Annotated in this window: 51 protein-coding genes and 2 pseudogenes (1 of these 53 only partly in view); 14 read left to right on the top strand and 39 right to left on the bottom strand. The window is 71.7% G+C overall.

The features are described from left to right. The 3 genes from ABZU53_RS24145 to ABZU53_RS24135 form a co-directional block, all read right to left on the bottom strand. Positions 1-1,752, bottom strand: the 5' portion of a protein-coding gene (locus ABZU53_RS24145) for an ABC transporter ATP-binding protein (RefSeq protein WP_354861747.1). It extends 225 nt beyond the left edge of the window; only the first 1,752 of its 1,977 coding nucleotides appear in the window; its start codon is at positions 1,750-1,752; its stop codon lies beyond the left edge, outside the window. A gap of 114 nt (positions 1,753-1,866) precedes the next feature. After that, positions 1,867-2,634, bottom strand: coding sequence for an enoyl-CoA hydratase/isomerase family protein (locus ABZU53_RS24140; RefSeq protein ID WP_354861732.1), 768 nt, complete (start codon positions 2,632-2,634; stop codon positions 1,867-1,869). 46 nt (positions 2,635-2,680) lie between these two features. After that, on the bottom strand, positions 2,681-2,908 hold the full coding sequence (locus ABZU53_RS24135; RefSeq protein ID WP_007462679.1) for a helix-turn-helix domain-containing protein: 228 nt from the start codon (positions 2,906-2,908) through the stop codon (positions 2,681-2,683). 212 nt (positions 2,909-3,120) lie between these two features. Here ABZU53_RS24135 and ABZU53_RS24130 point away from each other — a divergent pair, with 212 nt between their 5' ends. After that, positions 3,121-3,720 (top strand): cadmium resistance transporter, encoded by a 600-nt coding sequence (locus ABZU53_RS24130; protein WP_355067625.1) that lies wholly within the window; start codon positions 3,121-3,123, stop codon positions 3,718-3,720. Positions 3,721-3,765: 45 nt separating this feature from the next. Here the strand turns inward: ABZU53_RS24130 and ABZU53_RS24125 are convergent, their stop codons facing one another. Next, the gene (locus tag ABZU53_RS24125; RefSeq protein ID WP_354861729.1) at positions 3,766-5,370 is read right to left on the bottom strand and encodes an ABC-F family ATP-binding cassette domain-containing protein; all 1,605 of its coding nucleotides are present in this window, start codon (positions 5,368-5,370) and stop codon (positions 3,766-3,768) included. A 262-nt stretch (positions 5,371-5,632) separates the two neighbouring features. Between ABZU53_RS24125 and ABZU53_RS24120 the strand changes: the two genes are divergently transcribed. Continuing rightward, entirely contained in the window at positions 5,633-6,559 is a 927-nt protein-coding gene (locus tag ABZU53_RS24120) for a neutral zinc metallopeptidase (RefSeq protein ID WP_355067623.1), read from the top strand. A 60-nt stretch (positions 6,560-6,619) separates the two neighbouring features. Here the strand turns inward: ABZU53_RS24120 and ABZU53_RS24115 are convergent, their stop codons facing one another. The 12 genes and pseudogenes from ABZU53_RS24115 to ABZU53_RS24060 all read right to left on the bottom strand — a co-directional run bounded on the left by ABZU53_RS24115 (position 6,620) and on the right by ABZU53_RS24060 (position 15,969). After that, a complete protein-coding gene (locus ABZU53_RS24115) occupies positions 6,620-6,985 on the bottom strand; it encodes a nuclear transport factor 2 family protein (protein WP_355067622.1) in 366 nt (121 codons plus the stop codon). A 2-nt stretch (positions 6,986-6,987) separates the two neighbouring features. Then, a pseudogene (locus ABZU53_RS24110) lies at positions 6,988-7,179 on the bottom strand (muconolactone Delta-isomerase family protein); the annotation flags it as partial. A 240-nt stretch (positions 7,180-7,419) separates the two neighbouring features. Beyond that, positions 7,420-8,082: an acVLRF1 family peptidyl-tRNA hydrolase gene (locus ABZU53_RS24105; protein ID WP_355067621.1), complete on the bottom strand. Its 663-nt coding sequence runs from the start codon at positions 8,080-8,082 to the stop codon at positions 7,420-7,422. Between the two features lie 77 nt (positions 8,083-8,159). Then, positions 8,160-8,786: a LysE family transporter gene (locus ABZU53_RS24100; RefSeq protein ID WP_355067619.1), complete on the bottom strand. Its 627-nt coding sequence runs from the start codon at positions 8,784-8,786 to the stop codon at positions 8,160-8,162. A gap of 343 nt (positions 8,787-9,129) precedes the next feature. Then, the gene (locus ABZU53_RS24095) at positions 9,130-9,624 is read right to left on the bottom strand and encodes a metal-sulfur cluster assembly factor (RefSeq protein WP_355067618.1); all 495 of its coding nucleotides are present in this window, start codon (positions 9,622-9,624) and stop codon (positions 9,130-9,132) included. Between the two features lie 73 nt (positions 9,625-9,697). Further along, complete coding sequence (gene sufU, locus ABZU53_RS24090; protein ID WP_355067651.1) at positions 9,698-10,171, bottom strand: Fe-S cluster assembly sulfur transfer protein SufU; 474 nt, start codon at positions 10,169-10,171, stop codon at positions 9,698-9,700. 2 nt (positions 10,172-10,173) lie between these two features. Beyond that, on the bottom strand, positions 10,174-11,478 hold the full coding sequence (locus tag ABZU53_RS24085) for a cysteine desulfurase (RefSeq protein ID WP_355067616.1): 1,305 nt from the start codon (positions 11,476-11,478) through the stop codon (positions 10,174-10,176). Between the two features lie 20 nt (positions 11,479-11,498). Further along, positions 11,499-12,272, bottom strand: a complete 774-nt coding sequence (gene sufC / locus ABZU53_RS24080; protein WP_354860398.1) for a Fe-S cluster assembly ATPase SufC — start codon at positions 12,270-12,272, stop codon at positions 11,499-11,501. After that, positions 12,272-12,598: a non-heme iron oxygenase ferredoxin subunit gene (locus ABZU53_RS24075; RefSeq protein WP_234588432.1), complete on the bottom strand. Its 327-nt coding sequence runs from the start codon at positions 12,596-12,598 to the stop codon at positions 12,272-12,274. Before ABZU53_RS24075 ends, sufC begins: the two co-directional genes overlap by 1 nt. After that, positions 12,598-13,740: a Fe-S cluster assembly protein SufD gene (sufD, locus tag ABZU53_RS24070; RefSeq protein ID WP_354860395.1), complete on the bottom strand. Its 1,143-nt coding sequence runs from the start codon at positions 13,738-13,740 to the stop codon at positions 12,598-12,600. The genes ABZU53_RS24075 and sufD overlap by 1 nt, the downstream gene beginning before the upstream one ends. 97 nt (positions 13,741-13,837) lie before the next feature. Beyond that, a complete protein-coding gene (sufB, locus tag ABZU53_RS24065) occupies positions 13,838-15,268 on the bottom strand; it encodes a Fe-S cluster assembly protein SufB (RefSeq protein WP_354860393.1) in 1,431 nt (476 codons plus the stop codon). Continuing rightward, complete coding sequence (locus ABZU53_RS24060; protein WP_355067649.1) at positions 15,265-15,969, bottom strand: transcriptional regulator; 705 nt, start codon at positions 15,967-15,969, stop codon at positions 15,265-15,267. Before ABZU53_RS24060 ends, sufB begins: the two co-directional genes overlap by 4 nt. A gap of 191 nt (positions 15,970-16,160) precedes the next feature. On the opposite strand from ABZU53_RS24060, the gene ABZU53_RS24055 reads away from it, so the two are divergent. Further along, complete coding sequence (locus ABZU53_RS24055; RefSeq protein ID WP_355067613.1) at positions 16,161-17,123, top strand: COX15/CtaA family protein; 963 nt, start codon at positions 16,161-16,163, stop codon at positions 17,121-17,123. A 156-nt stretch (positions 17,124-17,279) separates the two neighbouring features. Here the strand turns inward: ABZU53_RS24055 and ABZU53_RS24050 are convergent, their stop codons facing one another. From ABZU53_RS24050 to ABZU53_RS24040, 3 genes are all read right to left on the bottom strand, one after another. After that, positions 17,280-18,200, bottom strand: a complete 921-nt coding sequence (locus ABZU53_RS24050) for a hypothetical protein (protein ID WP_355067612.1) — start codon at positions 18,198-18,200, stop codon at positions 17,280-17,282. Between the two features lie 14 nt (positions 18,201-18,214). Beyond that, positions 18,215-18,550, bottom strand: coding sequence for a hypothetical protein (locus ABZU53_RS24045; protein ID WP_354860389.1), 336 nt, complete (start codon positions 18,548-18,550; stop codon positions 18,215-18,217). 285 nt (positions 18,551-18,835) lie between these two features. Continuing rightward, entirely contained in the window at positions 18,836-19,789 is a 954-nt protein-coding gene (locus ABZU53_RS24040) for a heme o synthase (protein ID WP_355067610.1), read from the bottom strand. A 265-nt stretch (positions 19,790-20,054) separates the two neighbouring features. On the opposite strand from ABZU53_RS24040, the gene tkt reads away from it, so the two are divergent. The 6 genes from tkt (at position 20,055) to pgl (ending at position 28,656) form a co-directional block, all read left to right on the top strand. Next, positions 20,055-22,193 (top strand): transketolase, encoded by a 2,139-nt coding sequence (gene tkt / locus ABZU53_RS24035; RefSeq protein WP_355067608.1) that lies wholly within the window; start codon positions 20,055-20,057, stop codon positions 22,191-22,193. 15 nt (positions 22,194-22,208) lie between these two features. Beyond that, positions 22,209-23,408 carry a transaldolase gene (tal, locus tag ABZU53_RS24030; RefSeq protein WP_355067607.1) on the top strand — a complete coding sequence of 400 codons (1,200 nt, stop codon included), beginning with the start codon at positions 22,209-22,211 and terminating at the stop codon, positions 23,406-23,408. Between the two features lie 67 nt (positions 23,409-23,475). Further along, positions 23,476-25,125, top strand: a complete 1,650-nt coding sequence (locus tag ABZU53_RS24025; RefSeq protein ID WP_354860383.1) for a glucose-6-phosphate isomerase — start codon at positions 23,476-23,478, stop codon at positions 25,123-25,125. Positions 25,126-25,188: 63 nt separating this feature from the next. Then, complete coding sequence (gene zwf, locus ABZU53_RS24020) at positions 25,189-26,739, top strand: glucose-6-phosphate dehydrogenase (protein WP_354860403.1); 1,551 nt, start codon at positions 25,189-25,191, stop codon at positions 26,737-26,739. After that, a complete protein-coding gene (locus ABZU53_RS24015) occupies positions 26,736-27,752 on the top strand; it encodes a glucose-6-phosphate dehydrogenase assembly protein OpcA (RefSeq protein WP_354860381.1) in 1,017 nt (338 codons plus the stop codon). The genes zwf and ABZU53_RS24015 overlap by 4 nt, the downstream gene beginning before the upstream one ends. 133 nt (positions 27,753-27,885) lie before the next feature. Continuing rightward, positions 27,886-28,656: a 6-phosphogluconolactonase gene (gene pgl, locus ABZU53_RS24010; protein ID WP_355067605.1), complete on the top strand. Its 771-nt coding sequence runs from the start codon at positions 27,886-27,888 to the stop codon at positions 28,654-28,656. Between the two features lie 33 nt (positions 28,657-28,689). On the opposite strand, the gene ABZU53_RS24005 is transcribed toward pgl, so the two are convergent. From ABZU53_RS24005 to rapZ, 8 genes are all read right to left on the bottom strand, one after another. Further along, a complete protein-coding gene (locus ABZU53_RS24005) occupies positions 28,690-29,034 on the bottom strand; it encodes an RNA polymerase-binding protein RbpA (protein ID WP_354860378.1) in 345 nt (114 codons plus the stop codon). A 139-nt stretch (positions 29,035-29,173) separates the two neighbouring features. After that, positions 29,174-29,434 (bottom strand): preprotein translocase subunit SecG, encoded by a 261-nt coding sequence (gene secG / locus ABZU53_RS24000; protein WP_354860376.1) that lies wholly within the window; start codon positions 29,432-29,434, stop codon positions 29,174-29,176. Positions 29,435-29,529: 95 nt separating this feature from the next. Then, entirely contained in the window at positions 29,530-30,321 is a 792-nt protein-coding gene (gene tpiA / locus ABZU53_RS23995; RefSeq protein WP_355067603.1) for a triose-phosphate isomerase, read from the bottom strand. 2 nt (positions 30,322-30,323) lie between these two features. Beyond that, a complete protein-coding gene (locus tag ABZU53_RS23990; RefSeq protein WP_354860373.1) occupies positions 30,324-31,547 on the bottom strand; it encodes a phosphoglycerate kinase in 1,224 nt (407 codons plus the stop codon). Beyond that, complete coding sequence (gap, locus tag ABZU53_RS23985; protein WP_354860371.1) at positions 31,544-32,548, bottom strand: type I glyceraldehyde-3-phosphate dehydrogenase; 1,005 nt, start codon at positions 32,546-32,548, stop codon at positions 31,544-31,546. Before gap ends, ABZU53_RS23990 begins: the two co-directional genes overlap by 4 nt. Before the next feature lie 261 nt (positions 32,549-32,809). Beyond that, positions 32,810-33,790: a DNA-binding protein WhiA gene (gene whiA, locus ABZU53_RS23980; protein WP_354860370.1), complete on the bottom strand. Its 981-nt coding sequence runs from the start codon at positions 33,788-33,790 to the stop codon at positions 32,810-32,812. Positions 33,791-33,844: 54 nt separating this feature from the next. After that, positions 33,845-34,900 (bottom strand): 2-phospho-L-lactate transferase CofD family protein, encoded by a 1,056-nt coding sequence (locus ABZU53_RS23975; RefSeq protein WP_355067602.1) that lies wholly within the window; start codon positions 34,898-34,900, stop codon positions 33,845-33,847. Then, positions 34,897-35,802, bottom strand: coding sequence for an RNase adapter RapZ (gene rapZ, locus ABZU53_RS23970; RefSeq protein ID WP_234588457.1), 906 nt, complete (start codon positions 35,800-35,802; stop codon positions 34,897-34,899). Before rapZ ends, ABZU53_RS23975 begins: the two co-directional genes overlap by 4 nt. 211 nt (positions 35,803-36,013) lie before the next feature. On the opposite strand from rapZ, the gene ABZU53_RS23965 reads away from it, so the two are divergent. Further along, positions 36,014-36,349, top strand: coding sequence for a hypothetical protein (locus tag ABZU53_RS23965; protein ID WP_354860366.1), 336 nt, complete (start codon positions 36,014-36,016; stop codon positions 36,347-36,349). Between the two features lie 70 nt (positions 36,350-36,419). Continuing rightward, complete coding sequence (gene recQ / locus ABZU53_RS23960; RefSeq protein WP_354860365.1) at positions 36,420-38,261, top strand: DNA helicase RecQ; 1,842 nt, start codon at positions 36,420-36,422, stop codon at positions 38,259-38,261. A gap of 60 nt (positions 38,262-38,321) precedes the next feature. On the opposite strand, the gene ABZU53_RS23955 is transcribed toward recQ, so the two are convergent. From ABZU53_RS23955 to rsgA, 5 genes are all read right to left on the bottom strand, one after another. Next, on the bottom strand, positions 38,322-38,981 hold the full coding sequence (locus ABZU53_RS23955; protein WP_355067600.1) for a C39 family peptidase: 660 nt from the start codon (positions 38,979-38,981) through the stop codon (positions 38,322-38,324). Positions 38,982-40,068: 1,087 nt separating this feature from the next. Further along, complete coding sequence (uvrC, locus tag ABZU53_RS23950) at positions 40,069-42,057, bottom strand: excinuclease ABC subunit UvrC (protein ID WP_355067598.1); 1,989 nt, start codon at positions 42,055-42,057, stop codon at positions 40,069-40,071. A gap of 140 nt (positions 42,058-42,197) precedes the next feature. Next, positions 42,198-42,683 (bottom strand): Rieske (2Fe-2S) protein, encoded by a 486-nt coding sequence (locus ABZU53_RS23945; RefSeq protein WP_354862806.1) that lies wholly within the window; start codon positions 42,681-42,683, stop codon positions 42,198-42,200. Positions 42,684-42,843: 160 nt separating this feature from the next. After that, positions 42,844-45,789, bottom strand: coding sequence for an excinuclease ABC subunit UvrA (gene uvrA / locus ABZU53_RS23940; protein ID WP_355067596.1), 2,946 nt, complete (start codon positions 45,787-45,789; stop codon positions 42,844-42,846). Between the two features lie 180 nt (positions 45,790-45,969). Beyond that, complete coding sequence (rsgA, locus tag ABZU53_RS23935; protein ID WP_354862803.1) at positions 45,970-47,040, bottom strand: ribosome small subunit-dependent GTPase A; 1,071 nt, start codon at positions 47,038-47,040, stop codon at positions 45,970-45,972. A gap of 294 nt (positions 47,041-47,334) precedes the next feature. Between rsgA and ABZU53_RS23930 the strand changes: the two genes are divergently transcribed. Continuing rightward, positions 47,335-47,988 carry an MBL fold metallo-hydrolase gene (locus ABZU53_RS23930; RefSeq protein WP_355067594.1) on the top strand — a complete coding sequence of 218 codons (654 nt, stop codon included), beginning with the start codon at positions 47,335-47,337 and terminating at the stop codon, positions 47,986-47,988. A 230-nt stretch (positions 47,989-48,218) separates the two neighbouring features. Here the strand turns inward: ABZU53_RS23930 and ABZU53_RS23925 are convergent. Next, positions 48,219-48,834, bottom strand: a pseudogene (locus ABZU53_RS23925) (VTT domain-containing protein); the annotation flags it as partial. Positions 48,835-48,935: 101 nt separating this feature from the next. Then, the gene (locus ABZU53_RS23920) at positions 48,936-49,619 is read right to left on the bottom strand and encodes a 50S ribosomal protein L11 methyltransferase (protein ID WP_354863203.1); all 684 of its coding nucleotides are present in this window, start codon (positions 49,617-49,619) and stop codon (positions 48,936-48,938) included. A 195-nt stretch (positions 49,620-49,814) separates the two neighbouring features. On the opposite strand from ABZU53_RS23920, the gene ABZU53_RS23915 reads away from it, so the two are divergent. Further along, entirely contained in the window at positions 49,815-50,018 is a 204-nt protein-coding gene (locus ABZU53_RS23915) for a cold-shock protein (RefSeq protein ID WP_007462771.1), read from the top strand. Between the two features lie 48 nt (positions 50,019-50,066). Here the strand turns inward: ABZU53_RS23915 and ABZU53_RS23910 are convergent, their stop codons facing one another. The 5 genes from ABZU53_RS23910 to ABZU53_RS23890 all read right to left on the bottom strand — a co-directional run bounded on the left by ABZU53_RS23910 (position 50,067) and on the right by ABZU53_RS23890 (position 55,262). After that, positions 50,067-51,347: an MFS transporter gene (locus ABZU53_RS23910; RefSeq protein WP_355067592.1), complete on the bottom strand. Its 1,281-nt coding sequence runs from the start codon at positions 51,345-51,347 to the stop codon at positions 50,067-50,069. Next, on the bottom strand, positions 51,344-51,919 hold the full coding sequence (locus ABZU53_RS23905) for a metalloregulator ArsR/SmtB family transcription factor (protein ID WP_355067590.1): 576 nt from the start codon (positions 51,917-51,919) through the stop codon (positions 51,344-51,346). The genes ABZU53_RS23910 and ABZU53_RS23905 overlap by 4 nt, the downstream gene beginning before the upstream one ends. A 108-nt stretch (positions 51,920-52,027) precedes the next feature. After that, a complete protein-coding gene (locus ABZU53_RS23900) occupies positions 52,028-52,909 on the bottom strand; it encodes a hypothetical protein (protein ID WP_355067588.1) in 882 nt (293 codons plus the stop codon). A 161-nt stretch (positions 52,910-53,070) separates the two neighbouring features. Continuing rightward, the gene (locus ABZU53_RS23895) at positions 53,071-54,690 is read right to left on the bottom strand and encodes a CocE/NonD family hydrolase (protein ID WP_355067647.1); all 1,620 of its coding nucleotides are present in this window, start codon (positions 54,688-54,690) and stop codon (positions 53,071-53,073) included. Positions 54,691-54,746: 56 nt separating this feature from the next. Continuing rightward, positions 54,747-55,262 carry a MarR family transcriptional regulator gene (locus ABZU53_RS23890; protein WP_354861427.1) on the bottom strand — a complete coding sequence of 172 codons (516 nt, stop codon included), beginning with the start codon at positions 55,260-55,262 and terminating at the stop codon, positions 54,747-54,749. Between the two features lie 122 nt (positions 55,263-55,384). On the opposite strand from ABZU53_RS23890, the gene ABZU53_RS23885 reads away from it, so the two are divergent. Beyond that, positions 55,385-57,495, top strand: a 2,111-nt coding sequence (locus tag ABZU53_RS23885; RefSeq protein ID WP_355067586.1) for an efflux RND transporter permease subunit, incomplete at its 3' end; no start/stop codon positions are given.

Here is a 57,495-nt window from a genome sequence, read left to right as displayed (position 1 = left end):
GCGGACGGTGGAGAGCCGGTGCGCGATCACCAGGGCGGTACGCCCGGCCAGCGCCACCGACAGCGCCCGCTGCACGGCCGCCTCGCTCTCCGAGTCCAGGTGTGCGGTCGCCTCGTCGAGGATCACGATCGACGGGGCCTTGAGCAGCAGGCGGGCGATGGCGATGCGCTGCTTCTCGCCGCCGGAGAAGCGGTAGCCGCGCTCGCCCACCGTGGTGTCCAGCCCGTCGGGCAGCGACCGGACGAGGTCGGCGACCTGGGCGCCGGCGAGCGCCGCCCAGATCTCGTCGTCGGTGGCGTCCGGCTTGGCGTACCGCAGGTTCTCGGCGATCGTCTCGTGGAACAGGTGCGAATCCTGGGTGACGACGCCGATCTCGTCGCGCAGGGAGGCGAGCGTGGCGTCGCGCACGTCCGTCCCGCCGACCAGCACCTGGCCGTCGGTGACGTCGTAGATGCGGGAGATGAGCATGGACAGCGTCGACTTGCCGGCGCCGGACGGGCCGACGAGGGCGACCATCTGCCCCGGCTCGACGCTGAACGAGACGCCCTTGAGCACCGGCTCGTTGACGGTCCGGTCGAGGGTGGCGACCTCCTCCAGCGACGCGAGGGAGATCTCGGCGGCGCTCGGGTAGCGGAAGCGGACGTCGCGGAAGTCGACGCGACCGTTGCCGCGGGGCACCGGCACCGCGTCGGGCTTCTCGACGATGCCGGGTTCGAGGTCGAGCACCTCGAAGACGCGGTCGAAGGAGACCAGCGCGCTCATCACGTCCACCCGGACGTTGGAGAGCGCGGTGAGCGGCCCGTACAGCCGCGTGAGCAGCAGCGCGAGGGTCACCACGGTGCCCGCGCTGACGCCGCCGGTGACGGCGAGCCAACCGCCGAGGCCGTAGGTGAGCGCCTGCGCCAGCGAGGCGACCAGCAGCATCGCCACGAAGAACGTCCGGGAGTACATGGCGGACTGGATGCCGATGTCACGCACCCGCTCGGCCCGGTCGGCGAACCGGCGGGCCTCGATCTCGGGCTGGCCGAACAGCTTCACCAGCAGCGCGCCGGCCACCCCGAACCGCTCGGTCATGGTCGCGCTCATCTTGGCGTCGAGGTTGTACGCCTCGCGCGTGATGTCGGCCAGCCGCCGCCCGACCCGTCGCGCCGGGATGATGAAGATCGGCAGCAGCACCAGCGAGAGCGCGGTGATCTGCCAGGAGAGGGTGAACATCACCGCGGCGGTGAGGACCAGTTGGATGACGTTGCTGACCACACCGGACAGGGTGGAGGTGAACGCCCGCTGGGCGCCCAAAACGTCGTTGTTGAGCCGGCTGACCAGGGCACCGGTCTGGGTGCGGGTGAAGAACTGCAGCGGCATCCGCTGCACGTGGTCGTAGACCCGGGTACGCAGGTCGAGGATGATGCCCTCGCCGATGCGGGCCGAATACCACCGCTGGGCCAGCGACAGCAGCGCGTCGGCGACCGCCAGCCCGGCGATGAACAGGGCCAGCTGGACCACGAGCCGGCCGGCCTCGCTGCCGCCCCGGTTGATCGCGTTGATGACGTCACCGGCGAGCACCGGCGTGGCCACGCCGATGATGGCGGCCAGCACCACGGTGGCCAGGAAGACGATGATGTCGCGCCGGTAGGGCTGGGCGAAGGCCACGATGCGGCGGGCCACGCCGTGCTTGAGCCGGTGGGTGGAGACCTCGTCGCGGTTACGCATCGACCGGAGCATGCTCCACCCGGCCATGCCACCGCCGGACATCGGGTTGGACACCGCTCACCTCCGGGTCGTCGGGTGGACCACACACGTCAGGTCAATTCTCCCGACGACTCTGACAACCTCGGTCGTAACCCGGATCTTCCCGTACGGTCCTTACTATTCTCCTCGGCCGGTCAGATCCCGCAGGCGGCGGGTCTGCGCCTCCCGCTCGGCGCGTTGCTGGTCGGCGTGCGACCGCCCCGCAGCGCCGGCGAGCAGGGCCTTGATCTCCACCACCGCGTCGCGGGCCCCGGCCAGCAGGCCCGCGGTCAGGTCACGGACCGCGCCGTCCAGCTCGGCCGGTGGTACGACAAGAGTGGCCAAGCCGATCCGGTCCGCCTCGGCGGCGTCCAGCCGGCGGCCGGTCGCGCAGATCTCCAGCGCCCGGGAATAGCCGACCAGCTCGACGAGGCGCTTCGTGCCGGCCAGGTCGGGCACCAGCCCGAGGGTCACCTCGGCCATCGACAACTTCGCGTCGGCGGCCAGGACCCGCAGGTCACAGGCCAGCGCGAGTTGGAAACCGGCGCCGATCGCGTGCCCCTGCACGGCGGCCACGGAGATGACGTCCGGCCGGTGCAGCCAGGTGAAGCCGGCCTGGAACGCCGCGATCTGGTCGGCGCACTCCTGCTCGGGCAGCGTGGCCAACTCGGCGAACGACCCCGGGCCGGAGGCGCCAGCAACCGCGAGGTCGAGGCCGGCGGAGAACGCACGCCCCTCGCCACGCACCACCACCACCCGGACGTCGCCGGGCAGGTCGCGGGAGAAGTCGCTCATCGCGCGCCACATCGCCGGCGTCTGGGCGTTGAGCACGTCGGGCCGGCACAACGTCACCGTGGCAACCGGCCCGTCGCAGGTCAGCCGAACCCCGGTCGCCTCGGCGGTCACCGGGCTGCCCGGGGCGCGGCGCTGGTGAACGACGCGAAGGGGCGGGTCACGCCTTCTTGCGGCGCCGGGCACCGCCGCGCTGACGCAGCTGAACCCCGGACTCGGTGAGCACTCGGTGAATGAACCCGTAGGAACGGCCGGTCGAGGCCGCCAGCGCGCGGATGCTCTCCCCCGAGGTGTACCGCTTTACCAGGTCCTTGGCGAGCGTCTGACGCTCGGCTCCGACGATCCGGCGACCCTTCTCAGTGCTGGTGGCTGTGCCAGTGGCTGCCATGCTGTGTCCTCACGTCCCAGACTGTGCGGTTCGGATACGGTCCCACCTATTAGACCGCCTCGGACGATCATGCGCCAGATATCAACTCTTCGCCAACCGACACGCTATGCAATGTCAGCTTCCCGATAGAGTGATCCTCGCGATCGGTCCCGGCACACCGTCCGGAAGGGCCACCGCCGAGCGGCGACGCCTCGGCCCGTACGCTCCCGGGCGTGATCGACCTGCTGGGTACGGCGGCCGGAGCGGCGGTGGTCTTCGCCGCCACCGACATCGACGACATCGTCATCCTCACGCTGTTCTTTGTGGCGGCCCGCACCACCGGTCGGCCCCGCACCTGGCAGATCGTCGCCGGCCAGTACCTCGGCATCGGCGCGCTCGCCCTGGCCAGCGCGGTGATCGCCGCCGGGCTGCTGGTCGTGCCGGACCCGTGGACCGGGCTGCTCGGCCTGCTGCCGATCGCGCTGGGCGTCCGCGCGCTGCGCGGCTCGGACGACGACGAGCCGGCAACGGTCGTCACCCGGACACTCGGCGTGGCCGGGGTGACCATCGCCAACGGCGCCGACAACGTGGCCGTCTACGTACCCGTGTTCCGGGCTCTCGGCCCCGGCGACAGCGCGGTCTTCCTGCTGGTCTTCGTGGTGCTCGTCGGCCTGTGGTGCGCCGCCGCGGCCTGGCTGGGTGGGCACCGCCGGGTGGTCCGGCTGGTGGAGCGCGCCGGCCACTGGCTGGTGCCGACGATCTTCGTCGCCATCGGCGTGGTGATCCTGGTCAGCTCCGGCGTGCTCGGCCGGCTGGTGGACCTGCTCGGCTGAGGCGGACCCGCCCCCTGCCGCCGCGGGCGGCCCGGGCCGGGCCGGTCAGGCCAACTCGACCAGTTCGAGGAGGTCGTCGCTCCAGGCGTCCTCGTCGCCGTCGGGCAGCAGGATCGCGCGGTCGGGCTTGAGCGCGAGCACCGCACCCGGGTCGTGCGTGACCAGCACGATGGCGCCCGGGTAGTTGGCAATCGCGTCGAGCACCTGCTCGCGGCTGACCGGGTCGAGGTTGTTCGTCGGCTCGTCGAGCAGCAGCACGTTGGCGCCGGAGCAGACCAGGGTGGACAGCGCCAGCCGGGTCTTCTCGCCGCCGGAGAGCACCCCGGCCGGCTTGTTCACGTCGTCGCCGGAGAACAGGAACGCGCCGAGGATCTTGCGCAGGTCGGTGTCGGACTGCTCGACGGCGGCGGCCCGCATGTTCTCCAGCACCGTCCGCTCCACGTCCAGCGTCTCGTGCTCCTGGGCGTAGTAGCCCAACCGCAGCCCGTGCCCCGCGTGCACCTCGCCGGTGTCCGGGGTGAGCAGCCCGCCGAGCATCCGCAACAGCGTCGTCTTGCCGGCGCCGTTGAGCCCGAGGATGGCCACCCGGGAACCCCGGTCCACCGCGACGTTGACGTCGGTGAAGATCTCCAGCGAGCCGTACGACTTGGACAGGCCGGTCGCGGTGAGCGGCGTCTTGCCGCACGGGGCGGGGCTGGGGAAGCGCACCTTGGCCACCCGGTCGGCGACGCGCACCTCCTCCAGGCCGGAGATCAGCTTCTCGGCGCGGCGGGCCATGTTCTGCGCGGCGACGGTCTTGGTGGCCTTGGCCCGCATCTTGTCGGCCTGCGCCATCAGCGCGCCGGCCTTCTTCTCCGCGTTGGCCCGCTCCCGGCGGCGGCGGCGCTCGTCGGTCTCGCGGGCCTCCAGGTACGCCTTCCAGCCCAGGTTGTAGACGTCGATCACGCTTCGGGTGGCGTCGAGGAACCAGACCTTGTTGACCACCGACTCCAGCAGCGCGCCGTCGTGGGAGATCACGATGAGGCCGCCCTTGTGGTTGGCGAGAAAGCCGCGCAGCCAGGTGATCGAGTCCGCGTCGAGGTGGTTCGTCGGCTCGTCGAGCAGCAGGATGCCGCCGCCGTTCTCACCGGCGTCGCGGAACAGGATCCGGGCCAGCTCGATGCGGCGGCGCTGACCGCCGGAGAGGGTGCCGATGGTCTGGGCGAGCGCGCGGTCCGGCAGCCCCAGGTTGGCGCAGATCCGGGCGGCCTCGGCCTCGGCCGCGTACCCGCCCAGGGCGGCGAACTGGTCCTCCAGCGCGCCGTAGCGGCGGACCAGCTTGTCGCTGGCGTCCTCGGCCAGTTGGGCCTCGATCTCCTTCATCTGAGCCATCAGCACGTCCAGGCCGCGGGCGGAGAGCACCCGGTCGCGGCCGGTCACCTCCAGGTCGCCCGTGCGCGGGTCCTGCGGGAGGTAGCCGATGGCGCTGCGCTGGTCGATCTGCCCGCCGTACGGCTGCCCCTCGCCGGCGAGCACCTTCAACGTGGTGGTCTTGCCGGCGCCGTTGCGGCCGACCAGGCCGATCCGGTCACCGGGCTGCACGCGCAGCGTGGTGTCGGACAGCAGGATCCGGGAGCCGGCACGCAGCTCCAGGCCGGTGGCAGTGATCATCTCGTGGGACTCGCTCTCGGGGTCTGGAAGGCTGACTCAGGGCACGCGAAAGCGCCGGCGGGCGGTGGGCCCGTCGGCGCGGGGCGGTTCAGCCTTCGCAGCGCGGCACGGAAACAAGTGTACCGGGCGCTCCCCGGCGACCCGCCCGGATTACCAATCAAGATCATCGGGTACCGGAACGCCTGTCCGGACCCCGTCCGGCACTGAAGCGACGAAACGACATACACCAGACATTCACCGGCATACGGCGATCGGGGTCAGCATGGAACTCAACGAGCAGGCCGAGCTCGACACCTCCCAGGCCAAAGACCTGGGTCGGGGCAGCGGCGGCGGGTCGGGCGGCGGCATCGGCATCCCCATCCCGGGAGGCGGCGGCCGGGGCGGCATCATCGGCATCGTGGTAGCCGTGATCATCGCCCTGCTCGGCGGGGGCTTCGGCCTCAATGCCATGACCAATGGGGACGACGGTGGACAGGCCGGAGGCGAGGACCTGGACCAGGTGTGCTCCACCGCGAACCCGGACCGCCTCCAGGACGCGCGCTGCCGCAACCTGCTCTACGTCAACAGCATCCAGGGGTACTGGCAGAAGGCGTACCCGGAGCTGGGCAACGGCACGTACGAGCCCACCATCACCAACTTCTTCCAAGAGGCCGTGAACACCGGCTGCGGGCAGGCCGACTCGGGCGTCGGCCCGTTCTACTGCCCCGCCGACAAAAAGGTGTACATCGACCTGAGCTTCTACGACGAGCTGGCCACCCGGTTCGGCGCCAAGGGCGAGTTCGCCCAGCCGTACGTGCTCGCCCACGAGTACGGCCACCACATCCAGAACCTGCTCGGCACCAACGCCAAGGCCGGCCAGGGCGACCAGAGCGGCCCCCGCTCGGCGTCGGTGCGGCTGGAGTTGCAGGCCGACTGCTACGCGGGCGCCTGGGCCAAGCACGCCAGCGAGAGCAAGGACAGAACCGGCGAGAAGCCACTGTTCAAGTCGATCACCGAGGCCGACGTCAGTCAGGCCATCGATGCCGCCGAGGCGATCGGTGACGACAGCATCCAGGAACGCTCCGGCGGCCGGGTCAACCCGGACCAGTTCACCCACGGCACGTCCGAGCAGCGCAAGCGCTGGTTCAGCCAGGGCTACGACCAGGGCGACCCGAAGACCTGCGACACCTTCGGCACCGACCAGCTCTGACAGCTCCACGCCATCGTGGCAGGCCTGCTCGGCGGGCCTGCCACGATTGTCGTTGGGCGGTCAGTCGAGCCGCGACACCTGGTAGTGGCCGATCAACCAGGCGTCCCCGACCTGCCGGACGACCACACCGAGGTGCACGGTCAGCGCCGGCCGGTCGGTGAAGCCGAACTCGACCTGCAGATAGCCGAGGACCGCGTCGTCGGCGAGACGCCGGGTCTCCCGGATCTCGTACGCGGCGGTCAGGCCCAGCGGCTGCGCGGCGTAGTACGCGGCGACGCCGTCGCGCCCGACGGTGTACGGGTGCAGCCCCTGGAAGATCGCATCCTCGGTGAAGACCGACGCGACCTGGTCCGGCTCGTGGGCGTCGACCGCCGACTTCCACCGGTCCAGGGCGGTCCGCAGGATCTCCGCCTCGCTGCTGGCCATGGTCAACTCCTCGGCTGCCGAGGCGGCTGACCCGGGTCGTTCGGGTGCGGCGTCAATCCGGTGACCGTCTCCCGCCGCCAGGCGCGCAGCGGCATCGACGCGAGGACCGCCTCCAACTCGTCCGCGTCGGCGGCCTGGAAGAGCCCCCACGTACGCCACTCCCCCGGCGCCAGCGGCGGCCGCCACAGCGCAGGAGGCTGCCCTGTGCCACCAGCTCGGCCGAACGCGCCGCCTCACGTGCGCATGTCGGCGACCTCGTCCTCGGACGTGCCGTCGGGCACCGTCGTCACCATGTCCACCAGGAACTCCACCCGCCCATCCTCCGGCCGTCGTCCCGGCAGCACGCCAGGAACCCCGATCCGCGTGGCGGCCGTCTCCCCTGCGGCCCGCCGTCGCCGGTGCCGAAGAGGGCCGGGCGGTCCGCACAGCCGACGTCACTGCGCGAAATCGGGCGCCGGGTCGCGCAGTCGGATGCGTACCGCCCGGGCCGCGTTCACCGCCGCGACCAGCACCGCGTGCCGCGGCTCCGGCACGTCTAGCAGCCGCTCGGCCCGCAGCGGCACGAGCGGGGCCAACCGCCGGTCGGCCAGCACCGTGTCCACGGCCCGCCGGTCACCGCCGCCGACGAGGGCCGCGAGCCGCGCCGCCTCCGGCAACAGCAGGCGTACGGCCAGGTCCGCCGCGTCGCCCAGCGCCGCCTTGGCCTGGTTGTCGCGCCGGCGGGCGAAGCGGTGCTGCGACCATCCCCCGGCGGCGGTGCGCCCCTGCACGTACCGGGTGTCCACCTTGGAGACCACGAGATCGGGGCCCTGCGCCACACCGACCGCCACCGCGCCCTTGCGGGCCAGCAGCAGACCGATCCGGTGCGGTGTGCCGGCGGCGGCGACGAAGGCGGCCACGTCCGCGCCTACCGGAGCGCCCGGTGGGGCGTACAACTCGGCGGTGGTGCCGTCGGGGGCGGTGAGCAGCAGGCCGTACTCCCGCGCGGTGGTGGTGGGCGGGCCGTGCCGGTCGGCGAAGCCCTCGACCCAGCGGCCGACGCGGGCCGGATCGACCTCGACCCACCGGCCGCCCCCGGCTGCGGGTCGACTGGTCACGGCCCGACCGTACGCCACGATGGTCCCGTCCGGTCCCCCGGCCGGCCCGCTCAGTCCCGCAGCGCCGCCGGGGGCGCTCAGCCGGGCAGCAGCGCCGCCACCGCGAGCGCGGCGATGAGCGCGCTGGAGACCAGGCCGGTGACCAGCCGGCCACGCGGTCCGGTCAGCGCCCGGCCGACCATCGTGCCGCCGCCGGCGATGAGCAGTTGCCAGCTCGCCGACGCCAGGAACACGCCGGCCACGAAGAGCGCTGCGGTCAGCCCGTTCGCGTCGGCGGTGTCCCGGCGACCCAGCACCAGCGCGGCGAAGTAGAGCACGGTCGTCGGATTCAGCAGGGTCAGCCCGAGCACCGCCGCGTACGCCCGCCCGGGAGTGCGCAGGCCCCCACCGGCCGATGGCGCCGGCCGGGAGCGGTGGGTGGTCCACGTACGCCAGAGGCCGTGCGCGGCGAGGCCCAGCAGGACCACGGCGGCGACCACCCGCAGCGGACCGGCCGCCGGGGCGACGACCCCGGCCAGGCTCGCGCCGCCGAACGCGGCGACCGCCGCGTACAGCCCGTCGGCCGTCGCCACCGCGAGCGCCGCGGCCGCGCCGACCCGGAACGAGGTACGGGCACTGAGCCCCAGGATGAGGATCGCGATCGCGCCGACCGGAATGGCGACGCCGTACCCGGCCACCAGACCCGCGAGGAACGCGCCGCTCACGACGACGGGCGACGGGCCGAGGCCACCCCGGGCACGGTGCGCTGTCGACGCGCGGCGGTGGCCGCACGGACAGAAACCTGCATCGGGTACGCCTCGATCACAGTCGGCATCCTGCGCGCCGCACCCACGCCTCCGCAACGGAGTTTTCCCCGCGCCCCGCGCCAAGATCCTCACAACATCCCCGATGTTGCTGCCTCAGACAGGCGGGAGACAGCAACATCGGGGAAGTTGCGCGGATCTTGCCGACGCCGGCCGGCCGGCGAGCGCGTGAGCCCATCCCACAACGGATCGAGCGCGGCACCCCGGAGGGCACCGCGCTGGACGACTGTGGGACGGAGTCGGGTCAGACGTTGAAGCCCAGGGAACGGAGCTGGTCCCGACCCTCGTCGGTGATCTTGTCCGGTCCCCACGGCGGGAGCCACACCCAGTTGATCCGGATGTCGTTGACCAGGCCGCCGCCCGGGCCGGTGGTCAGCGCCTGCCGGGCCTGGTCCTCGATCACGTCGGTCAGCGGGCAGGCCGCCGAGGTGAGCGTCATGTCCAGGGTCGCGACGTTCTCGTCGTCGACGTGCACCCCGTACACCAGGCCCAGGTCGACCACGTTGATGCCCAACTCGGGGTCGACGACATCCTTCATCGCCTCCTCGATGTCGGCGATCATGGCCTTGCTGACGCCGCCCGCCGAGGTGGCGGCGTCGCCGGCAGCCGGGGCCGCAGCGCCGTCGGTCGCAGCGGCGTTGGTCGTCGCGGCTCCGTCGGTCGTCACGGCGTCGGTCTGCGGCGCCGCGGTGGCGTCACCGGCCTCCGGCGTCGCCGCGGTAGCGGTGTTCTCGCTCATGCCGTCCCTCCGGTTCGCTTCGTGATGCCACCCGGCACCACAGTGCTGCTGGAAATCGCTCGCTGACGCTCGCTCACGCCTTCACCTCCGGGCCCACGCCCACGCCGGCGCGTGCCGCGGCGTCCTTGAACGCCATCCACGGCAGCAGCGCGCACTTCACCCGGGCGGGGTAGCGGGCGACGCCCGCGAAGGCCACCCCGTCACCGAGTACGTCCTCGTCGGGCGTGACCTGGCCACGTCCGGACATCAACTCGACGAACGCCTCGTGCACCTCGAATGCTTCCCCGGTGCCCCGACCGCGCAGCAGTTCGTGCAACACGCTCGCCGACGCCTGGCTGATCGAGCAGCCCATCCCGTCGTACGAGATGTCGTGCAGCACGTCGCCGTCGGTGGCCACCCGGACGGTGATCTCGTCGCCGCAGGTCGGGTTGACGTGGTGCGCTTCCGCGACCTGATCGGCCGCATCGTCGGCGTCGCGCAGGCCACGGCCGTGCGGATGCTTGTAGTGGTCCAGGATGATCTCCTGGTAGAGCTGGTCGAGTTGCACCATCAGTCGAACACCTTCCGCACCTGCTCCAGACCGCCCACCAGGGCGTCGATCTCCTCGGTGGTGGTGTAGAGGTAGAACGAGGCCCGGGTCATCGCCGGGACGCCGAACCGGCTGCACACCGGCTTCGCGCAGTGGTGGCCCACCCGCACCTGCACGCCGAGCGAGTCGAGCACCTGACCCACGTCGTGCGGGTGCACGTCACCCAGCGCGAACGAGATGGTGCCGCCGCGCCCGATCGGCACGGTCGGGCCGAAGATCCGCAGGTCGGGCACCGAGCCGAAAGCGTCCAGCGCGTACGCCGTCAGCTCTTTCTCGTGCCACTGGATGGCCCGCATCCCGACGCCGGTCAGGTAGTCGACCGCCGCACCGAGCGCGACCGCCTCGGCGATCGGCGGGGTGCCCGCCTCGAAGCGGGCCGGCGGCGCGGCGAACGTCGAGCGGGCCATGGTGACCGTCTCGATCATCGAACCGCCGCCGAAGACCGGTGGCATGGCTGCCAGCAGCTCACCCCGGCCCCAGAGCACGCCGATCCCGGTCGGGCCACACATCTTGTGCCCGGTGAAGACGATGTAGTCGGCGTCCAGGTCGACCACGTCGATGGGCAGGTGCGGCACCGACTGCGAGCAGTCCAGCAGCAGCAGCGCGCCCACCTCACGGACCCGCGCGGTGATCCGGGAGGTGGCGTTGACGGTGCCGAGGATGTTGGACGTGTGCACCAGCGAGACGATCTTCGTCCGTTCGGTGACCAGGTCCTCCAGGCCCGACTCGTCCAGCCGACCCTGGTCGGTGACCGGGAACCAGCGCAGGGTCGCGCCGGTGCGCTCGCACAGCAGCTGCCACGGGACGATGTTCGAGTGGTGCTCCATCTCGGAGATCACCACCTCGTCGCCGGGGCCGAGCCGGAACCGGGGGTCACCGTCCGGGCGCAGCGAGGCGTTCGAGAAGGCGTACGCCACGATGTTGATCGCCTCGGTGGAGTTCTTGGTGAACACCACCTCGTCGACGCTCGGCGCGTGAATGAACGCGGCGATCTTGGCCCGCGCCCCCTCGTACGCCTCGGTGGCCTCGGTGCCCAGGGTGTGCACCGAGCGCGACACGTTGGCGTTGTGCCGCGCGTAGTGCTCGTCGAGCACGTCGAGCACCTGACGGGGCTTGTGCGAGGTGTTGGCGCTGTCGAGGTAGACCAGCGGGTGGCCGTTGATCTCCCGATCGAGGATCGGGAAGTCGGCGCGTACCCGGGCCACGTCAAAACGCGGCACGTCGTCGTACTGCGGCATCCCCTCGGGGATCGCGATGCTGGTCATCTCGGCAGCGCCTTCCCCACTCAGGCCTTGGCCGTGCCGGCCCCGGCGGCGTACCGCTCGTAGCCCTCGGCTTCGAGCTTGTCGGCCAGCTCCGGGCCGCCCTGCTCGACGATCCGGCCGGCCACGAAGACGTGCACGAAGTCCGGCTTGATGTAGCGCAGGATCCGCGTGTAGTGGGTGATCAGCAGCACGCCGGTGTCACCGGTGTCGCGGACCCGGTTGACGCCCTCGCTGACCACGCGCAGCGCGTCCACGTCGAGGCCCGAGTCGGTCTCGTCGAGGATCGCGATCTTCGGCTTGAGCAGTTCGAGCTGGACGATCTCGTGCCGCTTCTTCTCACCGCCGGAGAAGCCCTCGTTGACGTTGCGCTGGGCGAACGCCGGGTCCATCTGGAGGCGCTCCATCGCGCCGCGCAGCTCGCCGCCCCAGGTGCGCAGCTTGGGCGCTTCACCGTCGATGGCGGTCTTCGCGGTGCGCAAGAAGTTGGCCACCGAGACGCCGGGCACCTCGACCGGGTACTGCATGGCCAGGAAGAGGCCGGCGCGGGCGCGCTCGTCGACCGTCATGGCCAGCACGTCCTCGCCGTCGAGGGTCACCGAGCCGCCGGTGATCTCGTACTTGGGGTGGCCGGCGATCGAGTACGCCAGGGTGGACTTGCCGGAGCCGTTCGGGCCCATGATCGCGTGAGTTTGACCGGAATTCACCTCCAGGTCTACCCCATGCAGGATCGGCTTGAGCTCACCCTCGGGCAGCTTGACCGACACCTTCAGGTCGCGGATCTCCAGGGTGCTCATTATCGGGTCACTCCATTACTCGGCGTCAGGCTGAGGTAGATGTCGCCGTCGCGGACTTCGACGGGGTAGACGGGGACGGGTTCGGTGGCGGGCAGGCCGGTCGGCGCGCCGGTGCGCAGGTCGAAGCGCGAGCCGTGCAGCCAGCACTCCAGCGTGCAACCGTCGACCTCACCCTCGGAGAGGGCGACCGCGGCGTGCGAGCACTCGTCGTAGGCGGCGTAGAACTCGCCGTCCTCGCCGTGCACCAGGGCGATCGGGGTGCCGTCGACGTCCGCGCTGATCGCGGTGCCCTTCGGCACGTCCTCGGTGGAGCAGATCCGGATCATCAAGCGCCCGCCTTGGCCAGCCGGGCCTCGATCGCGTCGCCCAGGCGCTCGCGCAGCGACTCCACCGGGATCTTGTTGATCAGCTCGGCGAAGAAGCCGCGGACCACCAGGCGGCGGGCTTCGCTCTCCGGGATACCCCGGGCCATCAGGTAGAACAACTGCTCGTCGTCGAAGCGGCCGGTCGCGCTGGCGTGGCCCGCGCCGGCGATCTCGCCGGTCTCGATCTCCAGATTGGGTACGGAGTCCGCCCGCGCGCCGTCGGTGAGCAGCAGGTTCCGGTTGATCTCGTACGTGTCGGTGCCGGTCGCCTCGGCCCGGATCAGCACGTCGCCCACCCAGACGGTGTGCGCGTCCGCGCCCTGCAGGGCGCCCCGGTAGCCGACGTAGCTGCGGCAGTCCGGCACGGAGTGGTCGACCAGCTGGCGGTGCTCCAGGTGCTGGCCGCCGTCGGCGAAGTAGACCCCGTACAGCTCGGCCTCGCCGCCCCGGCCGGTGTACTCCACGCTGGTGAACTGGCGCACCAGGTCACCGCCCAGGCTCACCTGCACGTGCGTCACCCGAGCGTCCCGGCCGAGCTTGAACTTGAGGTGCTGCGCCTGCACCGCGTCCGGCGCCCAGTCGGCCACGGTGACCAGGGTCAGCTTGGCCCCGTCGCCCACCGACACCTCGACGTTGTCGGCCAGGGTCGCCGAGCCGACGTGCTCCAGCACCAGCGTCAGCTCCGCGAATCGGCCCACCTCGACGAAGGTGTGCCCGAAGGCCAGACCCTCGCCGCCGTCGCCGACCACCCGCACGCTCACCGGGGCGCCCACCACGACATCGCTCGCCACCGAGAGCAGCAGCGCCTGCCCGGCGCCGCCGTACGCGAGCGCGCTGACCCGGTCGACCGGGGTGAGCACGCTGCCCACCCGCGGGTCGTCGGTGCCGATGCGCTCGATGGCCACGCCCTCGGGCAGCTCGCCGTACTCGTGCCGGACCGTGCCGGCACCGGCCTGGGCGTCGCCGCTGAGGCCGCGCAGCCGCTTGAGCGGGGTGAAACGCCACTCCTCCTCCAGGCCGGTGAGGGCCGGGAAGTCGGCGACGTCGTACGAGCGCAGCGCCTGCGACTTGGTGCTGGGCGGCGCGGAAGCCTGGGTAGTCATGTCTTCCTTGGTCTGTCATGAATCGGAGGGTCAAAGCGGGCTGGACCGGACCCGGCGTACCGGGTCCGGGCCCGTCCGTGGCCGGGCGGCGGCGGCGTCAGCCGACCGCGCCCTCCATCTGAAGCTCGATCAGGCGGTTCAGCTCCAGGGCGTACTCCATCGGGAGTTCCTTGGCGATCGGTTCGATGAAGCCACGAACGATCATGGCCATCGCCTCGTCCTCGCTCAGGCCCCGGCTCATCAGGTAGAAGAGCTGGTCGTCGCTGATCTTGGAGACGGTCGCCTCGTGCCCCATCGACACGTCGTCCTCGCGGATGTCGACGTACGGGTAGGTGTCCGAGCGCGAGATGGTGTCGACCAGCAGCGCGTCGCACTTGACCGTGCTCCGGCTGTGGTGCGAGCCCTCCAGCACCTGCACCAGACCGCGGTACGAGGTGCGGCCGCCGCCACGGGCGATCGACTTCGACACGATCGTCGAGGAGGTGTGCGGCGCGGCGTGCACCATCTTGGCGCCCGCGTCCTGGTGCTGGCCCTCGCCGGCCATCGCCACCGAGAGCACCTCGCCCTTGGCGTGCTCGCCGGTCATGTAGACCGCCGGGTACTTCATGGTCACCTTGGAGCCGATGTTGCCGTCGACCCACTCCATGGTCGCGCCCTCGTGGCAGACGGCGCGCTTGGTGACCAGGTTGTAGACGTTGTTCGACCAGTTCTGGATGGTCGTGTACCGGCAGCGCGCGTTCTTCTTGACGATGATCTCCACGACCGCGCTGTGCAGCGAGTCCGAGGAGTAGAGCGGCGCGGTGCAGCCCTCGACGTAGTGCACGTACGCGCCCTCGTCGACGATGATCAGCGTCCGCTCGAACTGGCCCATGTTCTCCGTGTTGATCCGGAAGTAGGCCTGCAGCGGGATGTCCACGCGCACGCCCTTCGGCACGTAGATGAACGAGCCGCCGGACCACACGGAGGTGTTCAGAGCGGCGAACTTGTTGTCGCCGACCGGGATGACCGTGCCGAAGTACTCCTTGAAGACGTCCTCGTGCTCGCGCAGCGCGGTGTCGGTGTCCAGGAAGAGGACGCCCTGCTCCTCAAGGTCCTCACGGATCTTGTGGTAGACGACCTCGGACTCGTACTGCGCCGCGACACCGGCGACCAGCCGCTGCTTCTCCGCCTCCGGGATGCCCAGCCGGTCGTAGGTGTTCTTGATGTCCTCGGGCAGGTCCTCCCAGCTGGTGGCCTGCTTCTCGGTCGACCGCACGAAGTACTTGATGTTGTCGAAGTCGATGCCGGTGAGGTCCGCGCCCCAGGCCGGCATCGGCTTGCGGCCGAACAGCCGCAGACCCTTGAGGCGCAGGTCGAGCATCCAGGCCGGCTCGTTCTTCTTGGCCGAGATGTCCCGCACCACCGCCTCGTTGATGCCGCGCTGGGCGACCGCCCCGGCGGCGTCCGGGTCGGACCAGCCGTACTCGTAGCGACCCAGGGCGGCGAGCTGCTCTTCCTGGGTCAGGGGCTGGACGATCTGCTCGGTCATCTATCTGTCCTCACAGTGGTGACGGGATTACCGGATTGGGCGCGGCCCGGCTGGGTCGGGATGTGCGTGGTGCACACCCCGTCGCCGTGCGCGATGGTGGCCAGGCGTTGTACGTGGGTGCCGACCAGACGGGAGATCACCGCGGTCTCGGCCTCGCACAGCTGGGGAAACTCGGCGGCCACGTGCGCCACCGGGCAGTGGTGCTGGCAGAGCTGGCCGCCGGAGGCGATCGTGGTCGCGTTGGCAGCGTAACCCTCGGCGGTGAGCGCTCCGGCGAGCGCCTCGGCACGCGCGAGGGGGTCGTCGCCGGCGTCCTCCATGGCGGCGCGGCAGCGCGACTCCAGCGCGGACACCTGCTCGGTGGCGAACGCCTCGACCGCGTCCGGGCCTCCGCTGCGGGCGATCCAGCGCAGCGCGGCGGTGGCCATGTTGTCGTAGTGGTGTGTGCCACAGCGGACCCGGGCCGCCTCGGTGAGCACGAAGACCTTGGCCGGACGCCCCCGACCGCGGCTGCCCTGCACCGTCTGCTCGCGGGCGACAACGTCACCGTCGGCGAGCATCGCGTCCAGGTGCCGGCGGATCGCCGCCGGGCTCAGGCCGAGCGCCAGACCGAGCTGCGCGGCGGTGGTCGCGCCCCGCTCCAGCAGCAGCTGGGTGACGCGGTCCCGGGTGGAGATCTCTGTCGCGGCGCCGCCCAGCACGGACGACGAGGCCCCGACGAGGGCGGACGCGGACGCGCCGACGGCCTGGGCAGCCGTCGGCTGGTGCCCGGAGAGCGCCGCCGCGTTTTTCACAACACCAACGTTACGTAATTACCCGGAGGGTGGCAAACCCGGGCCCCGGTGATCCGAACCACCGACCCTGCGGAGTCGGACGAACCTCGATCACTACGGTGCGTAGGATTTGCGCCGTGAACCGCATCGTCCGTCCGGTCTCCGGTCTCCTGCTGCGCCGCCTCGCGCTCGCCTCGATCATCGCGAACGTCGGCATCGTCGTCACCGGCGGGGCGGTCCGGCTGACCGCCTCGGGCCTCGGCTGCCCCACCTGGCCCCGGTGCACCGACGATTCGTACGTCACCACGCCCGAGATGGGCGTGTACGGGGTGATCGAGTTCAGCAACCGGATGCTGACCTTCGCGGTTGGCCTGATCGCGCTGGCCACCGTGCTGGCCGTCCTGGCACACCGGCCGCGCCGCCGCGGGCTGCTGACCCTCGCCGTCGCCGTCTTCCTGGGCATTCCCGCCCAGGCGGTGATCGGTGGCATCACGGTGCTCACCAACCTCAACCCGTGGGTGGTCGGGCTGCACTTCCTGGCCTCGATGGCGGTGATCGCCGCCGCGTACGCCCTCTGGCGGCGGGTCGACGAACCGGACGCCCCGACGGTCGCCGTGGTGCCCGCACCCCTGCGCACGTTGGCCCGGGTCACCACGGGCGTCACCGTCGCGGTGCTGGTGATCGGCACCTGGGTCACCGGCAGCGGCCCGCACGCCGGCGACCACGGCGCGGCCCGCAACGGACTGGACCCGGAGTCGATCTCCCAGGTGCACGCCGACGGCGTCTTCCTGCTGATCGGCCTGTCGGTGGCGTTGATCTTCGCGTTCCGCGCGGTCGGCGCGGCCCGGGCCACCCGGGCCGCCGTCGTCCTGCTCGCGGTGGAGCTGGGTCAGGGGCTCATCGGCTTCGTGCAGTACTTCACCCAGGTGCCGGCGGTCCTGGTCGGCGCGCACATGCTCGGCTCGTGCCTGGTGCTGCTGGCCGCCCTCGCCGTGCAGTGGTCCACCCGCGAACGCCGCCCGGCCGCCCCGGCGCCGCAGGCCACCGCGACCGAGGCCGAAGCCGTCCCGGTCACCGCCTGAACCCCCGCGCCCGCGCGACATCGGAGATGTCGCGGTGCGCTTGTCACGATCATGCTCGATCCAGGAAGTAGTGGCATCGCCAGCACGCCGATGCCACTACTTCCATGATGGTGCGCAGACGTCGGCGCGGAGGCTCGGCAGGTCAGGCTCGGCAGGTCAGGCTCGGCGGGCCAGGTGGGTGGCGATCGCGGTGGCGAGGCGGTCGGGGGCGCCGTCGGCGTACCCGATGAAGAGCGACGGCTCGGTCAGCTCCAGTTCCACCAGGACCGGGTCGCCGTCCGGGCCGGGGATCAGGTCGACCCGGGCGTAGAGCAGTTGACGCGTGCCACCGGGCACCGCCGCGAGGGTCCGCTCGGCGACCGCCAACTGCTCGGGCCGCGCGGCGCGGGGCCTGATCTCCTCGGCCTTGTAGAGGCCGTCCGGGCCGAGATCCGGGCCGGTCAGCATCGGACCCTTGCGGATGGCGTGGCTGTACGCGAGCCCGTCCGGGCCGGCCAGGAAGAGCAGTGCGGTCTCACCCTCGCTGTCGACGGCGCTCAGGTACGGCTGGACCATGGTCGTCCGGCCGGCGGTGGAGAGGCGGCGTACGTGGGCGTGAGCCAGGTCGCGGTGCTCCGGGTCGGCCAGGTCGTACCGGCCGGTGTCCTGACTGCCGGCGCTGACCGAGGGCTTGAGCACGTACTCGCCCGTCTCGGCGGGCGGCGACCAGCTCTCGCCCGGCTCGACCCAGGACGTCGGCACGGTCGGCACCCCGGCGGCGCTCAGCTCGGCCAGGTAGCGCTTGTCGGTGTTCCACCGCACCACGTCGGCCGGGTTGACCAGGGTGGGCACCGACGCGGCCCAGGCGACGAACTCGTCGCGGCGCAGGGCGTAGTCCCACGGTGAGCGGAGCACGACGAGGTCGTACGAGGACCAGTCGGCGTCGGGGTCGTCCCAGACGACCGCCTCGGCGGCGATCCCCCGGGCGGTGAGCGGGTCGAGGACGAGGCGGTCGTCTGGGTCGAGGTCGACCAGATCGGTGCAGGTGACGAGAGCGACCCGGGGTTCCCCCCGGGTCGACTGGTGGTGGTTGGTCAATTCAGCTCTCTATCTCAACGGGCCATCGTGCGCCGGGCCATCGACCGCCAGAGGTCGTTGCTCGGTCGCATCTGGTCCATCAGTTCACGCTCCCAGGCGTTCTCGACGGTGACTCCCGCCTTGGCGCACGCCTCCCGGGCGGTGACGGTGTCCTCGGCGAACTGGTCGCCCCACTCACCATCGGCACCCACGAGGACGATCCGTGCGCCGCGCTTACCGACGTACTCGATGACGGCCTTCGCGCCGCCGTGCCCGGCGGCGAACGACCGGAGGCCCGCGACCAGGCCGTGCGGGGCCTGCTCGCCGGCGGTCTGCTCGGCCGTCAGCGTCGTATCGGAACCATCTGCCATGACGCGAAGCCTAAGCAGAGTTGCACTCACGCGTGCGAGAACCATGAACCTTTTGTGATGCCAATTACCTCTAGGTTTCAGGAAGGCCACCGGCTTCCTGTCCGGTTATATCCGGACTTTCCCGCACTAACCACTCGGGCAAATCAGGGTCCAGTGCCCGCAGGTTGAGTCGATCCGACTCATGCCGAAAGTTACTCTCATGTGACATTAAACCCGGACAACTCATCCACGACCATGATTAGTCTGCGGATTTCCGCAGCGTCGTGGGACGTCCCGCGACGCGGGTCAGATCAGCGCGTCGAGCGCGACGGCCACGAAGACGATGGTCAGGTACGTCGTCGACCAGTGGAACAGCCGCATCGGCTTGACCGCCTCGCCGCGGGTCGCCCGCCGGCAGAGCCGGTGCGCCTCGACCAGGAAGATCGCGCCCACCACCAGCGTCGGTACGCCGTAGATCGCGCTGAGGCCCAGCGGCCAGACCGCGAGGGAGGTGAGCACGGTGAGCCACGCGAAGATCAGGATCTCGGCGTTCACCCGGCGGGTGGAGGCCACCACGGGCAGCATCGGGATGCCGGCGCGGGCGTAGTCGTCCTTGTACTTCATCGCGAGCGGGTAGAAGTGCGGCATCTGCCAGAAGAAGACCACCGCGAACAGGCCCCAGGCCGCCGGGGCGAGCCCGCCGGTGACCGCCGCCCACCCGATCAGCACCGGAGCGGCACCGCAGGCGCCACCCCAGAACGTGTTCGTCGAGGTGGAGCGCTTGAGCCAGAGCGTGTAGACGACGTCGTAGTAGACGATCGCGGCGAGCGTCAGCCCGGCGGCGAGCAGGTTGGTGAACGCCGCCATCAGAACGATCGAGATCGCCGCCAGCACCAGACCGAAGACGAGCGCGCTGCGCGGCGACACCGTGTGCGCCGGCAGCGGACGCCGCTTGGTCCGCCGCATCAACTGGTCGATGTCCCGGTCGATGTAGCAGTTGAGCACGCTGGCCGCCCCCGCGGCGAGCGAGCCACCGATGAGCACCACGGCCATCAGCCACAGCGACGGCAGTCCGCCGTCGGCGAGCATCATCGCCGGGACGGTGGTGACCAGCAGCAACTCGACGATGCGCGGCTTGGTGAGCGCCACGTACGCCGACACGATCGCGCGCACGTCCCGCCGCGCCACCGGACCCTCGGCCGCCCGTACCGGGGGCTGCCCGGTGGGGTTGCTCGCGGGGCGCTCGGTGATCATGCTCACGGATTGCCACCTTCCGGCATCGGCACGGGGAGATCGAGTCGGCCGCGCCCGCTCGGGGGCCGCACACCGACCCACACACTACGCGTTGTCGTTTTGGCTGCCCGGCCGACCCGACAACGGTGCGGGCCGTCACACCACCGGGTTGAACGTCTGGGCGCAGAGTCACGTACTGCACACCATGCGGAGATCCCCGGGCGCACGTTTAGTCGCGCTCGATAGGGTCATCAGTGAGGGTTCCGCCCATCTGCCGAGGAGCACAACCATCGTGGCTGCCAACCGACCCGAGCACTCCGAACTCAACTGGTCCGACCTCGATCGCCGGGCTGTCGACACCGTCCGCGTCCTGGCCATGGATGCCGTCGAGAAATCCGGCAACGGCCACCCGGGCACCGCGATGAGCCTGGCGCCCGCGGCCTACCTCCTCTTCAACCGGGTCATGCGGCACAACCCGGCCGACCCGAACTGGCCCGGCCGGGACCGGTTCGTGCTCTCCGCCGGGCACTCCAGCCTGAGCCTCTACATCCAGCTGTTCCTCTCCGGCTACCCGCTGAGCCTGAACGACCTGAAGTCGCTGCGCCAGTGGGGCTCGCAGACCCCGGGTCACCCGGAGCACGGTCACACCCCGGGCGTGGAGACCACCACCGGCCCGCTCGGGCAGGGCCTGGGCAACGCGGTCGGCATGGCCATGGCGGCCCGTCGCGAGCGTGGCCTGTTCGACCCGGAGGCCGAGCCGGGCAGGTCGGTCTTCGACCACAACATCTGGTGCATCGTCTCCGACGGTGACATCGAGGAGGGCATCAGCCACGAGGCCAGCGCCCTCGCCGGGCACCAGCAGCTGGGCAACCTCACGGTGATCTACGACGACAACGAGATCTCGATCGAGGACGACACCCGCATCGCCAAGAGCGAGGACGTGGCGGCCCGCTACGAGGCGTACGGCTGGCACGTGCAGACCGTCGACTGGCGCAGCGGTGACGCCGACCAGGGTGACTACCACGAGGACGCCGAGGCGCTGTACCGCGCGCTGGTGGCCGCCAAGGCCGAGACCGGTCGTCCCTCCTTCATCGCGCTGCGCACCATCATCGGCTGGCCCGCGCCCAACAAGCAGAACACCGGCAAGATCCACGGCTCGGCGCTCGGCGCCGACGAGGTGAAGGCCACCAAGCGGATCCTCGGCTTCGACCCGGAGCAGACCTTCCAGGTCGACGAGGAGGTGCTCGGCCACGCCCGCACGGTGATGGGCCGCGGCGACAAGGCCGAGCAGGAGTGGACCGCCGCGTTCGACGCCTGGAAGAAGGCGAACCCGGAGCGCACGGCGCTCTACGAGCGGATGGCCGGCCGGGTGCTGCCGGACGGCTGGACCAAGGCGCTGCCGGTCTTCCCCGCCGACGCCAAGGGTGTTGCCACCCGGGCCGCCTCCGGCAAGGTGCTCGAGGCGCTCGCGCCGGTGCTGCCGGAGCTGTGGGGCGGTTCGGCCGACCTGGCCGAGAGCAACAACACCACCATGAAGGGCGAGCCGTCGTTCATCCCGGCCGCGCACGCCACCAAGGACTTCCCCGGCCACGAGTACGGCCGGACGCTGCACTTCGGCATCCGTGAGCACGCCATGGGCGCCATCCTCAACGGCATCGCGCTGCACGGCGGCACCCGCCCGTACGGCGGCACGTTCCTGGTGTTCAGCGACTACATGCGCCCGGCGGTGCGGCTGGCCGCGTTGATGAAGCTGCCGGTGACGTACGTCTGGACGCACGACTCGATCGGCCTGGGCGAGGACGGCCCGACCCACCAGCCGGTGGAGCACCTGACCGCGCTGCGCGCCATCCCGGGCCTGGACGTGGTCCGCCCGGCGGACGCGAACGAGACGGCGTGGGCCTGGCGGCAGGCGCTGGAGCACACCGACCGGCCGACCGCGCTGGCGCTGAGCCGCCAGCCGCTGCCGACCCTGGACCGGGATGTCCTGGGTGACGTGGCCGGCGTGGCCAAGGGTGGCTACGTGCTGGCCGAGGCGTCCAACGGCAAGCCCCAGGTGATCATCATCGGCACCGGCTCCGAGGTGCAGCTCGCCCTGACCGCCCGGGAGCGGCTGGAGGCCGACGGCACGCCGACCCGGGTCGTCTCGATGCCCTGCCAGGAGTGGTTCTACGAGCAGGATGAGGCATACCGGGAGTCGGTGCTCCCGCGTGGGGTAAAGGCACGGGTGAGCGTGGAGGCCGGGATCGCCATGTCCTGGCGCGGCATCGTCGGTGACCTCGGCGAGAGCGTCAGCCTGGAGCACTACGGGGCGAGCGCCCCGCACACCGTGCTCTTCGAGCAGTTCGGGTTCACCCCCGACCGGATCGTGGCGGCGGCACACGCCTCGCTGGCCCGGGTGGGCGACATCACCGGTTTCACGACCGGCAACTGAGGGAGCGTGGACGGCATGACGGACAAGCTGAATGAGCTCACCGCCGCGGGTGTGGCGGTGTGGCTCGATGATCTTTCCCGGGTACGTTTGAGCTCCGGCGGGCTGGACAAGCTCCGCCGTGAGAAGCACGTCGCGGGCGTCACCACCAACCCGACGATCTTCGCGAAGGCGTTGAGCGACGCCGACGAGTACAACTGGCAGTTGCGCGACCTGGCCATCCGTGGCGTGGACGTGGAAGAGGCCGTACGGATGCTCACCACGTACGACGTACGGTGGGCCTGCGACGTGATGCGCCCGTCGTACGACGGCAGCGCAGGCGTGGACGGCCGGGTCTCGATCGAGGTGGACCCGCGCAGCGCGCACGACGCGGACAAGACGGTCGCCGAGGCCAAGGCGCTGTGGTGGCTGGTCGACCGGCCCAACCTCTTCATCAAGATCCCGGCCACCGAGGAGGGCCTGTCGGCGATCACCGACACGCTCGCCGAGGGGATCAGCGTCAACGTGACGCTGATCTTCGGTCTGGACCGCTACTCGGCGGTCATGGAGGCTTTCCTGACCGGTCTGGAGCAGGCCAAGGCCAACGGGCACGACCTGTCGAAGATCGGCTCCGTCGCGTCGTTCTTCGTCTCCCGGGTGGACTCCGAGGTCGACAAGCGATTGGACCGGATAGCCGACAAGGCCGCCGACAGTGCGGGCAAAGAGCGCGCGCTGGGACTGAAGGGCAAGGCCGCGATCGCCAACGCCCAGCTGGCGTACGAGCGCTACACCGAGGTCTTCTCCTCGGACCGCTGGAAGGCGCTCGAGGCCGCCGGAGCGCACCCGCAGCGGCCGCTGTGGGCCTCCACCTCGACGAAGAACCCGGACTACCGGGACGTGATCTACGTCGAGGAGCTGATCGCCCCCGGCACGGTCAACACCATGCCGGAGTCGGTCATCCACGCGTACGCCGATCACGGCGAGACGCGCGGCGACACCATCACCGGCGCCTACGACGCGGCCCGGAAGGTCTTCGCGGACCTGGAGTCGGTCGGGGTGGACATGGCCGACGTGATCGCCACCCTGGAGCGCGAGGGCGTGGAGAAGTTCGAGGCGAGCTGGCAGGAGCTGCTCGACGGCGTCCGCAAGTCGCTGGAGGCGGCCGGCAGCGGCAAGGGTGCTCCGAACAAGGCGGCCAAGGGCAACGCGAACGCCGCCGCGAAGGCGGGTGGCGCGTGAGCGAGCGAATCGGCAAGCCCAGCGCGAAGGTGCCTCATGGCGGCACGCAGCGAAGCGGAGTGGCGGCATGAGCGATCTTCTTGCAGGGCCGGTGGAGGCAGCCGCCGGGCTCGCTGTGTACGGCGCGGACGCGGTCGACAAGTCCGCGCCCGCCTCGACCCGGGAGGCGCTGGTCAAGGCCGGCGTCCCCGGCAGGCTGGCCGCCAAGGACGCAAGCCTGTGGGGCCCGGACGCCGAGGCCGAGGCGAAGGTCCGGCTCGGCTGGGTGGACACCCACCGGCGCAGCCGGGAGCTGCTGGTGCAGCTCGCCGAGCTGACCGCGGAGCTGGCCGACCTGGACCACGTGGTGCTCGCCGGTATGGGCGGCTCGTCGCTCGCCCCCGAGGTGATCACGCGGACCCTGGGCCGGCCGTTGACCGTGCTGGACACCACCGACCCGGGCCAGGTCCGGGCGGCCCTGGGTGACCGGCTGGAGCGCACCGTGGTGGTCGTCGCCAGCAAGTCCGGCTCGACGGTGGAGACCGACAGCCACCGTCGCGCCTACTGGCAGGCGTTCCTGGACGCCGGGATGACCGAGGCGGAGGCCGGCCGGCACTTCGTCATCGTCACCGACCCGGGTTCGCCGCTGGAGGCCACCGCGGCCGAGATGGGCGCGTTCACCGTGCTCGCCGACCCGAACGTGGGCGGCCGGTACTCGGCGCTGACCGCGTTCGGGCTGGTGCCGTCCGCGCTGGCCGGTGTCGAGGTCGCCGAGCTGATCGACCAGGCCGACGCGTTGGCCGAGTCGCTCGGCTCCGACCGCGACAACCCGGCGCTGGCGCTGGGCGCCGCGTTGGGTGCCGCGGCCACGCTGGCCCGCGACAAGGTCGCCCTGGTGTCCGACGGCACCGGCATCGACGGCCTGGGTGACTGGGCCGAGCAGTTGATCGCCGAGTCGACCGGCAAGGCCGGAGTGGGCATCCTGCCCGTCGTGGTCGAGTCCCCGCAGAGCCCCGGCGCCACCGGGCCGGACGTGCTGACCGTCAGCTACGGCGGCGCGCTGGCCCCCGGTGACGTGCCGGGCGGCGGCGCCGACCCGGACGTGGCCGTCAACGGCCCGCTCGGCGCGCAGTTCCTGGCCTGGGAGTACGCCACCGCGGTGGCCGGCGTGGTGCTCGGCATCGACCCGTTCAACCAGCCGAACGTCACCGAGTCCAAGGAGAACACCAACAAGATCCTGGCCTCGGGCCTGCCGGCGGAGACGCCGTCGTTCACCGAGGGCGCGATCGAGGTGTACGCGCCGCAGGGCGCGCCCGGTGACCTGGCCGGCGTGCTGCGCTGGCTGCTCGACGGTCTCGGCGACGACGGTTACCTGGCCGTCATGGCGTACCTGGACCGCTTCGCCGACGCCGACGCGGCCCGGCTGCGGCCGCTGCTGGCCGGCGCGTCCGGTCGGCCGGTCACCTTCGGCTGGGGGCCGCGGTTCCTGCACTCCACCGGCCAGTACCACAAGGGCGGCCCGCAGGTGGGCAGCTTCCTGCAGGTGACCGGCGCGGTCACCGAGGACCTGGCGGTGCCGGGCAAGCCGTACACCTTCGGTGAGTTGCAGGCGGCACAGGCCGCCGGCGACCGGCAGGCCCTCGCGGGTCGGAAGCGGCCGCTGCTGCGGCTGCACCTGACCGACCGGGCAACCGGCGTCGCCCAACTACTCGACGCGGCCGGTGAGCTGCGGGCGTGAGGATGGACGCTGTGACAGAAGCGGAAGCGAGGGAGCACCGTGAGCGCGAGGAGTGAACCGGGGTTGCGAGCCCCGGAGGCGCGAACCGAAGGTGGCTCGACGAACCCGCTACGCGACCCGCAGGACCGCCGGTTGCCCCGGATCCCCGAGCCGTGCGCTCTGGTGATCTTCGGGGTGACCGGCGACCTGGCCCGCAAGAAGCTGCTCCCGGCGGTCTACGACCTGGCGAACCGGGGCCTGCTGCCGCCCGGTTTCGTGGTCCTCGGCTTCGCCCGCCGCGACTGGGGTGACGGCGACTTCGAGACCCTCGCGTGCGAGGCGGCGAAGAAGCACGCCCGTACCCCGTGGCGGGACGAGGTGTGGGCGCGACTGGCCGGCAACATCAAGTTCGTCGGCGGGTCGTTCGACGACGACGCGGCCTTCGACCAGCTCGCCTCGACGCTGGACGACCTGCGGCAGAGTCACGGCATCGCCGGCAACGCGGCGTTCTACTTCTCCATCCCCCCGGCCGCGTTCCCCGTCGTGCTCAAGCAACTGGCCCGCACCGGGATGGCCGACAACGAGAAGTCCGGCGGTTGGCGCCGGGTGGTGGTGGAGAAGCCGTTCGGTAACGACCTGCCGTCGGCGAAGGCGCTCAACGACCTCGTCGACGACGTGTTCACCCGCCAGGACGTCTTCCGGATCGACCACTACCTGGGCAAGGAGACCGTCCAGAACATCCTGGCCCTGCGGTTCGCCAACAACCTGTTCGAGCCGCTGTGGAACTCGAAGTACGTCGACTCGGTGCAGATCACCATGGCCGAGGACGTCGGCATCGGCAGCCGGGCCGGCTTCTACGACACCGTCGGCACCGCCCGTGACGTGCTGCAGAACCACCTGCTCCAACTCCTGGCGCTGGTGGCCATGGAGGAGCCGACGAGCTTCGACGCCGACGAGATCCGCGCCGAGAAGCTGAAGGTGCTCAAGGCCATCACCCTGCCGAAGGACGTCGCCCGGGACACCGTCCGCGGCCAGTACCTGCCCGGCTGGGTCGGCGGCGAACGCGCGGTCGGTTACCGGGAGGAGCAGGGCGTACCCCCCGACTCCACCACGGAGACGTACGTGGCGGTGCGGCTCGGCATCCAGAACCGGCGCTGGGCCGAGGTGCCGTTCTACATCCGGGCCGGCAAGCGGCTGCCCCGGCGGGTCACCGAGGTCGCCATCATGTTCAAGAAGGCGCCGCACCTGCCGTTCAACGACGCCGACATGGAGTCGCTGGGCAACAACCAGCTCGTCATCCGGGTGCAGCCGGACGAGGGCGTGGTGCTCAAGTTCGGCTCGAAGGTGCCGGGCACCACCATGGAGGTCCGCGACATCGCGATGGACTTCCAGTACGGCGAGGCGTTCACGGAGTCCAGCCCGGAGGCGTACGAGCGGCTGGTGCTGGACGTGCTGATCGGGGACCGCACCCTGTTCCCGGACGCGGCCGAGGTCGAGCAGAGCTGGCAGGTGATCGACCCGCTGGAGCACGCCTGGGAGGGCACCACGCCGGAGCCGTACCGCGCCGGCGAGTGGGGGCCGCGGGCGGCCGACGAGATGCTGGCCCGCGAGGGCCGCGCTTGGAGAAGAGCATGATCGGGCTGTGGGACACCACCGGCAACGAGGTGGTCAAGGCGCTGGCTGCCGAGCGGCGCAGCGCCGGTGGTGTGGCCAGCGGCATGGCGCTCACCCTCATCGTGGTGGTGGACGAGAAGCGGGTCCGCGAGGCGGAGGCGGCGGCGACCATCGCCGCCGCCGCCCACCCGTGCCGGCTGGTGGTCGTGGTCCGCTCCGACATCGAGCGGGAACGCAACCGACTGGACGCGGAGATCGTGGTCGGTGGCCGACTCGGCCCCTGCGAGGCGGTGGTCACCCGGTTGTACGGGCGGCTCGCCCTGCACGCGGAGTCGGTGGTGATGCCGCTGCTGGTGCCGGACGTGCCGGTGGTCACCTGGTGGCACGGCGAACCGCCGGCGGAGATCGCCACCGACTTCCTCGGGGTGGTCGCCGACCGGAGGATCACCGACACGGCGCAGGCCACGGACCCGGTGGAGGCGCTGCGGCAGCGCGCCCGGGACTACGCCCCGGGTGACACCGACCTGGCGTGGACCCGGATCACCCCGTGGCGGACCCTGGTCGCCGGGGCGTTCGACACCACCGAGGCGAAGGTCACCGAGGCGACCGTCGTCGCGCCGCCCACCGACCCGACGGCGGCGCTGATGGTCGGCTGGCTGTCCAGCCGGCTGGGCATCACCCCGCGCCGGGTCGACACCAACGAGTTCCCCCGGATGCGGGAGGTGCAGTTGACCTGCGCCAACGGCGACCGCCTGACGCTGACCCGCGAGGACAGCCTGGCGGTGTTCCGGCGGACCGGTCAGGACGACCGGGCCCTGCCGCTGGTCCGTCGGCCGCTCGGCGACGAGTTGGCCGAGGAGCTGCGCCGGCTGGACGCGGACCAGGTGTACGCGGAGGCGCTGGGCGCGACCGCCGGGCTGCGGGGTCTGGAACAGCGCCCCCCGCAGCGGGTGCACGTCTGGAAGGATCCGGCCACGGCCCAGCGCGCCGAGGCCGGGGTCACCGCGCACACCGGCACGAGCGGCGAGAGCTGAGCCGGAACGTCCGCAGCACGACGAACGGGAGGGCCGGGATGGTTCCGGCCCTCCACCGGAGCACCTCTGGGCGTACGGCCCGGAGACGACGCGACAGCGACCGCCCAGCGGTCGGGAAACGAAGGCACAACCCATGAGTGAGGCGAGTGTCGCCGTCCACGCCGACGCCGACCTGCTGGCGCAGGCCGTGGCGGCCCGGCTGCTGGTGAAGTTGCTCGACGCCCAGGCCGACCGGGGCGAGGCCGCGATGGTGCTCACCGGTGGGCGCGTCGCCGCGGCCGTGTACCGGGCGGTGGCGCAGTTGCCGGCCCGCGACGCGGTGGACTGGTCCCGGGTCGACGTGTGGTGGGGTGACGAGCGGTTCCTGCCCGCCGGCGACCCGGAGCGCAACGAGACCCAGGCCCGCGCCGCCCTGCTGGACGTGGTGCCGCTGGACCCGGCCCGGGTGCATCCCATGCCGGCCTCCGACGGCCCGGCCGGCAACGACCCCGAGGCGGCCGCCGCCGCGTACGCCGACGAGTTGGCCCGCGCCGCCCGGCCGGGGCACGCCGCGCTGCCGCACTTCGACGTGCTGATGCTGGGTGTCGGCGAGGACGGGCACGTCGCGTCGGTCTTCCCCGGGCACCCGGTGCACTACGAGACGCGGCCGGTCAGCGCGGTGCGGGGCAGCCCGAAGCCGCCGCCGGTGCGGACCACGCTCACCCTGTCGGCGATCAACACCGCCGAGGAGGTCTGGCTGGTGGCCGGCGGCGCCGACAAGGCACGTGCGGTGGGCATGGCGCTGGCCGGCGCCGGCCCGGTGCAGCTGCCGGCCGCCGGGGTGCACGGCGTGGACCGTACCCGCTGGCTGCTGGACCGCGCGGCGGCCGCTGACGTGCCCGCCCGGCTGCGTAGCCTGCGCTGAACGACGGGAAGGGCCCCCACGCGGGGCCCTTGCCTAACTTTCGCCCCGGCGGCGGCGCAGCGCGGCGAGCGCCTCCGCCAGCAGCGCCTCGCCCTCCTCGGCGGTACGCCGCTCCTTCACGTACGCCAGGTGGCTCTTGTAGGGCTCGGCGCGGACCCGTCCGGGCGGGTTCTGCGCGTCCAGACCGGCGGGGAGCCCGCAGCGGGGGCAGTCCCACAGCGGCGGCGCCGTGGCGTCGGCCGCGATCCGGATGTCGGTCTGGTGGTCGTTGCGACACCAGTAGGTGACGTCCTGTCGGGGTGCGGGTTGGTGCCGCTCGTCCGGGCGCATGGGTGCGGACCCGACGCGGGCGCCGCGGATGACGTTGCCACTGGGCACGGCTGCTCGCTCCTGTCGTCGGAGGGGACCCGCCGCCGTCGGGGATGGGCGGCGGGCGACGCGGTGCAGCGGAGAAAAGACTGCGCGCGGCCCGTCGAGTGACGGACCGCGCGCAGATTGTACGACTTCGCGGGCCTGCTCAGGAGCCGCTGTTCAACTGGAGACGGAGCCAGAGCCCCAGCCCGACGATCGCCGCGAACCAGACGACACCCACCAGAACGGTGTAACGGTCCAGGTTCTTCTCGGCCACCGAGGAGCCGGCGAGGCTGGAGCTGACGCCACCGCCGAACATGCTCGACAACCCGCCACCCTTACCGCGGTGCAGCAGGATGAGCATGGTGAGCAGGATGCTCGTGATGACCAGCAACACGATCAACGTGTATGCGAACCAGATCGGCATGGCTGGGGGCAGTCCTCTCGTAGCGATCCTCGCCCGGACAGGTCGGGCACGGTGGCACCGGCCGGTGGACGGGCGGTGTCCAGGATAGCGAGCGATCAGCGAGCGATGTGCTCGGGGAACCGGCAGATCTGCGCGAATTCTTCCGCGTCCAGGCTGGCGCCGCCCACCAGGCCCCCGTCCACGTCCGGCTGAGCCATGATCGAGGCGACGTTGGACGCCTTGACCGACCCGCCGTAGAGGATCCGAACCGCGTCGGCGGTCTCGGCGTCGAAGCGCTCCGCCAGCCGCCGGCGGACCGCACCGCAGACCTCCTGGGCGTCCTCGGGCGTCGCGGTCTTGCCGGTGCCGATCGCCCAGACCGGCTCGTACGCGATGACGACCTGGCGCACCTGCTCGGCGGTGAGCCCGGCGAGGCCCCCGTCGAGCTGGTCGGCGCAGTGCGCCACGTGGGTGCCCTGCTCGCGGATGTCCAGCCCCTCCCCCACGCAGAGGATCGGGGTCAGGCCGTGCGTGAGCGCCGCCTTCACCTTCGCGTTGACCAACCCGTCGTCCTCGTGGTGGTAGGCCCGCCGCTCGGAGTGCCCGACCACCACGTACGTGCAGCCGAGCTTGGCGAGCATCACGCCGGAGATGTCCCCGGTGTACGCGCCCGCCGTGTGCGGGGAGAGGTCCTGCCCGCCGTAGCCGATCAGCAGCTTGTCGCCGTCCACCGCCGTCTGCACGGTGCGCAGGGCGGTGAACGGCGGCAGCACGACCGTCTCGACCTCGGTGAGCTGCTTCTCGGTGAGGCTCGCGGCCAGCTTCTGCACGAGCAGGTTGGCCTCGAGGTGGTTGAGGTTCATCTTCCAGTTGCCGGCCATCAACGGCCGGCGGGTCGTGCTCGCCATGCTCAGTTCTCCAGGGCCGCGATGCCGGGGAGGGTCTTGCCCTCCAGGTACTCCAGGGAGGCGCCACCGCCGGTGGAGATGTGCCCGAACGCCTTCTCATCCAGGCCGAGGAGCCGGATCGCGGCCGCCGAGTCACCGCCGCCGACCACGCTGAACGCGTCGGAATCGGCGATGGCCTCGGCGACGCCCCGGGTGCCCGCGGCGAAGGGCGCCATCTCGAACACGCCCATCGGCCCGTTCCAGAAGATCGTCCGCGCGTTCCCGGGATCTCCACATGCGGAGGTCTTCAGGGCGGCGGCGAAGCCGGCGACCGTTTCCGGGCCGATGTCCAGCCCGATCCGGTGGCTCGGGATGCCGTCCGCCGGGAAGACGTCGTGATCGGCGTCCGGGGAGAAGGCGGTCGCGGCCACCACGTCGACCGGCAGCATGATCTTGCCCTCGGAGCGCTCCAGGAGGTTGCGGCAGGTCTCCACCATCTCCTCCTCCAGCAGCGAGGTGCCCACCTCGTGGCCCTGGGCCTTGAGGAACGTGAAGCACATCCCGCCGCCGATGAGCAGCCGGTCGACCTTCGGCAGCAGCGCCTCGATCACCGCCAGCTTGTCGGAGACCTTGGAACCACCCAGCACCACGACGTACGGGCGCTCCGGGTCGCCGGCCAGCTTGCCGAGCACCTCGACCTCGCGCAGCACCAGCCGGCCGGCCACGTGCGGCAGCCGCGCCGGCACGTCGTACACGCTGGCGTGCTTGCGGTGCACGGCGCCGAACGCGTCGTCGACGTACGCGTCGCCGAACGCGGCGAGCTGGTCGGCGAAGGCGCCCCGCTCGGCCTCGTCCTTGCTGGTCTCACCGGCGTTGAAACGCAGGTTCTCCAGCAGGGCGACCTGGCCGTCGGCCAGGCCCGCGACGGTGGAGCGGGCCGAGTCGCCGACCGTGTCGGTGGCGAAGTGCACCGGAGCGCCGAGCAGCTCACCGAGCCGCCCGGCGACCGGGCTCAGGCTGAACTGCGGGTCCGGCGTGCCCTTCGGGCGGCCCAGGTGCGAGCAGACGACCACCTTCGCGCCGGCCTCGACCAGCGCGCCGAGCGTCGGCAGCACCGCGCGGATGCGTCCGTCATCAGTGATCGCACCGGTCTGCTTGTCGAGCGGGACGTTCAGGTCGGCGCGCACCAGCACGCGCCGACCCGACACCCCCTCGGCGAGCAGGTCGTCGAGGGTCCGGATGCTCACAGCGACGAACCGACCAGCTTGACCAGGTCGACCAGGCGGTTGGAGTAGCCCCACTCGTTGTCGTACCAGCCGACGACCTTGACCTGGTTGCCGACGACCTTGGTCAGCGGCGCGTCGAAGATGCACGACGCCGGGTCGGTGACGATGTCGGTGGAGACGATCGGGTCCTCGTTGTAGACGAGGATGCCCTTGAGCGGGCCGTCCGCGGCGGCCTTCAGCGCGGCGTTGACCTCGTCCACGGTGGTCTCACGACCCACGGTGACGGTGAGGTCGGTGACCGAGCCGGTCGGGATCGGCACCCGCAGCGCGTACCCGTCGAGCTTGCCCTTCAGGTCCGGCAGCACCAGGCCGATGGCCTTCGCGGCACCGGTCGAGGTCGGCACGATGTTCAGCGCGGCGGCCCGGGCGCGGCGCAGGTCGGAGTGCGGGGCGTCCTGCAGGTTCTGGTCCTGGGTGTACGCGTGGATCGTCGTCATCAGACCGTGCTGGATGCCGAACGTGTCGTGCAGGACCTTCGCCATCGGCGCGAGGCAGTTGGTGGTGCACGAGGCGTTGGAGATGATGGTGTGCTTCGCCGGGTCGTAGGTGTCGTGGTTGACACCCATGACGACGGTGACGTCCTCGTTCTTCGCCGGAGCGGAGATGATGACCTTCTTGGCGCCGCCGTCGACGTGCGCCTTGGCCTTGGTGGCGTCGGTGAAGAAGCCGGTCGACTCGATGACGACGTCCGCGCCGACCTCACCCCACGGCAGCGCCGCCGGGTCCTTCTCGGCGTACGCCTTGATGGTCTTGCCACCGACGGTGATCTCGTCGGCGGTGGCCTTGACCTCGAACGGCAGGCGACCGAGGATGCTGTCGTACTTGAGCAGGTGGGCGAGCGTGCCGTTGTCGGTCAGGTCGTTCACCGCCACGACCTCGATGTCGGCGTCGGACGCCAGCACTGCCCGGAAGAAGTTCCGGCCGATTCGGCCGAAGCCGTTGATGCCAACCCGGATGGTCACAGGTCCCATCTCCTCGCGTTCTGGTCTGCCGGCTTCAGACAACGGGCCGGCGGAGTGGTGTGCGCCGACCGTTGGAGCCGGCCGTTGACGGTTCGTCTCGGCACCCCGCCGCGGTCTGAGGACCTGACCGCCCGAGGCGGTAAGCACGACGAGGAGTGCCCGTGTCGGCCCCCTTGCCGTACTCAGCGACCTTATCCGAGCGCGTGAGACCACGCCGCGCCGGGTCGTGCTCCCGGCGCACCGTACGGCCCCACCGTCCTATCAGACCACGAGCATGTCGGGCGTGACGGCCGCTTCGGTATCCGGGATGCCGAGGTCCCGGGCCCGCTTGTCAGCCAGCGCGAGCAGACGGCGGATCCGTCCGGCGATGGCGTCCTTGGTCAGCGGAGGCTCGGCCAGCGCGCCCAGCTCCTCCAGCGACGCCTGCCGGTGCTCCAGGCGCAGCCGCCCGGCGTCGGTGAGGTGGTTGGGCGCCTCCTCGGCCAGGATCTCCAGCGCCCGGGTCACCCGGGCGGCGGCGGCGACGGCGGCGCGCGCCGAGCGGCGCAGGTTGGCGTCGTCGAAGTTGGCCAGCCGGTTGGCGGTGGCCCGCACCTCGCGGCGGACCCGGCGCTCCTCCCAGGCCAGCACGCTGGAGTGCGCGCCGATGCGGGTGAGCAGCGCCGCGATCGCGTCGCCGTCCTTGACCACCACCCGGTCCACCCCGCGCACCTCGCGGTTCTTCGCGGTGATGCCGATCCGCCGGGCCGCGCCGACCAGCGCCAGCGCCGACTCCGGCCCCGGGCAGGTGATCTCCAGCGCGCTGGAGCGGCCGGGCTCGGTGAGCGAGCCGTGCGCCATGAACGCGCCCCGCCATGCCGAGACCGCGCAGCAGACGTTGGCCGCCACCACGTGCGGAGGCAGCCCGCGCACCGGCCGGCCGCGCACGTCCAGCAGGCCGGTCTGCCGTGCGAGCGCCTCACCGTCCTTGACCACGCGGACGATGAAGTGGCTGCCCTTGCGCAGCCCACCGGACGCCAGCACGTGGATCTCGCTGGGGTAGCCGTAGACCTCGGCGATCTCCCGGCGCAACCGACGCGCCACCGCGCCGGTGTCCAGCTCAGCCTCCACCACCACCCGGCCGGAGACGATGTGCAGCCCGCCGGCGAAGCGCAGCAGCGCCGCCATCTCCGCCCGCCGACAGCAGGGCTTGGGCACGTCGACCCGACTCAGCTCGTCCTTGACCGCAGCCGTCATCGCCATTGTGCGTCCCCTCACGGACCTGTTCCGGCGTGTCGCCGGAGATTACGTACGTGTCTAACGATCGGCGCCCAGGACAGGCACCAGCGCGGCGCCCAGGGCAGCCGGATCATGGCGGGGAGTGCCGTCGATGACGGCGACGGGGGCGAGGACCAGGCGGGCACCCAGCGATTCTGCCGCACGTTCGACCGGTTCAGGGTCACCCACCGCCTTGGCGTCCGCGAGCACGAGATCAACCTTGAGCTCGGGCAGGTACCAGCGCAACGCCGCCAGATGGTCGGCGACCGAGAGGCCGAGGGTCTCCTTCTCCGCGGCCAGGTTCAGCGTGACCAGCCGCCGGGCCGAGCTGGACACGATCGCGTCGGCCAGCTGCGGCACCAGCAGGTGCGGCAGCACACTCGTGTACCAGCTGCCCGGCCCGAAGATCAACCAGTCCGCCGCAGCGATCGCCGCCAGGGCCTCGGCGCAGGCCGCCGGGGCGGCCGGGGTGAGGCGCAGCGACTCGACCCGCCCGGTGGTGACCGCCACCTGGTGCTGACCGCGTACGGTGCGCACCTCGTCGGGGGCGCTCGGGTCGGCGCCGCGCACCCGCGCCTCGATGCCGACCGGCTGGCGCGACATCGGCAGGACCCGGCCGACCGTGCCGAGCATGGCCCCGGCGTGTTCCAGCGCGGCCACCGGGTCGCCGAGCAGCTCCATGAGACCGCAGAGCACCAGGTTGCCCACCGCGTGCCCGGCCAGGCCGTCGGTGCGCGCCGTCGTCGGGTCCGCGCCGCGCGGCTCCGGGCCGCCCGCCGCCGCCGGGTCCGCGTCGGTCCCGCCGTCCGGGGGTACGCCGAGCGCCGGCACGGCGGCGAAGCGGTGCTGGAACAGCCCGGCGCTGCGTCGCGTGGCGGGGTGGTCTCCGGCCAGCGCCACCAGCGCCTGGCGCAGGTCACCCGGGGGCAGGCCGCCCCGTTCGGCGCGCAGCCGGCCGCTGGAACCGCCGTCGTCACCGACCGTGACCACCGCGGTGATGTCCAGGTCGAGTTCGGGGGCGCAGTGACGCAGCGCACGCAGCGACGCGGACAACCCGTGCCCTCCGCCGAACGCGACCACCCGACGCGCCGTCATTCCCGCCCCAGGTCGCGGTGCTGCGCGTTGGCGGCCAGCCCCGACTGGCGCAGCCGACCGGCCAGCTCCTCGGCGATGGCCACGCTGCGGTGTTTGCCGCCGGTGCAGCCCACGGCGACCGTCAGGTACCGCTTGCCCTCCCGCTCGAACCCGGTGGTGGTGGCGTTGACCAGGTCGGCGTACGAGGCGACGAAGGCGTCCGCGCCCTCCTGACCCAGCACGTACGCGCTGACCGCCTCCTCCCGCCCGGTGTGCTCGCGCAGCTCCGGCACCCAGTACGGGTTGGGCAGGAACCGGGCGTCCAGCACGAAGTCGGCGTCCGGCGGCAGGCCGTACTTGAAGCCGAACGACAGCACGGTGACCCGCAGCCGGCGGGCGTCCTCGCCGCCGAACAGCTCCTCGATGCGCCGGCGCAGCTGGTTGACGTTCAGGTGGCTGGTGTCGATGATCACGTCGGCCTGGTCGCGGGCCTCCTCCAACAGCCCGCGCTCCACGGCGATGCCGTCGGCCAGCCGCCCGTCGCCCTGCAACGGGTGCGAACGCCGAACACTCTCGAAACGCCGGATCAGCACCTCGTCGTCGGCGTCGACGAACACCACCCGCGGCGAGAAACCCCGCTCCTTCAGCTCGCGGATCGCCCCGGCCAGGTCGGTGGAGAAGGCCCGCGAGCGCACGTCCAGGACCATGGCCGTACGCCGGGCCGCGCCGCCGGCCTTGAACGCCAACTCGGCCATGTCGAGCATGAGCGCCTGTGGCAGGTTGTCCACGACGTAGTAGCCGACGTTCTCCAACGCCCGGGCGACGGTGCTGCGACCACCACCGGACAGCCCGGTGACCACCACCAGGGTGGTCTCCGACTCGGCCGCCGGCTGCCCGTCACCGGCTGTGTGCGCCTCGCTCACCCGTACCCCCAAGCCGTGGCGCCGCGGCCGCCATCGGCCGCGATTGGTCAATCAGCGACTCTATCCCGCCGGCCGGCGTCGGGTCGGGCGCGTCCGCACCCGGGGACCGCGGGTCGCCCTCCCGACAGCCTCCGCCCTTGATGACGATCAGTAATCGTCTATACGCTCCTCGTGATCGCCGCAGGTCAAGGCCGACATCTGGGAGGGTGCGATGCACGATCTGGCGGACAAGAACAAGTACGTCGGTTTCCTGTTCATGCGGATCAGTCCGGAGTATTTCGCCCTCGGCCGGGAGGGCATCCACGAGGTCTCCGCCGAGCACGCCCGGGATCTGGGCCGCTTCGCCAAGCAGCTCACCCACGTCGTCTGCACCGGGGTCAACGGGAAGTACGACCAGGTGACGATGGTGGAGGCCGACACCCTCGAGGAGATCAACGCCGCGGCCACCGCGTTCCGGATGGGGGCCAAGGCCCGCTACATCGAGATCGTCGACATCGTCGTCGGGATGAAGGCCCCGCCGCGCGGCCTGGCCAACCGGCCCAGCTGACCGCACGCTCGTCCGGTGTGCCCGGGTGCGCCGGGCGAGCGGTGTCGGGGTCGGCTCGTAGACTCCGCGAATGGCTTCCCCCACCGACCTGCGTACCGAGGACGCGCTGCCGGTGCTGCGCCGGGTGTTCGGCTACGACGCCTTCCGCGGCTTCCAGCAGCAGGTCATCGACCATGTCGTCGCCGGTGGCGACGCGCTGGTGCTGATGCCCACCGGTGGCGGCAAGTCGCTGTGCTACCAGATCCCGGCCCTGGTCCGCGACGGTGTCGCGGTCGTCGTCTCCCCGCTGATCGCGCTCATGCAGGACCAGGTGGACGCGCTCACCGCGGTCGGTGTCCGCGCCGGCTTCCTCAACTCCACCCAGACCCTGGACGCCCGGCGGCGGGTGGAGGCCGCGTTCGTCGCCGGCGAACTGGACCTGCTCTACCTGGCGCCCGAGGCGCTCGGCGTCCGGTCCACCCTCGCCCTGCTGGACCGGGGGCGCATCTCCCTGTTCGCGATCGACGAGGCGCACTGCGTGTCCCAGTGGGGGCACGACTTCCGGCCCGACTACCTGGCGCTGTCGATGCTGCACGAGCGCTGGCCGCAGGTCCCCCGCATCGCGCTGACCGCCACCGCGACGAGCGCCACCCGCACCGAGATCGCCAGCCGGCTGGCGCTCGACGACGCGCGGCACTTCGTGGCCAGCTTCGACCGGCCCAACATCCAGTACCGGATCGTGCCCAAGCGGGAGCCCCGCAAGCAGCTGCTGGCCCTGCTGCGCGACGAGCACCCCGGCGACGCCGGCATCGTCTACTGCCTGTCGCGCGCCTCGGTGGACAAGACCGCCGAGTTCCTCGTCGCCAACGGCGTCGCCGCGCTGCCGTACCACGCCGGTCTGGACGCGGCCACCCGCGCCGCCAACCAGCAACGTTTCCTCCGCGAGGACGGCCTGGTCATGGTGGCCACCATCGCCTTCGGCATGGGCATCGACAAGCCCGACGTGCGCTTCGTCGCCCACCTCGACCTGCCCAAGTCCGTCGAGGGCTACTACCAGGAGACCGGCCGCGCCGGCCGCGACGGGCTGCCGTCCACCGCATGGCTGGCGTACGGCCTGCAGGACGTGGTCCAGCAGCGCAAGATGATCGAGACGTCCGACGGCGACCTCGCGCACCGGCGCAACCTCGCCGCACACCTGGACGCGATGCTCGCGCTCTGCGAGACGGTCCGCTGCCGACGGGTGCAGCTGCTCGAGTACTTCGGCGAGACGACCCCGACGGCCTGCGGCAACTGCGACACCTGCCTCAACCCACCGGAGTCGTGGGACGGCACCGTGGCCGCCCAGAAGCTGCTCTCCGCCGTGTTCCGCCTCGACCGCGAGCGCAACCAGCGGTTCGGCGCGGGGCACTGCATCGACATCCTGCTCGGCAAGCAGACCGACAAGATCAGCCAGTACGGTCACGACTCGCTTACCGTCTTCGGCATCGGCACGGAGTTGAGCGAGGCCGAGTGGCGGGGCGTGGTCCGGCAACTCCTCGCCGAGGGGCTGCTCGCCGTGGAGGGCGACTACGGCACCCTCGCGCTGACCGAGGCCAGCGCCGACGTGCTGGGCCGCCGCCGCACCGTCACGATGCGCCGCGAGCCGGAGCGGCCCGCGTCGAGCCGGTCGTCGAAGCCGCGCGGGTCGGCCACCGTCGTCGCCGAGCTCACCCCGGCGGCCGCGTCGGTCTTCGAGCGGCTGCGCGCCTGGCGGGCGGCCACCGCCAAGGAGCAGGGCGTCCCGGCGTACGTCATCTTCCACGACGCCACCCTCCGGCAGATCGCGGGTGACGCGCCCACCTCGCTGGCCGAGCTGTCGCGGGTCGGCGGGGTCGGCGAGAACAAGCTCGCCAAGTACGGCGAGCAGATCCTGGCCGTCCTCGCGACCGACTGACTGCATGCCGAAAGGGCCGGACCCCTGTGGTGGGGTCCGGCCCTTGTCGGTGTGTGGTTCTCAGCTGGTGGCGTAGCCGCGGGTGGCGATCCAGTCGGCGAGGTGCTCGACCGTGATGTCGTACGCGGCCGTGTTCGCATCGGCCGAATCAGCGATCCGCACAACGTCACCGTTGTCGCGGTAACCCACGACGCTGATGTAGTGCCCGCCCTCGAACGAGTGGGTGTTGCCATCAGTGTCGACGCTGGTGCCCGCGATGTTCGCCACCACCGCCCGACCGTCGTCGACGGTCTTGACGATGTCGGCGCGTAGCTGGTCGGTCTGCGTGGCGTCGGCGTCGGGCTTGCTGATCTCGACGCTGTGGTACGCGTCGTTCTTACCGGTCTCCTTGTTCAGCACCGGCGTGATGTCGTTGATGCTGTTGGTGCCGGCCTCGGTGGTGCCCATCTCCTTGGCCATGGCGTCCACGCTGATGTTCTTGCCCTGCACGGACAGGGCGTTACGGGCGGCGGCGGGGCCGCAGTAGTAGAAGTTGGGCTGGGCTTCGTAGCGCACGCCCAGCTGACGCTCACCCGAGGGCTTGCGGTCGGCCTGGGTCTGCGACGCGGGCTTGGCCTGCGACGCGGCGTAGGCGGTGGTGACGGGGCCGGCGATGGCGCCGCCGGTGAAGGCGAGGCCAGCAGCGGTCAGAGCGGTCTTACGAATCAGATCGGTACGCATGATGGCGTGCTCCTCTGCATGTGGGGGAAAACGCAACGACACACAAAAACGGGGGATGTGTGCCGAGCGGAAAAGTTCACGGGGGACCTGGCCCGGCGACCCGGGGGCCTGCACGGGGGATGTCCCAGGGGGTGGTACAACGGCCCGGGGTGGCGAGTCATTCCGCATTCCGGACCACGCCGGCCAGTGGTGCTCGGCCGTGCGGGGATGTAACCGCGGCGACCGCACGGGTGTTCCCGACGGGCCGCCACACAGGCCGGCCAATCGTGCTGCTCGGCTGTGCGGGGGTGTAACCGTGGCGGCCGGGCGGGTGTTCCCGGCGGCTGCCGCGCCACCGAAGCCTGAGGCTCGCGGCGGCATGCCAGGTATAACGAACCCGCCGGGTCCCCGATTCCGCCACCAGGGTGGCACCGACCACGGGACGCCACCGCCCGGACCGGACAAACCACCCACCGGAAACGGACATCCGCACCACCCGGTGGTGATCAACTCGACTTCGGCGAAGTCGGGGTATCCGGGCGCGCGGGACACCCCGACATCACCGAACCCGAGTGGATCACCTCCGCGCGGCCCTGCGCCCACCTGATGATCGTGCTCGATCCCGGAAACAGGGCCCTCACCCTGCCGGCGAGACCACTACATCCAGGATCGAGCACGATCATGCCCGCCGAAACGTGCCGTGCACGGCGTCCCTCGGTGGGCGACACGCCACTGCACGCCGACCTCCGGGTCACGCCACCATCCCGGGGGTTGATCGACTCGACTTCGGCGATACCGGGGTATCCGGACGCGCCGGACACCCCGACATCACCGAACCCGAGTCGATCACCTCCACGCGGCCCGACCGCCACCGGATGATCGCGCTCGATCCAGGAAACAGGGGCCTCACCCTGCCAACTAGGCCACTACATCCAGGATCGAGCACGATCATGCGGGGCGCGAGGATTGTCGCGGTGTGTCTACGCGCTGGGCGTCGCCCCCGCGCTGCGGATCGCCTACGCGCAGGGCGTCGCCTACGCGCAGGGCGTCGCCCCCCGCGCTGCGGGTCGCCCCCGCGCAGGGCGTCGCCCCCCGCGCTGCGGGTCGCCTACGCGCTGGGCGTCGCCTCGGCGCTGTCGTCCGCTTTTGCGCCCTTGTCGAGGGCGGCCAGGATCGCCTCGGCGGTGCGTCGACCCACCCCGGGCACCTCGGTGATCTCTTCGACGGTCGCCGTCGAGAGTCGCTTCAGCGAGCCGAAGTGCCGTAGCAGCGCCTTGCGGCGTACCTCGCCCAGGCCGGGGACATTGTCCAGCGCCGACTCGGTCATCCGCTTCGAGCGACGCTGGCGGTGGAACGTGATGGCGAAGCGGTGCGCCTCGTCGCGGACCCGTTGCAGCAGGTAGAGACCCTCCGAGGTGCGCGGCAGGATGACCGGGAACTCGTCGTCGGGGAGCCACACCTCCTCCAGCCGCTTGGCGAGGCCGCACAGCGCGACGTCGTCGATGCCCAGGTCGGCGAGGGCCTGGGCGGCCGCCGCAACCTGCGGGGCGCCGCCGTCGACGACCACCAGTTGTGGCGGGTACGCGAATTTCCGCGGCCGGCCGGTGGTCGGGTCGACCAGGATGCCGATCTGCGGATCCGTGGCGCCGCCGGGCGCGGTCGGGTCGTCGGCGGACTCCACGCCCACCTCGCCCGTCTCGGCCCGCGCGTCGAGGTAGCGGGCGAAGCGGCGGCGTAGCACCTCGGACATGGCGGACAGGTCGTCGGTGGCGCCCCGCACGATGAACCGCCGGTACTCACTCTTGCGGGGCAGCCCGTCCTCGAAGACCACCATGCTGGCGACCACGTCGGTGCCCTGGATCTGCGAGATGTCGAAGCACTCGATGCGCAGCGGCGAGGTGCGCATGCCGAGCGCCTCAGTGATCTCGTCCAGCGCCTTGCCGCGGGTGGTCAGGTCGCCGGACCGCTTGAGCTTGTGCCGGGCCAGCGCATCCTTGGCGTTGCGCTCCACCGTCTCCATGAGCGAACGCTTGTCGCCGCGCTGCGGCACGCGCAGCGACACCCGACTGCCCCGGTGGCTGCTGAGCCACTCGGCCAGCGCGTCGGCGTCGGCGGGCAACTCGGGCACCAGCAGCTCGCGGGGCACGTCGGCTTCGCCGTGCTCGCCGCCGTACACCTGGGTGCAGAAGTGGTGCACCAGGTCGCCGGTGGTCAGGTCCTCGGTCTTCTCCACCACCCACCCGCGCTGGCCGCGGACCCGGCCGTCGCGGACGTGGAAGACCTGCACGGCCGCCTCGAGCGGGTCGTCGGCGAACGCGACCACGTCGGCGTCGGTGCCATCGCCGAGCACCACGGTCTGCTTCTCCATGGCCCGGCGCAGGGCGGCCACGTCGTCGCGCAGCCGGGCGGCCCGCTCGAACTCCAGGTGCTCGCTCGCCTCGGTCATCTCGCGCTCGATCTTGCGGACCATGGTGTCGGTGCGCCCGGCCATGAAGTCGCAGAAGCCGTCGACGATCGCACGGTGCTCGTCGGCGGAGACGGTGCCGACGCACGGCGCCGAGCACTTGCCGATGTAGCCCAGCAGGCAGGGACGACCGACCTGGCCGGCCCGCTTGAACACGCCGGCCGAGCAGGTGCGCGCGGGGAACACCCGCAGCAGCAGGTCGAGGGTCTCCCGGATGGCCCAGGCGTGCGAGTACGGACCGAAGTAGCGCACACCCTTGCGCTTCGCGCCGCGCATCACCTGGAGTCGCGGGTACTCCTCGTCGAGGGTGACGGCGAGATAGGGGTACGACTTGTCGTCGCGGTAGCGGACGTTGAACCGGGGGTCGTACTGCTTGATCCAGGTGAACTCCTGCTGGAGCGCCTCGACCTCGGTGCCGACGGTGATCCAGTCCACCGACTCGGCCGTGGTGACCATCTGGCGGGTGCGCTCGTGCAGGTTCCACACGTCGCCGAAGTAGGAGTTGAGCCGGCTGCGCAGGTTTTTCGCCTTGCCGACGTAGATCACCCGGCCGGTGCCGTCGCGGAAGCGGTAGACCCCCGGTGACTCCGGGATGGTGCCGGGTGCGGGACGGTAGGTCGAGGGGTCAGCCACGTCGACAAGCCTAGTCCGCACCCCCGACACCCACCGCGAGCACTTGATCCACTCGGTTTCCGGGAAGTCGGGGTGTCCGGTGCCTACCGACACCCCGACTTCATGGAACGCGAGTCGATCAAGCCGTCGAGCCGCGCGGGTCAGGCGAGGGAGATCTGGTCCCCGGTCACCTTGATGTCCTTCGGCGGCAGCGGCTTGGTGGCCGGGCCGGCCTTCACCGAGCCGTCCTCGATCGAGAACTTGCTGTTGTGGCAGGTGCAGTTGATGGTGCCGCCGTCGACGTTCGTCACGGGGCAGTTCTGGTGCGTACAGATCGGGCTGAAGCCCTTGAACTGACCGGCCGTGGGCTGGGTGATCACGACGCCCTCGGCGGCGAGGACCTTGCCGCCGCCGACCGGGATGTCGGCGGTGGTGGCCAGCGACTGGGCGTTCTGCCGATCCCCGCCGCCCGCGTCCCCGGTGCTGGGCACCGCCGGGCCGCCGCTGGTGGGGGCACCGCTGCCACTGCCGTCGTCGTCACTGCCGCAGGCCGCCAGGACGACGGCCGCGCCGACGGCCCCGACGCCGGTGAGCAGGGTACGACGGGTCTGCGTACCCGGTCCGGTCAGCGCCTGATCGTCGCTCATGCCTCGCCTCTCTCTCGCCCAGTGCGCCGGTCCAAAAGCCGGCCACACTTCTCTCCACGGGCAACTGTGCCGGATAGTTCACCCCGGCATCGGTGCGACACCCCGCAAAAGGGTCGGGGCGGGTCGTCATCCGACCCGCCCCGAAAGAGTTGCGTCGCGGTCAGCGCGCGCCGGCCGGCACCTTGCGGCTGGCCCGCGTCTTGGTGGCGCCGTTGGCCTTGGCGGCGCGGGTGGTCGCCGCCGCCGCGCCCTTGGCCTCGCCGTCGAGCTTGAGCACCTGACGCAGGAACTGGCCGGTGTGGCTCTCGGGCACCTCGGCGACCTCCTCCGGGGTGCCGGTGGCGAGCACCATGCCGCCCCGGTGGCCGCCCTCCGGACCCATGTCGATCAGCCAGTCGGCCGTCTTGATCACATCGAGGTTGTGCTCGATGGTGATCACCGTGTTGCCCTTGTCGACCAGCCCTTCGAGCACCATCAGCAGCTTGCGGATGTCCTCGAAGTGCAGACCGGTGGTCGGCTCGTCGAGCACGTAGACCGTCCGCCCGGTGGAGCGCTTCTGCAGCTCGGAGGCCAGCTTGACCCGCTGCGCCTCGCCGCCGGAGAGGGTCGGCGCGGGCTGCCCGAGGCGGACGTACCCCAGGCCGACGTCGACGAGCGTCTTGAGGTGCCGGTGGATGGCCGGGATCGCGGAGAAGAACTCCGCGGCCTCCTCGATCGGCATCTCCAGCACGTCCGAGACGGTCTTGCCCTTGTAGTGCACCTCCAGGGTCTCCCGGTTGTACCGGGCGCCCTTGCAGACCTCGCAGGGGACGTACACGTCGGGCAGGAAGTTCATCTCGATCTTGATGGTGCCGTCGCCGGAGCACGCCTCACAGCGACCGCCCTTGACGTTGAACGAGAACCGGCCCGGCCCGTACCCCCGGACCTTGGCCTCGGTGGTCTCGGCGAAGAGCTTGCGGACGTGGTCCCAGACCCCCGTGTAGGTGGCCGGGTTGGAGCGCGGGGTACGGCCGATCGGCGACTGGTCCACACCGACGACCTTGTCCACGTGCTCCAGACCGGAGACCCGGGTGTGCCGGCCGGGCACCAGCCGAGCGCCGTTGATCTGGTTGGCCAGCACGGCGTACAGGATGTCGTTGACCAGCGTCGACTTGCCCGAGCCGCTGACCCCGGTGACCGCGATGAGCTGGCCCAGCGGGAACGAGACGGTCAGGTTGCGCAGGTTGTGCTCGCGCGCGCCGTGCACCACCAGCTCGCGGGCCGGATCCTGCGGGCGGCGGCCCGTCGGTGTCGGGATCGACCGGCGCCCCGACAGGTACGCCCCGGTGATCGACTCCTTGTTCTTCAGCAGGGCCGGCACCGAGCCGCTGTGCACGATCTTGCCGCCGTGCTCGCCAGCGCCGGGCCCGATGTCGACGATCCAGTCGGCGACGCGGATGGTGTCCTCGTCGTGCTCCACCACGATCAGCGTGTTGCCCAGACCGCGCAGCCGGATCAGGGTCTCGATCAGCCGATGGTTGTCGCGCTGGTGCAGACCGATCGACGGCTCGTCGAGCACGTAGAGCACGCCGACCAGGCCGGAGCCGATCTGGGTGGCCAGCCGGATGCGCTGCGCCTCGCCGCCGGACAGCGTGCCGGCCGGCCGGTCCAGCGAGAGGTAGTCCAGGCCGACGTCGAGCAGGAACCGCAGCCGGGCGTTGATCTCCTTGAGGACGCGCTCGGCGATCATCTTCTGCCGGTCGGTCAGCTCGATGCCGGCGAGCAGGTCGGCGCACTCCCCCACCGACAGGTTGCAGACCTCGGCGATGCTCTTGCCGGCGAGGGTGACCGCGAGCACCTCGGGCTTGAGCCGGGCGCCGCCGCACGCCGCGCACGGCACGTCGCGCATGTAGCCCTCGTACTTGTCGCGGGACCACTCGGACTCGGTGTCGGAGTGCCGGCGCTCGATCCACTGCACCACGCCCTCGAACCCGGTGTAGTAGGAGCGCTCGCGACCGTACTTGTTGCGGTAGCGCACGTGCACCTGGTCGTCGGAGCCGTGCAGGATCGTCTTCTGCGCCCGCGCCGGCAGCGCCCGCCACGGGGTGTCGACGTCGAAGTGCTGGGCCTCGCCGAGCGCCTCCAGCAGGCGCAGGAAGTATTCCAGGTTGTGCCCGGTGGACCAGGGCTGGATGGCGCCCTCGCGCAGGCTGCGCTCCGGGTCGGGGACCAGCAGCTCCGGGTCGACCTCCTTCTTGGTGCCCAGGCCGGTGCACTCCGGGCAGGCGCCGTACGGCGCGTTGAAGGAGAAGACCCGAGGCTCGAGATCCTCGATGGCCAGCGGGTGGTCGTTGGGGCAGGCCAGGTGCTCGGAGTAGCGGCGCTCCCGGTCCTGGTCGTCCTCCGGCAGGTCGACGAAGTCGAGCAGGACCAGCCCGCTGGACAGGCCCAGCGCGGCCTCGACCGAGTCGGTCAGCCGCTGCTTGGCGCTCGGCTTGACGGTGAGCCGGTCGATCACCACCTCGATGGTGTGCTTCTCCTGCTTCTTGAGCTTCGGCGGCTCGGTCAGCGGGTGCACCACGCCGTCGACGCGGGCCCGGGCGTAGCCCTTGGCCTGCAGCTCGGCGAAGAGGTCGACGTACTCGCCCTTGCGGCCGCGGATCACCGGCGCGAGCACCATGAACTTGGTGCCCTCGGCCATCGCGAGGACCCGGTCGACGATCTGCTGCGGGCTCTGCCGGGAGATCCGCTCGCCGCAGACCGGGCAGTGCGGCTCACCGATGCGGGCGAAGAGCAGCCGCAGGTAGTCGTAGACCTCGGTGATGGTGCCGACGGTCGAGCGCGGGTTGCGCGAGGTGGACTTCTGGTCGATCGAGACGGCCGGGCTCAGCCCCTCGATGAAGTCGACGTCGGGCTTGTCCATCTGCCCGAGGAACTGCCGGGCGTACGAGGAGAGCGACTCGACGTAGCGACGCTGCCCCTCGGCGAAGATCGTGTCGAAGGCCAGGCTCGACTTGCCCGACCCGGACAGCCCGGTGAACACGATGAGAGCGTCCCGGGGCAGGTCGAGACTGACGTCACGCAGGTTGTGCTCGCGCGCGCCACGGATGATCAGTCGGTCGGCCACAGTGCGTGTACTCCCGGGAGAAGACGAAGCGAAGGATCTGTCCCGCTCTGGGGGATTTCGAGCGGTCGTGCGGGCGCGGAAAACACGCCTCGGCAACTCTAGCCCCGAGGTGTGACAGTTTTCCCCGCCCGCACATTCCCCCAGCTCAGCCCGGTCGGCCGCGCCACGCACGACCGCCCGTCAGTAACCTCCGGGCGACGGCGGCCGGGCCGCCCGACGCCGCGCCGATCGCCACCCGCCGCGCCGCTCGGCGGCCAGCCGCGCCTCGCGCCGCCGGCTCTCGTGGGTGACCTCCGACTGCAGACGCCGCCAGCTCTCCCACCGACGGGTGGACAGCTCACCGGTCCGCAACGCGTCGCGGACCGCGCAGGCCGGTTCGCCGTCGTGCCGACAGTCGGCGTACCGACAGCCCTCGGCCAGCCCGGCGATGTCGGCGAACGCCCGGTCCAGCCCGGCCACGCCGTCGAGCAGGCCGACCGCCCGTACGCCGGGTGTGTCGATGACGGCGCCGCCGTTCGGGATCGGCACCAGGGCCCGCCACGTGGTGGTGTGCCGGCCCTTGCCGTCGACCCGACGGATCGCCTGGGTCGGCATCATCACCGCGCCGGCGAGCGCGTTGACCAGGCTCGACTTGCCGGCGCCGGACGGCCCGAGCAGCCCCAGCGTGCGACCCGGCGCGACCTCGGCGCGCAGCGGGTCCAGCCCCGTGCCGCGCTCGGCGCTGACCGACAGCACCGGCACACCGGGGGCGATCACGGCGAGCTGGCGGGCCAGCGCGGCCGGGTCGGCCGCGAGGTCGGCCTTCGTCAGCACCACGAGCGGCCGGGCCCCGGACTCGTGGACCAGGGAGAGCAGCCGCTCGATGCGGCCGACATCCGGCTCCGGGTGCACCGGCTCCACCACGGCGGCGGCGTCGAGGTTGGCGGCCAGCACCTGGCCGCTGGCGTCCTTGCCGGCGGTACGGCGGATCAGCGCGGCCCGCCGGGGCAGCACGGCCGCCACGGTGATCCGGCGGTCCGGCCAGTGCGTGAGCAGCACCCAGTCCCCCGCGCAGGGCAGTGCCGAGGGGTCCTGGACGGCGGCGGCCAGCACGGACGGGCCGAGGCTGGCCCGGACCGGGCCGCCGGCGGTGAGCACCGTGCAGACCCCCCGGTCCACCCGGGCCACCCGGCCGGGGTGGTGCTCGCCGCGTCGGGCGGCGTACGCCGCCCGGTCGGCGTCCCAGCCGAGGGCGGTCAGATCGATCGTCATGGCATCCTCATCGGTGTCGAGCTGGTGATGGCGGAACACGCGTGCCACGTCCGGCATGAACACCACCTCCGTCCGACGTCCCGGTGCCGCTTGTGAGGCCGACGGTAGGGCGCGGGGCGACGCGCCGAAAGCGATTTCCGCGACGACGGCGCGGCGCGGGCCCGCTAGGGTCGACGCGTGACCACGGGTCCGCTGCCGCTCGGGGGCGCGGCGGACGACACCACCGGCCGCCACGTTCGCCGTCGACCCCGACGGTCCCCCTGCCTACTCCACCGGAACGGATATGGACACGTCATGACCTACAGCGGAGATGTCACCCACGGCGGCCCGCCGGCGGTACGGGAGTTGGACGGGCTCACCATCAGCAAGCTGTCGGTGGGCCCGATGGACAACAACGCCTACCTGCTGCGCTGCACCGGCACCGGCGACCAGGTGTTGATCGACGCCGCCAACGAGGCGCCCCGGCTGCTGGAGCTGATCGGCGACGGTGGTCTGACCGCCGTGGTGACCACCCACCAGCACATGGACCACTGGGTGGCGCTGGAGGAGGTGGTCGCGAAGACCGGCGCGCGGGCGCTCGTGCACGCCGACGACGCGGCCGGGCTGCCGATCGAGGCGGAGCAGCTGGCCGATGGCGACACCGTGGCGGTCGGTGACTGCGCGCTGGAGGTCATCCACATCAAGGGCCACACGCCGGGTTCGATCGCGCTGCTCTACCGCGACCCGAGCGGCACCGGCCACCTGTTCACCGGCGACAGCCTCTTTCCCGGCGGCGTTGGCAACACGGATCAGGACCCGCAGCGCTTCGCCGCGCTGATCGACGACGTCGAGCACAAGCTGTTCGACCAACTGTCGGACGACACCTGGTTCTACCCCGGCCACGGCAAGGACAGCACCCTGGGAGCAGAACGCCCATCCCTCCCCCAGTGGCGAGCCCGAGGCTGGTAACCCCCCAACACCACCCCCAAGCCCCGAACGATGGTCACCCAACGCTGACCAAACACCACTGAAGATCCAACCCACCGGCGGATCGCGACACCACCGGACGAACCGCCCCCACGACGGGTGCGGGGGCCTGCCGTGCCCGGCGCAGGGATCAAGCCTGACCGCCCGGAGCCGGGCACGGCAGGCCCCCGCACCCCCACCGCAACCACGCCAGGCCCAACCAGCAACAGCCCAACCAGCTCAACCAGCAAGAACAGCGAACCGCCGCCGCGCCCCCACCAGCACCACGAACGCCAGCGCCAGCCCCACCCCCATGGTCACCAGCAGCGGGCTCGGCGCCCCCGGCAGCAGCCCGGCCAGCGACCGCGACGCGGTGCCCAGCGCCAGGTAGAGACCGGCCCAGGCCGCCGCGCCGAGGGTCGCGCAGCCGAGGAACCGGCGGTACGACATCCGCAGCCCGCCGGCGGCCAGTGGCAGCAGCGCGTTGAACACCGGCAGGAACGGCGCGATCATCATCATCCGGCCACCGCCGTGGCTGAGGATCCCCTCCGCCGCGCTCCAGCGCGACTCACCGATCCAGCCCCCGATCCGGCTGTGACGCAGGCGTTCGGCGTAGCGGCGACCGACCAGGAAACTCAGCGACCAGCCCGCCAGGCAGCCGGCCAGCACCGCGGCGAAGGTGGCCAGCCCGGTGGCCGGGCGGCCCACCCCGACCGCGGCCAGGATCGCCACGTCACCGGGGATCAGCACACCCAGCAACGGTACGGCGTCGAAGAGCATGACCAGCCCGAGCGCGCCCATCAGCACCAGGATGGGCAGTTCTCCGACCTGGGCCAGCCATTGCGTCATGCCTCGTACGCTATGGCCGCCGCACCCCCGCGGACATCAGGTCACAGCCCCCAGCGCCCCCTGGTATCCGCCTCGGGGTCGCCCCTGAGAGGGCCCGCGCGTCACGCGGGTCGCAGCACCTGCACCCGGCGCAGCGACGAGTCCACCGACGGCTCGGTGGTGGGCACCGGATAGTCGGCCAGCACCCGCAGCCCGTCCGCGGGCAGGTGCCCCCGGCCGGGGTCCCCGACCAGCACCTCGGCGCCGGAGGCGACGGCCCGTCGCAGGAACGGCAGCATCCTCTCGGCCATCGGGCGGCTGTAGAACACGTCCCCGGCGACCACCAGATCGGCGTCGACGCCGACGCTGTCGAGCAGGTCGTCCCCGCTGGCGTCGATGGTGACCCGGTTGGCGCGCGCGTTGACGATGATGGCCGCCACGGCGTACGGGTCGATGTCGTTGGCGACGACGTCGGCGGCGCCGGCCAGCGCGGCGGCGATGGCCACCAGACCCGAGCCGGCGGCGAGGTCGAGGACGCGGCGTCCGGCGGCCAGCTCCGGATGGTCCAGCAGGTGCCGGGCCAGGGCCTGGCCGCCGGCCCAGGCGGAGGCCCAGTACGGCGGTGGCAGGGCGTGACCGGCGAGCGCCTCCATCCGGGCCCACCAGACGATCGCGTCCTCGGCGAGGTGCAGCCGCACCTCCGGGACGAACGGGGTGGGCACCAGTTGAAGCCGGTCCAGGCCGGAACCGGGCGCGTCGATCTCGCGCTCCAGCTCGGACAGCGCAGTGGCTGCGGCACCCCTCATCGGCGCAAGCATGCCGTAGCGGAGGGTGGTCGGGGCGGCTTTCGCGTGCCGGCGCGCACAGAGTTCATCTGAGTTCGAGTAAACACCTACGGCACTTCGGCCGGCAGATCGCGGCTTCGCCCGCTACTGTCGAACAGGTACGGGCGACCATCGGCCACAGGCCGGTGGTCCGCCGCTTTGAACAGGGAGAGATGCATGGCAACCGGCACGGTTAAGTGGTTCAACTCGGAAAAGGGCTTCGGCTTCATCGAGCAGGACGGTGGAGGGCCGGACGTGTTCGTCCACTACTCCGCCATCGCTTCGAGCGGCTACCGCGAGCTCAACGAGGGCCAGAAGGTCGAGTTCGAGGTGACCCAGGGCCAGAAGGGCCCGCAGGCGGACAACGTCCGCCCGATGTAGTTCCGTGCCGGTGACGGCGGTCGGTCCCCGGCCGCCGTCGCAGTGCACTCAAGACGCTGCCGGGGCGGCGGGCAGGTCCCGCCGCCCCCGGAGCGGCCCTATCAGCATGATCAGCGGGGTGATCGCCAACCAGGCGGTCATCACGCCGATCGCCGTGCCAACGCCGTAGCGCGTGCCGAGGGCTCCGGCCAGCACGGCCGCCAGCGGGATGGCACCGAAGTTGAGCAGGTGCATGCTCACCGTCACGCGGCCGAGCAGGTGGTGCGGTGTGTACGTCTGCCGGAAGGCGCCCTTGACCACGTTGCCGATGGCCACTCCGAGGCCGATCAGCACGCCGCCGAGGGCCGGCCAGACCAGCCCGACGCCGGGTGCGGCCAACGGGATGAGCAGGGCGGGCGGGCCGGTTAGCGCTGCCCCGATGAGCATGGCGCGCGCGGTGCCACACCGGCGGGCCAGGGCGGTGGCGAGCAGCGCGCCGATGATTCCCCCGGCGCTCATCACTCCGACCAGCACGCCCACCAGGCCCGGTGCGAGCCGCAGCTCACGCACCAGGAACACCACCAGGACCGCCTGGTAGCCGGTCAGACCGATGTTGCTGGCCGCGCCGAAGACGGTCAGCACCCGCAGGTACGGGTCGCGGATGACGAAGCGCAGTCCCTCGACGATGTCCCGACGCAGCGACCGGGACCGGTCCGGCCGGGCGGGGCGCGGCTCGGCGGTGCGGATGCGCAGCAGAAGGACCGCCGAGAACAGGAACGTCAGCGCGTCCAGCAGCAACGCGGCGACCGCCCCGGTGAGCTGGGCGATCAGGCCCGCGATGCCGGGCCCGACGACGTAACTCACGGTCTGCGTGGCCTGTAGTTTCGCGTTTCCCTCGGGCAGTTGCTCGGGCCGCAGCAGCACCGGCAGGTAGACCTGGTCGGCGGTCTCGAAGAAGACCCGTGCGGCGCCGGCGCCGAGCGCCACAAGCAGCAACTGCTCGACGGTGAGGTGGCCCAGGGCGGCGGTCACCGGCACGCTGAGGAACGCCAGGGCGCAGAGCAGGTCGCAGACCACCATCAGGGGCCGGCGTGGCAGCCGGTCCACCCACGCGCCGGCCGGGAGGCCGATCAGCAGCCAGGGCAGCCAGGCCGCGGCGGTGAGGACCGCCACCTGGAAGGTGCCGGCGTCGAGCACGGCGACCGCCACCAGGGGCAGCGCGACAGTGGTGACGTTGCTGCCGATGCTGCTGACCGTCTGCCCGGCCCAGAGCAGGCGGAAGTCGCGATGCCGCAGCAGCCCGCCGGCCGGTCGGAGCGGGCTCGGGTCGGTGCGGGTGGCCGCCGTCACGGCCGGGCCGGTACGCCGTGGACGAACACGAAGACGGGCTGGCGTTCGCGGCCGTCGTCGGGCAGCTGTCGGGCCGCCCAGCGATCCAGCAGGCCGATCATCTCGCGGCTCAGCTCGGCCAGTTCCTCGGGCGTGAGGTGCAGCCACTTGTCCGTCGAGAACGGCGCGTCGGCCCAGGCGGCCTGCGCCGACTCGTCGCTGGCGTGCCAGGCGCGCGCCAGGGAGACGTGCCGGTCCAGGTTGAGTGAGGTGGCGGCGTCGGCGACGGCCCGGGCCGCCGGGTCGGCGTCGAAGTCGGCGTTGGACCAGCGCACTCCCCGGGTGACGAGCTGCCACCACCGTTCGCGGCGGTCGCGGGCCAGCTCGGGAGCCTCGGTGACGAGGTCGGCGGCGGCGAGCACCTTGAGGTGGTGGCTGACGTTCGCCGGCGCCTGGTCGGTGCGTTCGGCGAGCAGGCCGACGGTCGACGGGCCGTGCACCTTGAGCACGTCCATCAGTCGGCGGCGCAGCGGGTGGGCCATGGCGGCCAGCACTCGCGAGTCGGTGACCTGGCGTACGTCGGGTGTGTCCATGGCCCGAGCATCGCATCCGCAATGGCAGTTGCGCAACGACTATTGCCCAATCGTTCTTGCGGATAGTGGTGGGGAGGGGCGGCCCGGTGGGGACGAGCCGCCCCTCGCTCAGGCGACGAGCCGGCGGGCCAGTTCGTCGGCGACCTGCTTGGCGATGGAAGGCGGGAGGGCCGCGGCGATCTTCTCCGGCGTCAGGCCGGCCAGCACGCCCGCGATGATCGCCGGTTCATCGGTGAAGTCGCGCCCGGCCAGCGTGTTCAGCGCCGTCTGGATGGCGGTGATCTGCACGCCGAGGCTCTTGAGGTTCGGGTGGCCGGTCACCGGCGCTCCGGTGTCGTCCCGCCCCTCGGCCAGGCGCAGGTAGACCTGACCGATCGGGTTACGACCGTCGAGCACGGTCAGGTTCTTGTGGACGGTGGCCAGCCAGTTGTGTTCTTCGGGGGTCATGTCGTCGTCCTCCAGGAGTCCGATGGAGCTGAGGTAGCGGCGGAACAGTGGCCGCTGGTCACGGCCGGCCTTGATGACGTCACGGAAGAAGCTGAAGTGGGTGTGCCAGCGGTGCGAGCTGTCGCCGCTGGTGCGCTTGCCGAGCCGGTCCCACCGCTTCACGGTCGTACCGTCGGGGCTGTAGATGATCTCGCGGATGTCCCGGGTGTCCGCCGCGTTCGCGGTGCACTGACCCACACACCAGAGCGAGAAGCTGGGCAGGGTGTGCGTACGTCCGCCGGAACGGACCTCGAAGCCGCCGACGTCGAGCGCCGCCGCGTCGAGGGTCAGACCGTTGCGGTCCCGCGACGACTCCACCACCGAGTAGTCGTTGGTCACCACCCGGTCCGATCCGCAGTGGTAGCCGCCCCGGTGGGCCGCGTCACCGACGATCCCGACCTCCGCCGGTTCCAGGTCGGCGTCGCGAACGGTGTTCGGGTCGACGTTGAGGTGCGTGAGAAGGAGACTTCGGACGGCAAACAGGTTCGCCGGAGCCCGGGTCATGGGGCCCCCTTCCGATTGACGGGGGCCGGACATGACGTCACACCGCGTACGCGGTGCTGGGCTTCAGGCGAGCCCGGCCTACTGGTGCACGGCGCCGGGCGTTGACCCAACCATAGCCCGCACAAAACATGAACGCCCAGCTCAGATGGGGTATCTTCGTTTCAGATGCTGCGCGGGGCAGTGTGGACGATCGGCAGCCACAGCGCCGAGGGATGCGCCGGATCGTGCAGAACCTGCCGCCAGCCGGCACGCAGCGTAACGGCCGTGCCGAGGGGTTCCCCACTGCCCGGGTTGCGCGCCCAGCGCGGGTGGGCGCCGCCCGCGACCTGGACGCGCAGTCGGTGCCCGGCCGCGAACCGGTACGCGGTCGGCCAGAGCGGCACCGGCACCCGCAGCGCCCCGGACCCGTCGAGGGCGAACCGGCCGGGTGCGACCCGGACCAGTCCGTCGCACACGTTGCGAGAGCGCCCTCGCCGGTCCACATCGCACAGCCGGACGTAGACGTCCAGGTACGCGAGCTCGCTGCGGACGTGGATCTCCGCGCGTACGCCGCCGATCACCTCTACCGGCTCGGTGAGCGGAGCGCTGGTGTACGTCAGGACGTCGGGCCGGGCCTCGACGTGCCGGTTGTCCACCGGGCCGGCCCGCTTGGCGACCAGCAGCGGGCCACCGAGCGACGGGGTGGGGTCGGCCGGGTCGTACCGGAACTCGTCCGGGGCCGAGGGGTTCGGCGGGCGGATCGCCAGCTCGCCTCCCGGGTGCAGGTGCCACGGGGTGTCGGTGGCCGGTGGTGGCCAGTCCGGCAGGTCCCGCCAGCCGCCGTCGGGACCGCCCACGTGCAGCCGGACCGGGGCCCCGCGGGACACCTCGGTGGGCCGCCGCTCGTCGGCCGCAGACCCGCCCAGGTGCTCGTCCAGCCAGGCCAGCCCCTCGCGCAACGCGGCCACGAACAGACCGGGGCTGCCGTGCGTCCACGGGCCGATCACCAGCCGCGGCCGGGCGCCCGCGGCGCGCAGGGTGGCGTGGTCGTCGAGCTGGGCGGGCAGGAAGATGTCGTGCCAGCCGGTGACCATGACCACGGGTGCGCGCACGCGGGCCACCCGGTCGGCGAAGACCCGGCCCTTCCAGTACGCGGCGTCGGGATGGCGCAGCCACTCCTGAAAGAACGGGATGGTGACGCCGGTGGCGACCCGGTCCGCTCCGGCCAGCGGCAGGTGATCCAGTGCGGCAGCCAAGCGGGGCTGCCCACGCTTGAGTTCCCACTGCCGGGCCAGCCTCGACACGGTCTGGGCGTGCAGCAGCTCGGCCCAGGTCAGCACGGTGTCCAGGGCGAACGACTCCCCCGCGTACGTCGAGTCCCGGGTGGACGACGCGGTCACCACCGCGACCATCGCGCGCAGGTCCTCGCCGGCGTCGGCGGCCAGCGCCCACTGGGCGAAGCCCTGGTAGCTGACGCCGAACATGCCGAGCGCTCCGGACCACCAGGGCTGGCGGCGCAGCCAGTCCAGGGTGTCCACCCCGTCGTCGCGCTCGTGCACCAGTGGGGCGAACGTGCCACCGGAGCCGCCCGTGCCCCGGCAGGATTGGATCACCGCGTGTCGACCGCGCGCGGCGAGCAACCGGCCGAGCAGCCGCAACGGCCCGCCCCGCCCGTACGGGGTGCGGATCAGCACGGTCGGGGCGGACCGGTCGGCCGGGGCGTAGTGGTCGGTCCGCAGCACGACGCCGTCACGTACCCGGATCGGGATGTCGCGGGTGACCCGCACCGGGCCGGGGCGCACGGCGGGCAGCCGCAGCGCGGCAGCGGCGAGGCGGGCGACGAGCCGGCCCGGCACGCTCAGCCCGTCGTCCGGCGGGGCGGCTCGGGCCGGGCGGCGCGGACCGCGTCGCGGTGCGCCCGCAGCGACTCGCCCATCTCCGCCAGGAACCGGTGCACCACCTCCAGCTCGTCCTCGCCGAAGCGGTCCATCACCGTGTCGGTGCGGGCGCCCAGCGGCCGGAAGAACTCCATGGCCAGCGCGGCGCCCTGGTCGGCGTAGTGCAGCAGCACCTTGCGTCGGTCGACGGTGTCCCGGTCCCGGCGGATGTGCCCGGCCCGCTCCAGCCGGTCGATCAGGGCGGTGACCGACCCGGACGACAGGTTGAGCTGCTCGCCGAGGCGGCCGGGGGTGATCGGGTCACCGAACAGCTCGGCGTCCATGACCGCGATCAGCGCGTTCAGGTCGGTCGGGTTGAGGCCGTGCAGGTTGGCGAAGGCGTGGCCGACCTGCTGGGCGTCCACCGCGTACCGCCGGAGGTTGTTGGTGATCTCCGCGACCAGCTGATCGCGGCGCGTGTCGCGCCGCCGGTACATGCCGTGAGTCGCCACCTCGCGCCGCTTCTCCCCGTCGTCGGTCCCCGGGTTGCAGCATAGAACAGCCGCCGATAATCTCGTCTATCAAGATACTCGACTCTCGAAAGATCTAGGGGTCACCGATGTCTGTCTTCACCACTGTCGCGCGGGGCCGGCTGGCCGCCTGGCTCACCGTGGCCGCCGCGCTCGTCGTGGGCGCGGCCGTCTTCGGGATACCCCGACCGGACAACCCGGCGCCGGTCTCCGCCACCGGCCTGTCCGTGCAGTGGGAGTCGACCCAGGTGCAGCGCCTCCAGGACCAGCTGCCGTCCAGCGACGTCCAGCCGGCCATCGTGGTCGTCAGTCGGGGCGACGGTGCGGCGTTGAACGAGGCCGACCGGGCCGCCCTCGCCGCCCGCTCCGGCGACCTGGGTCGCTTCGCGGTGGGCGGTCGGGTCAGCCCTGCGCAGGTCTCCCCGGACGGCACCGTCGCGCTCGTCGCCGTGCCGCTGGACACCGCCGGCGGCCAGGAGGCGGTCACCGAGACCGTCACCCAGCTGCGCGACACGCTCGCGGACCTGCCCGACGGGCTGGCCGCCGAGGTCACCGGCGCCCCCGCCTTCACCGCGGATCTGTCGTCCGTCTTCGAGGGCGCCGACGTCACCCTGCTCGCGGTGACCGCCGCCGTGGTCGCGTTGCTGCTGCTGATCACGTACCGCAGTCCGTTCCTGTGGATCGTTCCGCTGCTCGTGGTCGCGGCGACCGAGCAGCTCACCCTGCGCGCGGTGGACACGATCGTGCCGGCCGTCGGCATCAACCTCCAAGAGGGCCAGGTCACCGGCATCGCCAGCGTGCTGGTCTTCGGCGCCGCCACCGACTACGCCCTGCTGCTCATCGCCCGCTACCGGGAGGAGCTGCGGCGCGAGGAGAACCGCTTCGCGGCGATGCGCGCCGCCCTGCGGCGTACCGCGGAGCCCATCCTGGCCAGCGGCGGAACCGTGGTGCTCGGTGTGCTCACCCTGCTGCTCAGCGAGCAGGAGACGAACCGGGCACTGGCCGTGGCCTGCGCCGCCGGTGTGGTCTTCGCCATGCTCTCGGCGCTGTTCGTGCTCCCCGCCGTGCTGGTGCTCTTCGGTCGCGGGCTGTTCTGGCCCTTCGTACCCCGCGTCGGCGGCCCGGTGCGCGAGGGCCGGCTCTGGGGTCGGCTCGGCAGTGCCGTGCAACGCCGTCCGGTGGTCGTCGCGGTGCTGGCCACCCTGCTGCTCGGCGGCCTGGCGCTCGGTGGGCTCGGGATCCGCACCGGCCTGTCCGAGACCGAGCAGTTCCGGGCCCAGCCCGAGGCGGTGACCGGCGCGCAGACCCTGGCCCGGGCGTTCCCCGCCGGCAGCACCCAACCGGTGGCCGTGCTCACCACCCCGGCGGCGGTGCGGGCGGTCACCGACGTCGCCGCCGCCGTTCCCGGCGTCGCCTCCGCGCGACCCGGCGACGCCGGCGAGGCCGTCGCCCAGGTCGACGTGGTGCTGGACGCCGAACCCGGCACGACCGCCTCGGACCGCACGATCGAGGCGCTGCGCGACGCGGTCGCCGCCGTTCCCGGCTCCGCTCCCCCGGCCGTCGCCGGCGCCGACGCGCCCGCCGGGGCGATCGTCGGTGGTTCGGTGGCCGCCACGTACGACTCCGAACAGGCCAACGACCGCGACCTGCGGTTGATCCTGCCGATCATCCTGCTGCTCGTCGGCGCGGTGCTCGTGCTGCTGCTGCGGGGTCTGCTGGCGCCGGTGCTGCTGGTGCTCACCGTGATCGCGTCGTTCTTCGCCAGCCTCGGTGCCGCGTGGCTGCTCTTCGACCACGTGCTCGATTTCCCGGCGCTCGACAGCGGCGTGCTGCTGCTGGCCTTCGTGTTCCTGGTCGCCCTCGGCGTGGACTACAACATCTTCCTGGTCACCCGTGCTCGGGAGGACGCCCGCAGCACGGGCACCCGCGCCGGGATGTTGTCCGCGTTGCGGGTCACCGGAGGTGTGATCACCAGCGCCGGAGTGCTGCTCGCCGCGGTGTTCGCCGTGCTCGGTGTGCTGCCGCTGATCACGCTCACGCAGATCGGCATCATCGTCTGCATCGGCGTCCTGCTGGACACGCTGCTGGTCCGCACGGTCCTGGTGCCGGCGCTGGCGTTCCTGCTCGGGGACCGTTTCTGGTGGCCGGGCCCACACCCGTCACCGGCCGACGCAGCCGACCCGAGCCGGCACCGGGCAGC

Origin of the sequence: Micromonospora sp. NPDC005194, from assembly GCF_040608335.1 — a bacterium.
Lineage (GTDB): Bacteria > Actinomycetota > Actinomycetes > Mycobacteriales > Micromonosporaceae > Micromonospora.
This window is presented reverse-complemented; position numbering and strand designations above follow the sequence as displayed.

Excerpts from the sequence above, each read along its gene's own strand:
- ABZU53_RS23965 (WP_354860366.1), top strand. The coding sequence starts at position 36,014 with ATGCACGATCTGGCGGACAAGAACAAGTACGTCGGTTTCCTGTTCATG.
- ABZU53_RS23945 (WP_354862806.1), bottom strand. The coding sequence starts at position 42,683 with ATGAGCGACGATCAGGCGCTGACCGGACCGGGTACGCAGACCCGTCGT.
- recQ (WP_354860365.1), top strand. The coding sequence starts at position 36,420 with ATGGCTTCCCCCACCGACCTGCGTACCGAGGACGCGCTGCCGGTGCTG.
- ABZU53_RS23920 (WP_354863203.1), bottom strand. The coding sequence starts at position 49,619 with ATGAGGGGTGCCGCAGCCACTGCGCTGTCCGAGCTGGAGCGCGAGATC.
- whiA (WP_354860370.1), bottom strand. The coding sequence starts at position 33,790 with ATGGCGATGACGGCTGCGGTCAAGGACGAGCTGAGTCGGGTCGACGTG.
- tal (WP_355067607.1), top strand. The coding sequence starts at position 22,209 with ATGACGGACAAGCTGAATGAGCTCACCGCCGCGGGTGTGGCGGTGTGG.
- ABZU53_RS24095 (WP_355067618.1), bottom strand. The coding sequence starts at position 9,624 with ATGAGCGAGAACACCGCTACCGCGGCGACGCCGGAGGCCGGTGACGCC.
- ABZU53_RS24125 (WP_354861729.1), bottom strand. The coding sequence starts at position 5,370 with ATGATCACTGCCACCGGCCTGGAGCTGCGTGCCGGCTCCCGGATCCTG.
- ABZU53_RS24085 (WP_355067616.1), bottom strand. The coding sequence starts at position 11,478 with ATGACCAGCATCGCGATCCCCGAGGGGATGCCGCAGTACGACGACGTG.
- tpiA (WP_355067603.1), bottom strand. The coding sequence starts at position 30,321 with ATGGCGAGCACGACCCGCCGGCCGTTGATGGCCGGCAACTGGAAGATG.
- ABZU53_RS23915 (WP_007462771.1), top strand. The coding sequence starts at position 49,815 with ATGGCAACCGGCACGGTTAAGTGGTTCAACTCGGAAAAGGGCTTCGGC.
- ABZU53_RS23930 (WP_355067594.1), top strand. The coding sequence starts at position 47,335 with ATGACCTACAGCGGAGATGTCACCCACGGCGGCCCGCCGGCGGTACGG.
- ABZU53_RS23900 (WP_355067588.1), bottom strand. The coding sequence starts at position 52,909 with ATGACCCGGGCTCCGGCGAACCTGTTTGCCGTCCGAAGTCTCCTTCTC.
- rsgA (WP_354862803.1), bottom strand. The coding sequence starts at position 47,040 with ATGACGATCGATCTGACCGCCCTCGGCTGGGACGCCGACCGGGCGGCG.
- ABZU53_RS24115 (WP_355067622.1), bottom strand. The coding sequence starts at position 6,985 with ATGGCCAGCAGCGAGGCGGAGATCCTGCGGACCGCCCTGGACCGGTGG.
- ABZU53_RS23905 (WP_355067590.1), bottom strand. The coding sequence starts at position 51,919 with ATGGACACACCCGACGTACGCCAGGTCACCGACTCGCGAGTGCTGGCC.
- pgl (WP_355067605.1), top strand. The coding sequence starts at position 27,886 with ATGAGTGAGGCGAGTGTCGCCGTCCACGCCGACGCCGACCTGCTGGCG.
- ABZU53_RS24075 (WP_234588432.1), bottom strand. The coding sequence starts at position 12,598 with ATGATCCGGATCTGCTCCACCGAGGACGTGCCGAAGGGCACCGCGATC.
- ABZU53_RS24015 (WP_354860381.1), top strand. The coding sequence starts at position 26,736 with ATGATCGGGCTGTGGGACACCACCGGCAACGAGGTGGTCAAGGCGCTG.
- ABZU53_RS23975 (WP_355067602.1), bottom strand. The coding sequence starts at position 34,900 with ATGACGGCGCGTCGGGTGGTCGCGTTCGGCGGAGGGCACGGGTTGTCC.
- ABZU53_RS24045 (WP_354860389.1), bottom strand. The coding sequence starts at position 18,550 with ATGGCAGATGGTTCCGATACGACGCTGACGGCCGAGCAGACCGCCGGC.
- ABZU53_RS23890 (WP_354861427.1), bottom strand. The coding sequence starts at position 55,262 with ATGTACCGGCGGCGCGACACGCGCCGCGATCAGCTGGTCGCGGAGATC.
- ABZU53_RS24025 (WP_354860383.1), top strand. The coding sequence starts at position 23,476 with ATGAGCGATCTTCTTGCAGGGCCGGTGGAGGCAGCCGCCGGGCTCGCT.
- ABZU53_RS23955 (WP_355067600.1), bottom strand. The coding sequence starts at position 38,981 with ATGCGTACCGATCTGATTCGTAAGACCGCTCTGACCGCTGCTGGCCTC.
- sufC (WP_354860398.1), bottom strand. The coding sequence starts at position 12,272 with ATGAGCACCCTGGAGATCCGCGACCTGAAGGTGTCGGTCAAGCTGCCC.
- sufD (WP_354860395.1), bottom strand. The coding sequence starts at position 13,740 with ATGACTACCCAGGCTTCCGCGCCGCCCAGCACCAAGTCGCAGGCGCTG.
- ABZU53_RS24120 (WP_355067623.1), top strand. The coding sequence starts at position 5,633 with ATGGAACTCAACGAGCAGGCCGAGCTCGACACCTCCCAGGCCAAAGAC.
- secG (WP_354860376.1), bottom strand. The coding sequence starts at position 29,434 with ATGCCGATCTGGTTCGCATACACGTTGATCGTGTTGCTGGTCATCACG.
- ABZU53_RS24135 (WP_007462679.1), bottom strand. The coding sequence starts at position 2,908 with ATGGCAGCCACTGGCACAGCCACCAGCACTGAGAAGGGTCGCCGGATC.
- sufB (WP_354860393.1), bottom strand. The coding sequence starts at position 15,268 with ATGACCGAGCAGATCGTCCAGCCCCTGACCCAGGAAGAGCAGCTCGCC.